Raw genomic sequence first — 57,111 nt, forward strand, 5'->3', positions numbered from 1 at the left:
GCCTGCGGAGGGCATTCGCGATGTCTAGAACCTTGATCGCGCTGATGCTGGCGCTGTGTTCGCTGGGCGCTGGGGCGGATGAGGCCGAAAATACACCGGACAACCCCAAGCCGCTGGCCGGAGACTTGAGCCTGCCCCTGCCATGCGGTGGCGAAATGGTGTTCCGCTACGTGTATGTGCTGGCCCAGGGCGCGCTGGACGATCGCGAGATCAGCCTGGGCTACCCGTTCAGCGAGGGGGAGCCGGGTTACCAGCAGTCGTTCATGTCCGGCTACCGGCGAGATTACATTAGCGGGCCATTCGCCCTGGGCGACCTGCCAGCCGGTTGGCGCAAGGCCGTTACCCCGCTGTTGCCCAAGCCTGAAGCGGGCTCGCCGCTCAAGCCAATGATGTATTTCATGGGCAAATACGAGGTCACCCGCCGCCAGTACCAGCAGGTGATGGCCCAGGCTCAAGCGCTGGCCAATGGCGGTGAGCCGCCGGCGTGCGAAGCCGAGGAGGGCATGGCTGCGCGCCTGCCGGAGGTGAACCTCTCGCACTTCGACGCCGAGCGCTTCGCCGCGGTCTACAGTGCCTGGCTCAACCGCTACCACAAGGACCTGCTGCCGGTCAGCGGCCGTGACGGCAAGAGCGACGACGGCGGCCTGGGCTTTGTGCGGTTGCCCACGGAGGTGGAGTGGGAATACGCCGCCCGGGGCGGCCAGGCGGTCAGCCGGCAGGACCTGGAAGCGCGGCTGTTCCCTCGGCGCCAGCCGGGCAGCGACCAGGATGGGCCGCTGGCCGACTACGCGGTGTTCAACCAGGTAGCCGGCGGCACTGGGCAAGGTGCGCGGTTGCTACCGGTGGGCACCAAGCTGCCCAACCCGCTGGGGCTGTTCGATGTGATCGGCAATGCCGCCGAGATGGTTCAGGAGCCCTTCCAGCTGGTGCGCGCCGGGCGCCGCCAGGGTGCCTACGGCGGCTTTGTGGTCAAGGGCGGCAACTACCTGGAAGGCGAGCTCACGCTGTTCACCGGCATGCGCCGGGAGTACCCGCTGTTCGGCGCCGATGGTAGCGAGCAGAAGAACGAAACCACTGGCTTTCGTGTAGCCATTGGCGCGCTCTCGGCGCCGCGTTCTCGTTACAAGGAGCTGTTCGACCAGTGGAAGAAGGACGGCCGCCTGGCCAACCTCACCGATGCCATCGACAACACCCAAGACCCAACCCAGCGCCTGGACGGCATCATCGCCGCCGCCAGCGCCGACCCCAAGCTGCAGGCCGAGTTGGGCCAGGTGAACGAGGAGCTCAAGCGCAACGTGGCGCTGATCGCACAGCAGCGTGAAGAGGCCGCCGGCAACCTGATCCAGTCGGCTGCGCTGGTGGCCGAAACCATCAATAACTACAACATCCGCCTGACCAACCTGGCTCAGGGGCGCGACAAGGCCAAGGCCGCAGGCAACCAGGCCGCGGCCCAGGTGTTCGATGCGGCCATCGGCAATGGCCGCAACGCCCTGGATGGCGCCGTGGCGATCTACATCGACAACCTCGCCAGCGGCGCCCGCTACACCGATGCGGTGATCCAGGCACAGTTCCAGCGCGTCAGGCAGGAGCTCGAACGCAAGCCGGTGCTGGGCGACAGCCTGGTCGCTCGCGCGACGCTATTCGTTCGCCATGTCGGCGAATACCGCAAGAACCAGCGGGCCGATGCGCCTGCGATCCTCAAGCAGCTGCTTGCCACAAGCGGCCGCCCTACCAGTCACTCCACCGAAGGAAACCCATGACCATGCAATCGAAGGTATCCCTGACCGCTTTCTCGACCCGCCGTTACGCCTATGCATGCCTGGGCGCCGCGTTTGGCCTGGCCTTGGGCGGCTGCGCGGGCACCCCTAGCTCAAACGTTGCGCAGGCCACCCAGGTGGAGTACTACCCCACCTGCTACCAGCCTGTGCAGCAGCTGCGTGACAGCGACTCGGCCATGACCAAGTCGGTGGCCACCGGTGCCGTGATCGGCGGCCTGCTGGGTGCTGCCACGGGTGCCCTGGCTACCGATAACAAGGACAAGCGCGGCCGCAACGCCGCCCTGGGTGCCGCCGGCGGCGCACTGGCCGGGGGTGCAGTGGGCTATTACACCCAGAAGCAACAGCAGATCACCGATGACAAACAGCGCATCGGCTCCTACGCCAGCGACATCGACGCCAGCCGCCAGCAGATCGACCGCAGCGTCGCCTACGCCCAGGCTTCGCAGAACTGCTACAAGACCGAGTTCGCCAATCTGCTGCAAATGCGCAAGGCCAAGACCGTCAGCGATGACGAAGGCCGCAAGCGCCTGGCCGAGATCGTCTCGGGCCTGAAGGAGTCCAACGCGCTGATCGCCCAGGTCGATGGCCGCACCAGCGAAGACCTGGACTCCTACACCCAGGCGTACGAAAAAGACCTGCAACAAGTCGGCGTGCAGCGCCAGGACGTGGTTGCCGCCGCCGCCCCGGCGCCGGTGCCCACCACCAGCAAGAAGAAAACCACTGCGGTGAAGAAGCCTGCCGCCAACGTGCCGGGTGAAGCCGTGACCACCGAGACCAGCCTGCAAAAAGCCAACGCCAGCCGTGCCCAGAGCAAGCAGGTGGCCGCCGCTGGCAAGGCGCAGCTTGACGTCGTTTGCAGCAGCCCAGACCTGGGTGACTGGGCGCCTTCGAGCTGCAAGGCCTGAACCCGCGGGGGCCTGGCGCCGCCGGGCCCCGGCAGGTAAGTGTTCCCTTCTGTCGTTCTGCCGTCGCGCAGAGCGCCCTGCCTGGCGCGTTGGCCTCTTTCAGGTCACGGGCCGGGCAGCCCCAACCGCGTTGCGCGGTGTTCAGTTGCCGTGGTCGTGGGCCGGGGCGTCTTGAAGTACCTGCACCTGGACCGTGATGTCGCCTGCGTGCTTGAAGTGCAGCGTGAGAGGGAAGTGGCTACCAGGCTGCAGCTCGGTGCCCGGCGTGATGCTCATCAACATCGCGTGATAACCCATGGGCTGGAACACCAGGCTGCCGGCGGCGGGTACCACGGCGCTTGCGATGGCCTGCATCTTCATCATGCCGTCGGCGCCGCTGCTCTGGTGCATGCCGGCCTCGCCGGCGACAGGCGAGGCTACGCCTGTCAGCACGTCATCCTCGGTGCCATCATTGTGCACAGTGAAGTAAGCAGCGATTGCCGGTGAACCCGGCGGCAGTGCCTGCGACCAAGGCTCGCTCACGGTGATCGCGGCCAGTGCCTGGCCGGTGAGCCACAACAGTGGAATGAAAGCCAACCTTGGCACGCTGAGCATCATGGCGAACTCTGAGGGAAAGGTGCCCGCCATTTAGCCAGAAGCCCTTGCCCAAGTAAAAAGCCCTTTCGGGCGGTATCAAGCGAGGGCCGCCGCCAGCGCCTGGACGCTTGTGAATTCCCGATCGGCAAGGGGCAAAGGCGGGCGCCGCAACACCAGCACTGCAATGCCACGCTCGCGTGCGACCTGCAGCTTCGGCTCGGTGGCGCCGCTGCCGCTGTTCTTGCTGATCAGCACGTCGGTATTGCAACGCTCGAACAGGGCGCGCTCATCGGCCAGGGTGAATGGCCCGCGTGCGCCGATCACCTCACAACGTGCATTGCCCGGCACGGCTTCAAGGGCGCGCAAAGTCCAGAACTGGTGAGGCGGGATCTGATCGAGGTGCTGCAAGGGTTCACGGCCCAGGGTGAACAGCGGCCGCTCGAACGGTTGCAGGGCCAGGGTGAGCTCACCCCAGCCGGCCACCTCGCGCCAGTCGTCCCCCGGCTGCGCTACCCAGCCCGGCCGGCGCAAGGCCCAGCAAGGGATGCCGCTGGCCCGGGCGGCGTTCACGGCGTTGGCGCTGATGCGTGCCGCGTAGGGGTGGGTGGCGTCCACCAGCAGGCTGATCCCCTCGGCGTGGATGAACGCGGCAAGGCCCTCGGCGCCGCCGTAGCCGCCTACGCGCACCGGGCACGGCAGGCCCTGTGGCACCCGGCCGACACCGGCCAGGCTGTAGAGGTCGCGCGCGCCTAACCCGCGTGCCAAGGCCAGGCCCTCGGTGGTGCCGCCCAACAGCAGGATGCGCCTCATGCCCATCCCCCGGCGTGGCCGACGATGCCGCCCTGGCGGTCGATGGCGAACACTTCGACTGCCACCTGCGCGGGCACCACGCTGCGGGCGAAAGCCAGCGCGTGGTTGCAGACCGCATCGCCCAGCGCGACCCCCTCGGCGTGAGCCAGCGCCAAGGCCTGCTGGCTGGTATTGGCCTGGGTGATGGCGGTTTGCAGCGTGCTGCTTGCGCCGCACTCGGCGGCCCAGCCCGCCAGTTGCGGCAGGTCGATGCTGGAGTGCCGGCTGTGCAGGTCCATGTGGCCGGCGGCCAGCTTGCTGACCTTGCCGAAACCGCCGCACAGGCTCAGGCGCGCCACCGGGACCTTGCGCACATGCTTGAGCACGGCGCCAACGAAGTCACCCATTTCGATCAGAGCGATATCAGGCAGCGAGTAGAGGCGGCGCATGGTGTCTTCGCTGGCATTGCCGGTGCAGGCGGCGATATGGCTGTAGCCGTTGGTATGGGCCACGTCGATGCCCTGGTGAATCGAGGCGATGTAGGCGGCGCAGGAGAACGGCCGCACGATGCCGCTGGTGCCGAGGATCGACAGGCCGCCAATGATCCCCAAACGAGGGTTCATGGTCTTGAGCGCGAGGGCCTCGCCGCCGTGTACGCCCACGGTAACCTCGAAGCCGCCTGTGTAGTGCTGTGAATCGGCCAGCGCCCCCAGGTGCTCGATGATCATGCGCCGCGGCACCGGATTGATCGCAGGCTCGCCCACCCCCAGCACCAGGCCCGGGCGGGTCACGGTGCCTACGCCGGGGCCTGCATGAAAACGCACCCCCGGCTCTGTGCTCAGGCGCACCTGGCTGTGCACCAGCGCGCCGTGGGTCACGTCGGGGTCGTCACCGCCGTCCTTGAGGGTGCCGGCCTCGGCAAAACCTTGGGCCAGGCGGCAGAACTCCAGGCGCATCTGCACGGTTTTGCCTTTGGGCAGGGTGATCCAGGCCGCGTCACCGCAGGGCACCCCCAGCAGCAGGCGGGCGGCGGCCAGGCTGGTGACCGTGGCGCAGCTGCCGGTGGTCAGCCCGGTGCGCAACGGGGCCGGCTGTTCGGAAGTTTCTTCACGCATCGAGAGGTTTGGCCAGGTCGAGCAGGGTGATCGGCAGGGCTTGGCGCCAAGTGTCGAAACTGCCCAGCGGCTGTGCCTGGGCCACCTGCAGGCGGGTCAGCTCGCCGCCATGGCGCTCACGCCACTGCATCAGCGCCAGCTCGCTCTGCAAGGTGACGGCGTTGGCCACCAGCCGGCCGCCAGGCTTGAGCGAAGCCCAGCAGGTTTCGAGCAGGCCGGGCGCAGTCACGCCGCCGCCGATGAAAACCGCATCGGGCGCTTCCAGCCCGGCAAGGGCTTGCGGCGCGCAGCCCTCGACCAGGCGCAGGCCCGGCACGCCCAAGGCATCGCGGTTATGTTCGATGTGGCGCTGCCGGCCGCTGTCGGCTTCGATGGCGATGGCCCGGCAGGCGGGGTGGCTGCGCATCCATTCGATGCCGATCGAACCGCAGCCGGCACCGACATCCCAGAGCAGCTCGCCCGGCATCGGCGCCAGGTGCGCGAGGGTGACGGCGCGCACGTCGCGCTTGGTGAGCTGGCCGTCGTGGCGGAAAACGTCATCCGGCAAACCGGGGCCCCGGGCGCGGCGGGCTGCGCCAGGTTCGGCGCGGCAGTCCAGGGCGATCAGGTTGAGTGCAGCACTGGGTTGCTGCGGCCAATCGCGGGCCAAACCGTGGGCGTGCTGCTCCAGAGGGCCGCCGAGGTGTTCGAACACATGCATCAGGCTCGGCCCGTAACCTTGCTCGGCCAGCAGGCGAGCGACCTGCACAGGGCTGTGGGCATCGCGGCTGAGCACCAGCAGGCGCTGGCCGCTGGCAAGCCAGGGCAGCAGCGAGGGCAGTGGCTGGGTCACCAGCGATACCAGCGTGGTGTCGGCCAGCGGCCAGCCCAGGCGGGCCGCGGCGAGCGAACAGGAGGAGGGTGCCGGGTGGATGCACAGTTGATCAGGGGGCAGCTGGCGGCTGAGGCTGGCCCCCACGCCGTGGAACATCGGATCGCCACTGGCCAGCACACATACCGGCTCGCCGCTGAGGGCCAGCAACGGCTGCAAGCTGAACGGGCTGGGCCAAGCGATGAGCTGCGCGCCGATGCAGCGTGGCAGCAACGCCAATTGCCGCGGACTGCCGAACACTTTGCTGGCTGCCAGCAGGGCGCGCCGCGGCTGCTTGCCCAGGCCGCTGTAGCCGTCTTCACCGATGCCGATCACCGTCAGCCATGCCGACATGAAACTTCCTCATGTAATGCCCGCCCGGCAGGCAGGATTTTCATGCCGCCGGGCAAAGCAGGCATAATATCGCGCCTTCAGCCTTTTAACGATTCATGGACCCCTTCTTGAACGAACCGGTGCCCCCTCGCAGCGTTCGCCCCTCGGCTTGCCCGGGGTTGCGCCGCATCGTATCGGCCCGGGATGGCGGCATCTGCCGGGTCAAGTTGCCAGGCGGCGTGTTGAGCCTTGACCAGGCCCGTGCCGTGGCCGGTGCAGCCGAGCGTTACGGCAATGGCGTGATCGAGGCGACCAACCGCTGCAACCTGCAATTGCGCGGCATCGTCGACGAGGCAGTGGCCGATGCGTTGCTGGCGGCCGGGCTGGGCAGCCCGGAGCCGGGCGCTGACGACGTCCGCAACCTGATGCTCAGCCCCTTGGCCGGCCTTGCGCCAACTCAGTTGGCCGATACGCGGCCGCTGGCGGCGCAATGGCTGAGCTGGCTGGAATCCACCCCGCGGCTGCACGCTTTGTCGCCCAAGTTCGCCACGCAGTTCGACGGTGGTGAGCCCTTGGTGCAGTGCGAGCATGCCCATGATCTCTGGCTATCAGCCCTTGTGCTTGAGGGTGAGCCGCATTGGGGGCTGGGCCTTGCCAGCAGCCTGGCGCAAGGGCGGATGCACCTGGCGGTACCCCTGGCAGACGGTTTCAGGCTGGCGAGTGCGGTAGTAGAGCGCTTCCTCGCCCTGGCCTCATCACAACAGGCGCGCATGCGTGAGGTGCTTGCCGACATCGGGCTGGAGGCATTCCTGCAGGGCTTGCCCGGGCGGCGCATCGATCTGCCCGGGCGCACCGAGGGCGTTGGCGACCTGGGTGCGCACGCGCTGGCCACACCCGGCCAACAGGCGTTGGGGGCACGTTTCGAGCTTGGCCGGCTGACCGCTCCCCAACTGCGTGCCGTCGCGATGCTCGCCGAAGGCGCCGGGAGTTCGACGCTGCACCTTACCCCTTGGCAAGGTGTGCTGATTCCGGCGGTGGCAGCCCAGGTGCTGCCGGCGCTGCGGGCAGGCCTGCAGGTGCTGGGGCTGATCACCGAGCCGCACGCGCCGCTGGCGCAGATGCAGGCCTGCACCGGCTCGCCGGGCTGTGCCAAGGCCCTGGCCGATACCAAGGCCGACGCCCGCCACCTGGCCAACCTGCTGGAGGCGCCGCAGGCCGTGCACCTGACGGGCTGCCCCCGCTCCTGCGCTTCGGCGCAGGCAGCGCCAGCCACACTGCTGGCGGTCGCCCCTGGCCGCTACGACCTATTTCTGCGCGACGGCCGCGAGCCTGGCTTCGGCCGCTTGCGCGCCCGCGAACTGACCCTGCAAGCGGCAGCTGCCTTGTTGAACGGCCTGCCACGGAGCGAGACCCGATGATCGACTACATCCGCGATGGCCAGGAAATCTATCGCAATTCCTTTGCCATCATCCGCCGCGAGGCAGACCTTGCCGGTATTCCGGCCGACCTTGAAAAACTCGCGGTGCGGGTGATCCATGCCTGCGGGATGGTCGATGTGGTCCAGGACCTGGCTTTTTCCGAAGGCGCCGGCACTGCGGGGCGCCAAGCGCTGCTGCGCGGCGCGCCGATCCTGTGTGATGCGCACATGGTCGCCGAAGGCGTCACCCGCGCTCGCCTGCCGGCGAACAACCCGGTGATCTGCACCCTGAAGGACGAACGCGTGCCGAGCATGGCCAAGCACGCGGGCAATACCCGCTCGGCAGTAGCCCTGGAGCTGTGGCGCCCCCATCTTGAAGGCGCCGTGGTGGTGATCGGCAATGCCCCTACGGCGTTGTTCTATCTGCTCGAGATGATCGACGCCGGTGCACCGAAGCCCGCGTTGATCCTGGGTTTCCCAGTGGGGTTCGTCGGTGCTGCCGAGTCCAAGGCAATGTTGGCGGCCGACAGCCGTGGCGTGCCTTTCGTCGTGGTGAACGGCCGCCGTGGCGGTAGCGCCATGGCAGCGGCTGCGGTGAACGCCCTGGCTACGGAGGTGGAGTGATGGAAGCGCGCGGGCGGCTGTTCGGCCTGGGCGTGGGCCCGGGCGACCCTGAGCTGATCACCGTCAAAGCCTTGCGCCTATTGCGCGAGGCTGCCGTGGTGGCCTATTTCGTGGCCAAGGGCAAGAAGGGTAACGCTTTCGGCATCATCGAAGCGCACTTGCAGCCGCAGCAGACCCTACTGCCATTGGTGTACCCAGTGACCACCGAAGCGCTGCCGGCGCCGTTGTCCTACGAGCAGGTGATCAGCGACTTCTACGACCAAGCGGCGCTTGAGGTGGCTGCGCATCTGGACGCCGGCCGCGACGTGGCGGTGATCTGCGAGGGTGATCCGTTCTTCTACGGCTCCTACATGTACCTGCACGATCGCCTCGCCCAAGGCCACCCCACCGAAGTGGTGCCGGGTGTGTGCTCCATGCTCGGCGGGGCCTCGGTGCTCGGAGCGCCGTTGGTCTATCGCAACCAGTCGCTGTCGGTGCTCTCCGGCGTGCTGCCCCATGAAGACCTCAAGCAACGGCTGGCGCAGGCGGACGCTGCGGTGGTCATGAAGCTGGGGCGCAACTTTCCCAAGGTGCATGCGGTATTGCGCGAGCTGGGCCTGGACGACCGCGCGCTGTACGTGGAACGCGCGACCATGGCTAACCAGAAGATCGTGCCGCTGGCCGAGGTCGACCCAGCCTCGTCGCCTTATTTTTCTCTGATCGTGGTCCCTGGCCAGCGGTGGCAGGGATGAACCCGGCGATCGTTCTGCTGGGGCAGGGCGGCATGCCGACCGCCCGTCAGCTCAAGGAGCTTTATCCACAGGCTTGCATCTGGGGGCAGGCGGCGCGGGTGCAAGGTGCAGATCGCACCTATGAGCACTTCGGCGACACCCTGCGTGCCCTGTACCGGGCCGATACACCGATCATCGCGCTGTGCGCGGCGGGTATCGTCATCCGCACCCTGGCGCCCGAGCTGGCTGCGAAAGTGGCCGAGCCCGCCGTGCTGGCGGTCGCTGAAGACGGCAGCGCAGTGGTGCCGCTGCTGGGTGGCCTGGCCGGGGCCAACCGCCTGGCCCGGGAGATCGGTGTATGCCTGGCTGTGGCCCCGGCGATCACCACCAGCGGAGAGCTGCGCTTCGGCCAGTGCCTGCTCGACCCACCGGCCGGTTACGTATTGGCCGATATCGAACAGGGCAAACGTTTCGTCAGTGATCTGCTGGCAGGCGAGGCGGTGCGGGTCGAAGGCCAGGCGCCTTGGCTCGCGCAAACGCCACTGGCCCTGGCAGAGGATGCGCCGCGGGTGATCCATATAACCCCTGCCGTGCGCCCGGCGGCCCGTGACGAATTGCTGATCCACCCGCGCAGCGTGGTCGCCGTGGTGCGCCAGGCCGATGCGGGCCTTGCCGAGCACATTGCCAACCAGCTCGCCGGGCAGGGCCTGGCGGTCGCCTCGCTTGCTGGCCTGCTCGCGCCGTTCGACACCATGGGTAGCGTGCAGCTGCACGCCGCCGCCCAAGCCCTGGGGGTGCCGGTGCGCTTCAGCGACCTGCCGGTATCCGCTGCTGCCGTTGAGCTGCAGGTGCATGACCGGCCGGTGGCCGTGGACACGCTCGGCCAACGCCGCGGCCGGCTCGCCGTGATCGGCCTGGGCCCCGGCGACCGTGCACTGATGGCTCCGGCCGTCAGTGCCGAGCTCGCCCGAGCCCATGATGTGCTGGGTTACGAAACCTATGTGCGCATGGCTGGCCCGTTCCGTGAGGACCAGGTCCTGCATTGCACTGACAACCGTGAAGAGCTCCAGCGCGCCCGGCATGCTTTCGAATTGGCCGCTCAGGGGCGTGACGTGGTGGTGGTGTCCTCTGGCGACCCGGGGGTGTTTGCCATGGCCAGTGCGGTACTCGAAGCGCTCGACGGCGCGGCCGACCCGGCCTGGCACCGCGTCGACCTGCAAGTGTTGCCCGGGATATCTGCATCACTGGCCACCGCCGCATGGGCAGGTGCCCCGCTGGGTCATGACTTCTGCCTGATATCGCTCTCGGACAACCTCAAGCCTTGGGAGGTGATCGAGCAGCGCCTGCACCTGGCAGGGCAAGCGGACATGGCAATGGCGTTCTATAACCCGATTTCCCGGGCCCGCCCCTGGCAATTGGGGCGGGCGCTGGACATCCTGCGGCAGCACCGGGCACCGGATACGCCCGTGGTGCTGGGGCGTGACGTTGCCCGGCCGGGGCAGCGCCTGCGCGTCGTCACCTTGGGCGAGCTGCTGCCGGAGATGGTCGACATGCGCACCATGGTGATCGTCGGCAGTTCCACCACCCGCCTGATCGAACGCCCCGGCCAGGCCCCCTGGGTGTACACCCCACGGTGGTACCCTGCGGCGCCGCAGCGCTGAGGAAGGTCTTCACTCGTCATTACCTTGCCCGAAGCTTCTAGAGTGGCCGCGCCCTGATCAGGGCGCCCATTTCTACAGCAAAGGATCAAAGGACATGACCAAACTCGCCAATGCCGCTGTTCTGGATGACGCTATCGTCGCGTTCGGTGCGGGCCTCACGGCCGAAGAAGTCAGTGCAGCTCGCAACCTCTACCGCACGGCCACTCTGGTGGCCAATGCCAAGTTCGACAAGGATACCGACCCCAAAGGTTGGTACAAGCAATTCAATACTGTGATGGTTGACCTGGGCTGGGTCGCGCAGCACTACCAGTTCGACAGCAACCGCCACAGTGCCAAAGGCTTGACCGTCGACAACGTGATCGACGAGCTGCTCGGCGTTGCACTCAATGGGATCAAGGCCCAAGTGGCTGCGCCGGCCGTGCTACTGGACATCGCCAGTGCTGCCCTGGAAAACCTGCCGGCAGACGCTGAGGCTTATGCGGTGTTCAACGCCAACAGCAAGACCTCCGCAGGCGGTCGGGTGTCGGTTGCAAGCTTCGCCAAGCTCGATGACCACACCTTGTATCTGGTCATGGGGGTCATGGACGTGCGCAATGATTCGGCGCCCAAGGAAGTGCTGATCCTGAACTGGGACTCCACCAGCGGCGAAACCTATGAAGGCGCCATTGCCCTGAATATCGGCCTGGGCGAGCTGATGGAAGGTGCGGACGATATCCGTGCCCGCCTGGACGGTGTCAAGGCCACCAAGCGCAACGCCTATCTGGACTTCATCGGCTGATGCCGGCTTGGGCTCTGGCAACGGAGCCCTTGTGGCAAGGAGGCATCATGAGCAATGCAACAATAGGCGTGGTGGGGTCGGGCTTGGTGAGCTTCGGCCCAGAAATCGACCGGGCTCAGCGGGAGGCGGTGACCTATGCGCTGCGGTTCGCCCACCGTGCCGCGACCGATCTCTATAACGAGAGCGGCGGGCAATGGTACGACTATTACCGGCGCCAACTGCGGTTTCTAGGCTGGGATGCGCAGCCTGCAGACCATGCCTGGAATCCCGATCGCAGTCGCGTGGCGGTCATCGACCGTGCCGTCGAGATGATTGCAGCGCAAGACAAACACTTCGCTGGGCTAGCACGCCGCGCTACCGAAGCGCTGAAGATCACCCCTGCAGCGGGAGCGATGCTGCAGAAGCAGGCGCGGGCTCACAAGCATGGGATGTTTCAGCTATTACCCTGTACGAAGCGCAAGGCGCCTTCGGGCGTTTCCCAGGTCGAGTTGCTGGTTTACCACGAAGAAATGGACCTGGCCGCCAGCGCCGGGCTGTTCAGCAGCACCTACCCACCGCTACTGACCGACGTTCAGATCCATGTAGTACGTTTCGATGTTCGTAGTTTCGAAGCTACGCACCTGCCCAAGATACGCGAGCGTTTCAGGAAGATTCAGGGCGACTACCTTTCGCTGCTGGAAGCCTGATCCTCTTTGGCCAAGCGCCCGCTTTCAGAGAGGCGGGCATCACGCTGCTGTACCCAGTGTTCGACCAGGTCACGCAATTGCGACAGCTCTACGGGTTTTGCCATGTGGCCGTCCATGCCCGCCTGGCGGGCACGCTCTTTGTGCTCGCTGAGGATGTGAGCGGTCAGGGCCACGATAGGCGTGCGAGGCCGCTGGTTGCTCAGCTCCCACGCCCGCAATTGCTGGGTGGCGCTGAAGCCGTCGAGAATCGGCATTTCACAGTCCATCAGTACCAGGTCGTAGCGTTGGGCCTTCATGGCCCTGAGTGCCTGCTCGCCATTGCTGGCGGTGTCGGGCTGCAAATTGAGCTTGCCCAACATGCCACGGATAACCTTGGTGGAAATGGAGTTGTCTTCGGCGACCAGGATACGGAAATCGCCCGGCAAGCCTGCCTCGGCCGCAGCGGCAGTGGCCGACAGCTCCGGGCCAAGCACAGCGTTTTTGCTGCGTTGGGCCAGCTCGTCTGCCAGCGTGGTCTTGAGCGTATAGCCGGCAACGGGCTTTGCCAGGATGCGTTTGACCCCGGCATTGCGCGCATTGATCTTGCTTGGCGCATTGCTGATGCCGGTGAGCATGATCACCAGAATGTCGTGGTTCAGGCTTGGGTCTTCCTTGATGCGAGCGCCCAGCTGCATACCGGTCATGCCGGGCATGTTCTGGTCCAGCAGCACCACGTCGAAATAGTCGCGTAGATGCGCCTTGGTGCGCAGCAACGCCAACGCCTCCTTGCCCGAGGAGGCAGCGCTCACGCTCATGCCCCATGCGCTGCATTGCTGCACCAGCACCTTGCGGCAGGTGTCGTTGTCGTCCACCACCAATACTCGGGCATCCTTCAGCGGGCTGTCCAGGTCAGGAATGCCATGCTCGATGCGCAGCGGGTCCAGGGGCAAGGTGAGCCAGAAGGTGCAGCCATCATGTGCTCCCCCCTTGATGCCGAATTCCCCGTGCATCAGCGTTACCAATTGCCTGGCGATCAGCAGGCCAAGGTGCTGGGCGCTGGGCTTGTCGGTGGCCAGCAGGTCCTGGCTGCGAAGCTCGGTGTGCAACAGTGTTTCTCGCTCGGCATCGCTCATGGCGCAGCCGCTGTCCTGAACCGCGATGCGCAGGCGAGGCGGGCCGCTGCGTTGGTCCATGGCCACGGCCAGCAGCACTTCACCCTTGTCGGTGCGGCGCAGGGCGTTGTCGAGCATCGCCAGCAAGGCCTGGCGCAAGCGTGTGGGGTCGCCACTGATTACCCTCGGGACCAGTGGCTGGGTGAAGCTGATCAGCTCCACCTCCTGTTGCTCGGCTTTGCCACGGAAGATGTTCAGGCAATCTTCGATCAGTGCGTTGAGGTCGAACTGCACATCGTCGAGCTCGATCTGGCCGGATTCGATACGGGAGATATCGAGGATCTCGTTAATCAGCGTCAGCAGTTCATTGCCAGCACTGTGGATGGTCTGCACGTAGTCGCGCTGCTTGACCGACAACGGCGTGCCCAGCAGCAGTTCGGTCATGCCCAGCACCCCGTTCATCGGGGTGCGGATCTCATGGCTGAGCCGCGAGAGGAACTCGGTTTTGGCGTTGTGCTCGGCGTCGCTTGCCGCCAGTGCACGGCCGGCCCTGTAGCGCTCGTCGCTGATGCGTCGCAGGCGGATGGTCAGCGCAAGGTTCAGCCAGAACCCGCCGACCACCGTGCTACCGAGCAGGCCGAAGATCAGCCATTGCGCGGGGGTACGGGTCAACAGCAGCAGCGCGGGTATCACGACCAGAAAAGTGCCGCACACCACCCCCATGCCGATGGCGAAGAACCGAGCGGGGTAGTAACTGCGCTGCAGGTGCCACAGGCTGGTAGCAAGCATGCTGAGGCAGGTCATCGCCACCAGTGTGTAGGTGACAAGGTTAAGCGGCAGATCGCGGACGAACAGCAATAGCACACTACTCAGGCCGATCAGCAACACCATGCCCAACAACAGGCGCGTGGCCTTCGGCTCGCGACGGATGCTGAAGAACCTCAACGTGAACAGCAGGGCGCAGATGCTCGCTGCGAGCATGCACAGGTAGGCCGCCTGCGTGCGCGCCAGGCTCCAGGGGCCGGAGGGCAGCCCCATGTTGACCAGAATCATGGCGCTGGTCAGCACCAGGGCTTGGGTGGCGGCCAGCCAGAGGCTGCTGGTGGATCGGCTGTAGGTATAGCGGCTGATGTTGTGGACGATCAGCATGAACATCGCGCCCATCAACAACCCGAACAACAGCGACTCGCGCTGGTTGGCGGCCGCATCGATGGCGTTCTCCAGCGACAGGGTTGGGCGAATCTGGTGCTCGGACTTCAGGCGAAGATAGACATCGAGAGTGTCGGGTTTGAGGGGCAGCGGCAGGAGCAGATCGCCACTGTGGGTGGGCGGTTGATCCTGTGCCGCCTCGTAGCCGATGCGCTGATGCAGTAGCGGGGTCTCGCCGTCGAGTACGTAGAGGTCCAGCCGTGCGAGGTCGGGAGCGAACAGGCGTAACAACGCCTCATGCTGCTTCGGTGGCAGCCGGTAGTGAAGCCACAGCGCGCCTTGCGGCGGTGCAGCGTTGAGCATGCGCAGGTCGACAGGTGCGAATTGGTTCTGATAGCGCTCGGAGCGGACGTCGGCGAGCTGCAGGGTGGAATCATCGTCGAGCAATACCGACCAGCCGGTAGCAGGCTCGGCTTGCGAGGGCAGCGGCAGCCCGGCCAGCATTAGCAGGCTAAAGCACAGCAGCAGCGCGGTCCTGAGCCGATGCACGAAGGTGAAGTCCTTGTCGTTAGAGCCTGGCTGCCATGGGCAGCGGTCTGGGATCTGTGCCGTGAGTATAACGGGGTGCGTTCAGGCTCGCGCCTGACCGGGCGGAAAACAAGGGTTTCCCGCCCGGTGGCGGCTTATTTACTGCCTTGTTCGCGAGCGATGGCGCGGTAGCCGATGTCCTTGCGATAGAACGCACCGTTCCAGTTCACGCGTGCCGCCAGCGCGTAGGCTTGCTGCTGAGCCTGCACAACGGTGTCGCCCAGCGCAGTGGCGCACAACACGCGGCCGCCGGCAGTGACCACCTGGTTGCCCTTGAGGCTGGTGCCGGCATGGAACACCTTGCCCGGCAGTGCTGCAGCGTCTTGCAGGCCACCGATGGCATCGCCCTTGGCGTAGTCGCCAGGGTAGCCGCCTGCAGCCATCACTACGCCAAGGCTTGGGCGGGGGTCCCACTGGGCTTCGATCTTGTTCAGCGCCTTGGCAAGCGCCGCCTCTACCAGCAGCACCAGGCTCGACTGCAGGCGCAGCATGATGGGCTGGGTTTCCGGGTCGCCGAAGCGGCAGTTGAATTCGATGACTTTCGGGTTGCCAGCAGCGTCGATCATCAGGCCGGCATAGAGAAAGCCGGTGTAGACGTTGCCTTCGGCAGCCATGCCACGCACCGTCGGCATGATCACCTGCTCCATGGCCTTCTGGTGCACGGCATCGGTAACCACAGGCGCAGGGGAATAGGCGCCCATACCCCCTGTGTTGGGGCCGGTGTCGGCATCGCCGACGCGCTTGTGGTCTTGGCTGGTGGCCATGGGCAGCACGTTCTCACCGTCGACCATGACGATGAACGAGGCCTCCTCGCCGTCGAGGAACTCCTCGATCACCACACGCGAACCGGCCTCTCCGAAAGCGTTGCCCGCGAGCATGTCGCGCACGGCGGCTTCGGCTTCCTCAAGGGTCATCGCCACGATCACGCCTTTACCGGCGGCCAGGCCGTCGGCCTTGATCACTATGGGCGCGCCTTTTTCGCGCAGGTAGGCCAGCGCCGGCTCGATCTCGGTGAAGTTCTGGTACTCAGCGGTGGGGATGTCGTGGCGGGCCAGGAAATCCTTGGTGAAGGCCTTGGAGCCTTCGAGCTGGGCGGCACCGGCGGTGGGGCCGAAGCATTCCAGGCCGCGCGCGCGGAACAGGTCGACGATACCGGCGACCAGTGGCGCTTCGGGGCCGACGATGGTCAGCTGCACATTGGCAGCGGCGAACTCGGCCAGTTGCTCCAGCGCCAGCACGTCGATGGCGACGTTTTCGCACTTGGCTTCGGTGGCGGTGCCGGCATTGCCCGGTGCTACGTATACTTTGGCCACGCGTGGGTCTTGCGCGACTTTCCAGGCCAGGGCGTGCTCGCGGCCACCACTACCAATGATCAGGACGTTCAATTCGGTCTCCTTCGGAGAAGTTGCAAGCGTTGAGCGCCCAGCCACGCGCGGTCAGCGGTGGCTGGGGCGGCGGCTGGAAATTAGTGGCGGAAGTGGCGCATACCGGTGAAGACCATGGCGATGCCGGCTTCGTCGGCGGCGGCGATCACTTCGGCGTCGCGCATCGAGCCGCCGGGCTGGATCACAGCACGGATGCCGGCCTTGGCAGCGTTGTCGATGCCGTCGCGGAAGGGGAAGAACGCATCCGATGCCATGACTGCACCTTCGACCTTCAGGCCGGCATGCTCAGCCTTGATGGCAGCGATGCGGGCAGAGTTGACGCGGCTCATCTGGCCCGCGCCCACACCGATGGTCTGGCGGCCCTTTGCGTAAACGATGGCGTTGGATTTGACGAATTTGGCGACCTTCCAGGCGAAGATCAGGTCGTGCACTTCCTGCTCGGTGGGGGCCCGCTGGGTGACCACCTTGAGGTCGTCGGCACCGATCATGCCGATGTCGCGGCTCTGTACCAGCAGGCCGCCGTTAACGCGTTTGTAGTCCCATGCCGGGGCGCGGGTAGCGTCCCACTGGCCGCAAGCCAGCAGGCGCACGTTGGCCTTGGCCGCCACGATGGCGCGGGCTTCGTCGCTCACGCTCGGGGCGATGATGACTTCGACGAACTGGCGCTCGACGATCGCTTTCGCGGTGGCCGCGTCCAACTCACGGTTGAAGGCGATGATGCCGCCAAAGGCTGATTCGCTGTCGGTGGCGTAGGCCAGCTCGTAGGCCTGGCGAATGCCGCCTTCGGCATCGGGGCTGACCGCCACGCCGCAGGGGTTGGCGTGCTTGACGATGACGCAGGCCGGCTTGGTAAAACTCTTGACGCACTCCAGCGCGGCGTCGGTGTCGGCCACGTTGTTGTACGAGAGCTCCTTGCCTTGCAACTGCACGGCGGTAGCGATGCCGGCTTCGGCAGGCTTGGCCTCGACGTAGAACGCCGCGCTTTGATGCGGGTTCTCGCCGTAGCGCATTTCCTGCGCCTTGATGAACTGGCTGTTGAAGGTGCGCGGGAACTCGCCGCGGCCTTCGGTGCTGAGCGTGGCGGCCTGCTGGTCGATGCCACCAAAATAATTGGCGATCATGCCGTCGTAGGCGGCCGTGTGCTCGAATGCCTTGAGCATGAGGTCGAAACGCTGGGCGTAGGTCAGGCCGCCGGCTTTCAGGCCCTCGACGACACTGGCGTAATCGCTGGCATTGACGACGATGGCGACGTCCTTGTGGTTCTTGGCAGCCGAACGGACCATGGTCGGCCCGCCGATGTCGATGTTCTCGATGGCGGTGGGCAGGTCGCAGCCTGGCTTGGCGACGGTGGCTTCGAAGGGGTAGAGGTTGACCGCGACCAGGTCGATCGGGCGGATGCCGTGCTCACCCATGATGGCGTCGTCGGTGCCGCGGCGGCCAAGGATGCCACCGTGGATTTTCGGGTGCAGGGTCTTGACCCGGCCGTCCATCATCTCGGGAAAACCGGTGTAGTCGGCCACTTCCACAGCAGCGATGCCGTTGTCGCGCAGCAGCTTGAAGGTACCGCCGGTGGACAGGATCTCGACGCCGAGGGCTTCGAGTTCACGGGCGAACTCGAGGATGCCGGTTTTGTCGGAAACGCTGATCAGCGCGCGGCGAACGGGCAGGCGGGTGGTCTGGTCGGTCATTTCAGGTTCCATTCAGAGCGTTGGCAAAAAAGGCGAGCAGCCTGTCGGCCGTCGCCTTTTCGGAATCTTGCGGGTTTCAGAGCAGGTCGTACTGCTTGAGCTTCTTGCGCAGGGTGCCGCGGTTGAGCCCGAGCATCTCGCTGGCCTTGGTCTGGTTGCCCTTCACGTAATGCATCACCGATTCGAGCAGGGGGGCCTCGACCTCGGAGAGCACCAGGTTGTAAACGTCCGTGACCGTCGCCCCTTCAAGGTGCGCGAAGTAGTTGTGCAGCGCCTTCTCGACGCTTCCGCGCAGGGTCTGCCCTTCTTCACTGGGTGTGATCAGGTGCTGTTTGAGGTTGACGTTGTCGCTCACGGGCGTTGTTCCACTCACTAATGTCTCTGTCATCATCGTCATGCGGCCACCCCCTTTGCGTCCTCTGTGGCGAGGCTCTTGTAGTGCTCGCGGATGAATTCGCGAACCTTGGCGCATTGCGCGTGCTTATCGTCCAGCTGATTGAAAAGGGCGCGAAATTCCCGTGCGCCCGGCAAGGTTGCCAGGTACCAGCCCACATGTTTACGGGCAATGCGCACGCCCATTACATCGCCATAGAAGGCATGCAGCGCGGCCAGGTGCTCCAGCAGAATCTGTTCTACTTCTTCCAGCCCCGGCGCGGGCAATGTTTCACCCGTGCGCAGGTAATGCTCGATTTCCCGAAAGATCCACGGCCGCCCTTGGGCAGCCCGGCCGATCAGCAAACCGTCGGCACCGGTGGCATCAAGCACATACCGGGCCTTTTGTGGCGAGGTGATGTCGCCGTTGGCGAAGACCGGAACGGCCACCGCTTGCTTGATGGCAGCGATGGTGTCGTACTCGGCTTCGCCGGTGTACAGGTCAGCGCGGGTGCGGCCGTGAACGGCCAACGCGCTGATGCCGGACTGTTCGGCGATGCGCGCGATGGCTACGCCATTGCGGTTGTCGCGGTCCCAGCCGGTGCGAAACTTGAGTGTTACCGGTACATCCACGGCGCCGACCACGGCCTGGAGAATCTCCGCCACCAGCGCTTCGTCGCGCAGCAGGGCAGAGCCCGCCGCCTTGTTGCATACCTTCTTCGCCGGGCAGCCCATGTTGATGTCGATGATCTGTGCGCCCGCCTCGACATTGGCTTTGGCGGCGGCTGCCATCATCGCCGCATCACCACCGGCGATCTGCACCGAGCGCGGCTCGGGATCACCTTGATGAATACGGCGCAACCGGGATTTGCGGCTGTCCCACAGCGACAGATCGGCCGAGACCATCTCCGATACCACCAACCCCGCACCTAGCCGCCGGCAAAGCTGGCGAAAGGGCTGGTCGGTGACCCCTGCCATGGGGGCAAGGACCAGGCCGTTGCTGATTGTGTAGGGGCCGATGCGTACCGCCGACATGCTGATTACCCGTGGTAAGGCCGGATTCGTACGAAGCCATGAGTTCGAAAAAGGGAGGGCATGATACCCGCTCTCGATGACCGGATAAAGATTGATCTGGATAAAATCTGAACAACTTTTTGCCGGTGGCTGATCGCTACGAGCTGGCGAGTCACTCCGGAGATCGGAACGCCAGGCTGTAGTTCACGGCTTTTGGGCCCGGATCGAGAATGTCCAAGGCGATATGTATCGGTGTCTGCGGTGGCATGTCAGCCTGGCCGGCCAGATCACCGGCCAGGTACTCGGCGGGCTTGAAGCGCCGGCTCGCGATGGATTGGCCATTGAGATCGGCAAAACGCAGCTCCAGCAGCGGGAACGGCTGGGAGAAGGGCGCGCGGTTGTAGATGATCGCGTCCACCACCAGAGCACCTGCGAAGTCCGGGTGGCTGCGCACCACCAAGTTGCTGCTCTTGATCTGGCTGACGTCCACGCGGGAGGGCAGGGTGCAGCCAACGACCTGGCAGAAGCCCTGTACCCAGGGGCGGTACTGGTCCTGCCGGGCCACTTCGTCGAAGTGGTAGAACAGATACTGGGCCACCAGCCCGACAGCGGCCAGCAGCGAAAGCAGGCTCCAACCCAGCCGCTTGCCCCAGGATGAGCGGCTGCGTTGCCATTGAAGTTGCAGAGGATCGTCTTGCAGGTCGAGCAGGTGATCATTGCGCAGCCCCGGCTCGGTGCGGGCGGGCCTGCCCGGTGCCGAGGCAGGCTCGTGGTCGTCATCCAGGCCATGGGCATTGCCCAGGCGTGGGTCTTGCGCGACTTCGCTGGCAGGCAGCTCAGGCTCCAGCGCTGCTTCCGGCTCGGCGCTCAGGTGGAGGTCGTCGAGCGGGCCGGCTGCCAATGAAGGCTCCTGCCGCTCCGGGTCGAGCTCCGGAGGCATCATCGCCTCGTCCGCTTCGTCGTCATGGTGGCGGCCGAAGGGCTCCTCGGGCCACGGCTCTTCACCGGCCTCGCGGCTGGCACTCAGGCCTGGGGCGATGGCCGGCCGCGAGGCGGGGCTGCGCCGCTCCAGCTGGGCCAGTTCGCTGTCGAGGTCGAGTTGGTCGAGGTGGGCTGCCTGCCACTCAAGTTGGTTCAGCGGTTGCGCGTGCGATGCTGGCCGCGGTTGAGCGGCAGGTGCAGGGGCGTGCCCGGCGTGCATGGACGAAGGCTCCGGCAGCGGGCTTGCCGCAGCCGCGGCCGCAGGTGGCTGCGCCTGCGCGCTCTGCTCCAGCAACTGCCGCGCGGCATTGAACACCTGCTTGCATGCGCCGCAGCGCACCGCACCGCGCGCCGCGCCCAGCTGGTTGTAGCTGACGCGAAAGCGGGTTTGGCAATGCGGGCACTGGGTGACGAAACTGTCGGTCATGCGGGCGTCCGGGTCGGGCAAGCGGGCATTCTAGGTTTTATTGGCGGCGCCGGCCACTGATGCGTACCCAGCCATCGCGCTCGGCGATTGGGTCGAGCTCGAACGCCTCGGCATAGGCGTCTGCCACTTCCTGGCCTTGCTCGGCAAGGATGCCAGACAGCGCCAGCAGCCCGCCGGGGCGCACGAGGGTCTGCAATTGCGGCGCCAGTGAAACCAAGGGGCCGGCAAGGATATTGGCCACCAGCACATCCGCCTGCATGGGCGGCAGGTGCTCAGGCAGGTACACCGGGAACCGTTCGGCGGCGATGCCGTTGCGCCCTGCGTTGTCGCGCGAGGCTTCCAACGCCTGCACGTCGATGTCGGTACCCACCGCCTCGCGTGCACCCAGTAGCAGGGCAGCGATACCCAGGATCCCCGAGCCACAGCCGAAGTCCAGCACCTGGCAACCTTCCAGCGCCTGGCCGTCCAGCCACTCCAGGCACAAAGCGGTGGTGGGGTGTGTGCCGGTGCCGAACGCCAGGCCCGGGTCTAGCAGCAGGTTCACCGCCTCAGGCTCCGGCGCCGCATGCCAGCTCGGTACGATCCACAGGCGCCGGCCAAAACGCATGGGCTGGAAGTTGTCCATCCAGCTGCGCTCCCAGTCCTGGTCTTCGATCACCTCGGCCTGGTGCTCGGGCAGGGGCTCGCCGGTCAGCAGCTTCAGATGAGCGAACACTGCCTCGGCCTGGGTATCGGCTTCGAACAGCGCCAGCAGGTGAGTGTGCTTCCACAGCGGTGTGGTGTTGAGCTCGGGCTCGAAGATCGGCTGGTCTTCGGCGTCCATGAAGGTGACCGACACCGCGCCGATCTCCAGCAGGGCGTCTTCGTAGGTTTCAGCGTGTTCCGGGCCGATGGCCAGGCGAACTTGCAGCCAGGGCATGGCGGCTACCTCGGGATAGGGCAAAGGACGGGAGTTTACACCAAGCGCCTGGCGGCAAGGGGTACCTGTGAGTACAGGCAAGCGAAGCCCGGCAGCACGAGTGCGGTAGCCCTGCAACGCGCCGGCGCGATGCGGCTGCCTATCGTGACCAGCTCTTCACCCCAGGAGTTGACCATGAACCTATCCACACTATCTAACCCAAGCCTTGCTCAGTCCCTTGGAGCAATAGCCCACTGGGCACGACCGTACGCTGACCTTCGCCAACACTGGCTGAGCTTCGAGGATTATTGCCTGGCGGTGGTTGGCCAGCACTTCTTCACGGGCACAAATGCTTTTGAACCAGAGCACCTGCTGCGCGCTCAGGCGCTCGCCGCCCAGGTAATGGCACTGCACCTGGGAGGGGGTGATGCGCCGGCCGCCGCCGGGCCAAGCGACCCTTGGGCGGGGCTTGAGACCGACGCGATCGCTGCGTTTTTCGAGTCGCTGGAGCCGCAGTTGCTGGCGCGTTATCTGGAGGCCGCTCGCCAGGTGATTGATGACAGCCTGCCAGACGACGCGGAGCTCAGCACCCTGCGCGAGCGGGTGCAAGCGCAGGCCCAGCGCTGGCAGCAGGAGATGCTTGACCTGGGCCCAGCCAGCAGCCTGGAGCAACTGCGCCAGAGGTGCGCCAAGATCGACCAGAGGCTGCTCGCTGCGCTGGCCCCGGAGCAATTGGCCGGCGAGGCTGAGCGCGAACCGCTGATGGTGGCCCTGGATAACGCCGTGCCGGGATGGCTGAAAACGCTTTCGGCCGTGCAGCAACAGGCGCTCCAGCAGGCGCGCGAGGCGTTGCTGGCCGCTGAGCGCCGATTGCAGGCCGGCCTGGAGCACTGCGCGTCACTGGAAGGCTACGCGCGCCATTGGGGGCAAACGCAACTTCGCGAGCGCCAAGGGGTATGGCTGGGCACCGACCATCTGATGGTGCTGACCCGTTACGACGACGGCACGCTTGCGGGCGAGATCCGGGAGACGCTGACCAGCCTGCTGGCGCGCTGCCCTATCGCCCCGAGTGAGCACTGTAAACGGGTGCTATTGCCCAACCCCTGGTTGCCCGAGATCACCCTTGAGGTGTCCTCCTTGCTGGCAGGCTTCGATCCAAGAGAGGGATTCGCCCGGTCACTGGCGGCTCGTATGGCCGATGCGTCGTTGCTCGAAGACCTGCAGCGCGTTTCTGCCGCCAGGGCAGGGTTGTCCGCATTACTGGCGATGCACCAGGGGCACTTGTCCGAGCCTGTGTACAGCCGGGTCCAGCGCTTGATGGCAGGTGCTGGCCTGGCGGGTGAGCGAGTGGCCACGCTCAAGGTGGAAACAGGCGGCGCGCTGGCCGACCTCATGGTGTTCTACCGTCCAGGCTCTGAGGACGCATTGCCTCTGGCGCTCTACGCACCGGGGAATCCCAAGGGGCAGGAGTGGGTGGAGCTCAACAGCGAAAGGGCTGTGGCGGCCGAGCTCGGTGGTTGGCTGGAGACGGGCCGAGGCAGGCTGTTCATGCTCTCCAAGCTGTTGCCACAGGTCCGTGCGCGAGCCAGCGAATTGCTCAGCGAAGTGGCGCAATTGCCGCACCTCTGGTCGCTGTCGCAACGAGTGCTGCACGATGCCGACGACTTCGCCGCCGGCTTGCGGCGCCTGGCCGAGCACCAGTTGCAACTGAACCTGCAGATGCTGCAAATCAGCCAATTGCCGAGCTGGTACCTGCAGATGCCGGCTCAGGTACGTGCCGAGGTCGGGCAGTTGGCAGAGCTGCTCGCGCTGCCGGGCGCCAATCCCGATCTGCTGGTGCAGGGTATCGAGCCCTTCGACGATTTCGCCAAGCGCACCGTCAGCGAGGCGATTGCGCCGTACCTGGCCAGCCATGGCATCACCTACCCAGTCGACCCCGAGACGATCGAGTTTCGCTTCGAGTCCGGCAACGCCTTCGACCATCGAATGCGCAGTGAAAGCCTGATGACGCTGGCGATCATGGGCCTGGACGACAACGCGGGCCTGGAGCGCCCGCAGGTGCCGGTGTTCTCCACAGTGGGTGATGACCTGAGCGCACTCAGGGCCGCTGACCTGATCCGCTACGTGCGCAGCAGCTACCTGGCTGAGCCGTATGAGGCTCAGATTCGGCGCGCCTGGCTGGACAGCCGCAGCGACCTGTACCTCAGGCGCCGCCGCCTGTTCACGGCGCAGGCATCGATGGCGCTGCAGTTGCAGGCGCGGATACTGTTTGGCCAAGGTGTGCTGCAAGCCCATGAGGAGGCAGATCTGCTGAGGTTGGCGCAGCGCCTGCGGTCGCCGAGGTTGGCCGGCGTAGCGCGTTTGCGTGTCGGGCCTGTGGTGTTTCAGGGCGTGTGGGTGCTGCGTATCAGCGGGCGCAACTGGGTGTACGCGCCGGGCAGCCCGGATGGCCTCGACCTGAGGCGCTTCGAAGCGTTGCCAGGGGCATTGCATGCCGAAGTGCTGGCGTTTTTCACCGCTTTTGCACCGATTGGCCAGGCTGAAGACGCCCGGCGAATGCTAGCCAATATCGCCAAGGGGGAACGTGAGTTGGACGAACCCTCTGACTGGCTGGACGATTTCGCCGACGAATTCGACGCTTATATCGAAGCGCACCTGGCCAACGTGACCCAGGCCAACCGCAGCGCCCACAAGGTCCGTAAAGCTATGGTCGGCCGTATGTTCACGTACTGCGCAATTGCTGGCGCCGTAGCACTGCCGGCGCTGGCACCGGTGGTCGGCGGCTGGTATGCCCAGCGGGCCTTGAGCAGCGCCTATGATGCCTGGCAGGTCGATGACGACCTGACCGCCGGCGTACAGCTGGCATTGGGGCTCTCGGGCGTCTTCAGCATAGGGTTCGGCCTTGCCTTGCATGCATCGCCCGCGCTCAATGCATTGATGCCCAAGCTTGTGCAGGTGGGCCATACGCCCCCGGTGTTCATGCCTACGTTCACCGCCGGCTCGCGCAGTGCCATGGAGGCTGCAAGCGGGCTTCCGGGTAAGGTCGCGGCGAGATTCGTCTGCAGCAGGTTTGCCAGTTGAACGCACCGGGCTGCCCGAGCCTCGGGCAGCCCTTTTTATCGTCAGGCCGCAGGCGAAACAATAATCTTCACATTCTGCTCCTTGTTGTTCACCAATTCCTCAAACCCCTTGCCGACAATCTCCTCCAGGCCAATCCTCCCTGTCACCAGCGCACTTACATCGATTCGCCCCTCTGCGATCCCGGCGATTACATCGGCGAACTCGCCGTTGTAGGCCAACGACCCGATCACCTGCTTCTCGGTGGCCACCACCTCGAAGAAATTGAATTCACTGGCTTCCTCGAAAATCCCCACCAGCACACAGGTGCCAGCTTTGCGCACGGCGTCGATGGCCAGTTTTGCGGTGCGCTTGTTGCCGATGCATTCGAAGCTGACATCGGCGCCAAGACCTGCGCTCAGGCGTTTGATTTCCTCCAGCACATCGCATTCATTTGGGTCGAGGACGTGATCGGCCTGCACCTGCCGCGCCTTGGCCTTGCGCTGCGAGGACATCTCCAGCGCGATGACCTGTTTCGCCCCGGCGGCCTTGGCGCAGAGGATGGTGCACAGGCCGATGGTGCCGGCGCCGACCACCACCACATTGCGGCCAGTCAGGTCGCCGGCCTTCTTGACCGCGTGCATGCCCACCGCCAACGGCTCGATCAACGCGCCGGCCTCTGCGGGAAAGCCCGGCGGCAGGGCATAGAGCAGGTTGGCCGGCACGTTTACCCATTCGGCAAAAGCGCCATTGTTCATCAGGCCGGTGAAAGCCAGGTTTTCGCAGAGGTTGTACTGCCCACTCTTGCAGAAGAAACACTGGCCGCAGTGCTGGCAGGCGTCGGCGGCAACCACGTCGCCGACGGCATAGCCCTGGACACCTTCCCCGAGCTTGTGAATCTCGCCGCAGAACTCGTGGCCCAGAATGCATTGGCCCTGGATGCCGGTCAGCGGGTGAGGTTTGTCGACGGGTATGAATACGGGGCCTGCGACGTATTCGTGTAAATCCGAGCCGCAGATGCCACACCAGTGCACACGGATCTGCACCCAGCCCGGCGGCGGGTCACCGGGCACCGGCACGTCTTCGACGCGAATATCCTGGCGGCCGTGCCAGACGGCTGCGCGCATGTGGGTGGGGGTGATGGCTGTTGTCATTGTCTTGCCCCTCGTGTGGTTGTCAGGCGTTGTCGATGAACCGCTGGATCAGGCCGTTGACCTGTTCGGCAGCTTCCATCTGCACCATGTGGCCCTGGCCGGCGAGCACCTCGACCTGGGCACCAGGCAACTGCGCATGGCTGGCCGGGATGATCTGGTCGCCGCTGCCCCAGATCACCAGCGTGGGGATACCCTCGGCGGCCTGGCGCAGGTCGTGGCGTTGCTGGCTGCCATCGGCCAGCGCCTGGCGCAGGCTAGCCAAGGCTTGGCCGACGCCCTCCAGGCGCTTGTACTTGAGCATGTCTTCGAGCATTTGCCGGGTTACCAGGCTCGGGTCGGAGAACAGCTGCGTGAGTTGAGGCTTGAGGCCGTTGCGGTTGCTGGCCTCGGTAAAACCTTGCAGGTAGTCGCCGTTGATTTCCCGGCCCAGCCCGGCGCTGGCGACCAGGCTGAGCGAGGCCACCTTCTGTGGTGCCATCCTTGCCAGGTTCAGGCTCACCGCGCCGCCCATGGAATGGCCGACCAGGTGCGCTTTGTCGATGCCAAGGTGATCGAGCAAAGCGAGCACCGCCTGGCTGAGCTCGTCGAGCGTACCGGCCTGCAGCGCCTTGCCCGATTCGCCGTGGCCCGGCAGGTCGAGTGCGATCACCCGGCGGTTCTCTGAAAGCGGCGGGTGATTGAAGAGCCAGTTGTTCAGGTCGCCACCGAACCCGTGGATCAGTACCAACGGCGTGCCGCCTTCGCCCAGCTCCAGATAACGCACTACCTGCCCGTTCAACTCGACCTTCTGTGGTACTGGCCCGCTGTCGGCTTCGCTGGCATCGGCTGGTTTGAAATCGGCCAGAAACTGCGAAATCAGCGCGTCCACCTCCGCGTCGCTGGCGTCTCCCTCGGCCACTACGCCCAGCAGTGCGCCGACCGGCAAGGTTTCGTCCGGCTGCGCCACGCGCCGGCGTAGTACGCCGGCGAACGGAGCCTCGACACTGCTGGAGATCTTGTCGGTTTCAACGTCCAGCACTTCATCGCCCTTGGCGATAGCGTCGCCTTCCTCCTTGAGCCAGGCGTCCACCCGGCCTTCGGTCATCGACAGGCCCCACTTTGGCATGGTCAGCGTATGCAGTTGGCTCATGCGGCTTTCCTCTTCTCGGCGATTTTCCTGACCGCGGCTTCGATCTTCGCAGCATCGGGGATGTACAGGTCTTCCAGGGCGTCAGAGAAGGGCACTGGTGTATGCGGCGCGGTGACCATTTCGATGGGCGCTTTGAGGAAGTCGAATGCCTTTTGCGCCGCCAGCGCGCTGATGTCGGTCGCGATCGAGCAACGTGGGTTGGCTTCGTCGATCACCACCAGCCGGCCGGTTTTCTCGACGCTCTCAAGGATGCTGTCTTCGTCCAGCGGGCTGGTGGTGCGCAGGTCCAGCACTTCGCAGCTGATGCCCTGCCTGGCGAGGTTCGCGGCCGCGTCCATGGCCAAATGCACCATGCGCCCGTAGGTCACCAGGGTTACATCGTCGCCATCACGCAGGAAGTTGGCCTCGCCGAACGGGATGGTGTAGCTCTCTTCGGGCACCTCGCCCTGCAGGCTGTAGAGCAGTTTGTGTTCGCAGAAAATCACCGGGTCGTCGTCGCGAATCGCCTGGATCAGCAGGCCTTTGGCTTCATAGGGCGAGGACGGGCACACCACCTTCAGGCCGGGAATGTGGGTCCAGAGCGAAGTCAGCATCTGCGAGTGCTGGGCCGCGGCGCGCAGGCCGGCACCGACCATGGTGCGCATCACGAAGGGCGTGCGCGCCTTGCCGCCGAACATGTAGCGAAATTTGGCGGCCTGGTTGAGGATCTGGTCCAGGCAGCAGCCGGCGAAGTCGACGAACATCAGCTCGCAGACCGGGCGCATGCCTTGGGTAGCGGCACCCACCGCTGCGCCGACATAGCCGATCTCTGAAAGCGGCGCATCGAGTACGCGGTCAGGAAACTGCGGGTACAGGCCCTTGGTCACGCCCAGCACGCCGCCCCAGGCATCTTGCTCGCCCGGTGCACCGGCCCCGCCAGCGACGTCTTCGCCGATGATGAACACACTTTCGTCACGGCGCATTTCCTGCGCCAGGGCTTCGTTGATCGCTTGTTGATAGCTGATTTTGCGAGCCATGAGGGTTCTCCTTATTCTGGGCAGTCAGGCGTAGGCGACGTAGACGTCGGTGAGCAGGTCGGCGGCGGTGGGCTTGGGGTCGGCCTTGGCGCGGCGTACCGCGTCCTCGATCAGTTGCTCGACTTCCTGATCGATCTGGTCCAGCTGTGAGGCCTCAAGCTGGCCGGCGCGGGTGGTTCGCTCGCGGAACTGCATCAGGCAGTCGCGGGTGTCGCGAATGTTCTTCACTTCGTCCGGCGCTCGGTAGGTTTGCGCGTCGCCTTCGAAGTGGCCGTAGTAACGGCTGAGCTTGACCTCGATGAGGCTGGGGCCCTCGCCGGCCCGAGCACGGCTGATGGCCTCGCTGGCGGCTTGCTCGACGGCGAAGAAATCGAACCCGTCGACCGTGACCCCAGGCATGCCGAAGCCTATGGCGCGGTCGGCGATGTGATCGCAGGCCACCGACCACTTCGATGCCGTGGCTTCGGCATAGCCGTTGTTCTCGGCAATGAACAGGCAGGGCAGGTTCATGACCGAGGCCAGGTTCATGGCCTCGAACACGGCACCTTCGTTGGAGCCGCCGTCGCCGAAAAACACCACGGCCACGCGCCCGTTCTTCTTCAGCTTGGCCGCCAGCGCCGCACCCGCAGCCAGCGGGGCACCAGCGCCGACGATGCCATTGGCACCGAGCATGCCCTTGTCGAGGTCGGCGATGTGCATCGAACCGCCCTTGCCACCGCATACGCCAGTCTTCTTGCCGTAGATCTCGGCCATCATCCCGTACACGTCCACGCCTTTGGCGATGCAGTGCCCATGGCCGCGGTGATTGGAAGCGATGCAGTCTTCATCGTCCAAGTGGGCCATTACGCCGGCAGCGGACGCTTCTTCGCCGGCGTACAGGTGTACGAAACCCGGGATCTCGCCCGTGGCGAACTCGGTATGCAGGCGTTCTTCGAAGGTGCGGATGGTGCGCATCACCTTGTAGGCGTGCAGCAGTTGTTCTCGGTTCAGTGGGTTGGCCATCTTGTTGTTCTCCTGGTAGGGCTTGGTGCTGCCGGGTACAGGAGCAATAGCGGTGCCAATCTTCTGTGTGGGCCGTTGCAGAGCGGTTCCCTGCGCCAGGCCCATGCTTCGGTGAGACGCAGCGTGCCGCAAGAGGAGCCGCAGGCCAGAGACGCTGAGACAACCCGTCTCAACCTGGCCGGCTGGCGGCAAGCGGTTGTCGAAACCTCGCGGCAGCGCTATAGAGAGGGCACAACAATAAATAGCCAGAGACGGAGGGCCTGATGCTTGCCGCACACTCCAGGGCTCATGTAGACGCGGTCAGCCGCGTGCTGCGCAATGCCGGCCGCCAAAGCGCGCTGCCGGTGCCCCACCTGATCGTCGACTCCTGGCGGCGGTCGATGGAGCAACATCATCTGGACCCAGCCTCGCTTCAGGGGCCGCGTATCCTTTCGCAAAGAATGCTCGACGAATGCCGAGAGCGCTCGGAGCTGTTTCTGCGCATCGCACGCGAAGAAGTGGCTCACCTGCACGCTCAGGTGCGTGGTGCGGACTACTGCGTGATGCTCACTGACGCGCAGGGCAATACCATCGATTACCAGGTGGAGTCGGCCATCAGAGGTGACTGCCGCCGTGCCGGCCTCTACCTGGGCACCTGTTGGGACGAAGGCGAGGAGGGAACCTGTGGCGTGGCGGCGGTGCTGACCAACCGGGTTGCCGCCACGGTACACAAGCGCGATCACTTTCGCGCGGCGTTCATTGGCCTGACGTGCTCGGCCGCGCCTGTGTTCGACCCCCAGGGCGAGCTGCTCGGCGTGCTGGATGCCTCCGCCCTGCAAGCCCCAGACGACCGCCGCAGCCAGGTGTTGATTGCGCAGATGGTCGCCCAAAGCGCCCGGCGTATCGAAAACGCCTTTTTCATGCACAGTGCCCAAGGCCAATGGATGCTGCGGGCTCACAGCGCGCCGGGGTATGTCGACAGCCAGCCTGACGTTTTGATGGCCTGGGACACTGACGGCCACCTCACCGCCCTCAACAGCGGCGCCCGGGAGGTGTTGGCCAGGCGGTTGGGGCAAGTGCCTGCGCACGTGGGGGCTCTGTTCGACATGGAGCAGCTCAGTGCCCTGGCGGACGAGTCTGCCCAGCCACTGGCCTGGGCTGGCGGGCAGCCGCTGCATGTGCGGGTGAGCTCGCCACGCCGGCGCCCTTTGGCGAAAGCTGCCGGGCAGCCCCGGGCGGATGTGCGCATCACCGACCAATTGCGCCTGGCCGTGAGGGTCAAGGACTGCAACTTGCCCGTGTTGGTGCAAGGCGAGACCGGCGCCGGCAAGGAAGTGTTCGCTCGCCAGGTGCATGAGCTCAGCGCTCGCCGCGCAGGGCCTTTCGTGGCCCTCAATTGCGCTGCGATCCCCGAAACCCTGATCGAAAGCGAGCTGTTCGGCTATACCGCGGGCGCCTTTACCGGTGCCGCGGCCAAAGGCATGCGCGGGCTCTTGCAGCAGGCCGACGGAGGCACGCTGTTTCTCGATGAGATCGGCGACATGCCGCTGGGCCTGCAGACGCGGCTGTTGCGGGTGCTGGCCGAAGGCGAAATCGCGCCGCTGGGTGCGGCGCAGCGCTTGCAGGTGGACCTGCAAGTGATGTGCGCCACGCACAGAGACCTGGCCAGCCTTGTGGCAGAAGGAAGTTTTCGCGAAGACCTGTACTTTCGCCTGGGCAACGCGCGTTTCGAACTCCCACCGTTGCGTGAGCGCAGCGACCGCCTCGCGCTGATCAACCAAATGTTGGCTGAAGAGGCCAAGGCCTGTGGGGTGATCACTCAGCTCAGCACCGCAGCCCTTGAGTGCCTGTTGGGCTATCGCTGGCCGGGTAATCTTCGCCAGCTGCGGCAGGTGCTGCGCTACGCCTGCGCGGTGTGCGGCGGCTCGACCATACAGTTGGCGGACCTGCCAACCGAGGTGCGAGGGTGCTCGCGGCCGCAGGCTCAGAGCCCGGTGGCCGACCCGCAGCGGCAACGGCTGCTCGATGCCTTGGTGCAGCACCGTTGGAAGCCGGCAGAGGCTGCGCATGCCCTGGGGATTTCACGGGCGACCTTGTATCGGCGGGTGAACGAGCATGGGATCGATATGCCGGGCAAACGGCGACTGTAGGCAAGCCGGGCCGCCGGCCTGAAAACAACAAACCCCGGCTGCTCGCGCTGACCGGGGTTTGCTTTCACTCAACTACCGCCTTACTTGGCTGCTTTCATTTCTTCCAGCAGGTGCTCGAGGTAGTGAATGTTCACGCCGCCCTTGCAGAAGCCAGGGTCGCGAGTGAGGTCGCGGTGCAGCGGGATGTTGGTCTTGATCCCGTCTACCACGATCTCATCCAGCGCATTGCGCATGCGCGCCATGGCTTCGTCACGGCTGTTGCCCCAGACGATCAGCTTGCCGATCAGCGAGTCGTAGTTCGGCGGAACTGCATAGCCGCTGTACAGGTGCGAATCTACCCGCACTCCATTGCCGCCAGGCGCGTGAAAGTGCTTCACGGTGCCCGGGCTGGGGATGAAGGTACGTGGGTCTTCGGCGTTGATCCGGCATTCCAGGGCGTGGCCACGGAAGGTGACCTGCTCTTGGGTGAACGAGAGCTTGTTGCCGGCGGCGATGCTGAGCATCTCCTTGACGATGTCGATGCCGGTGATTTCTTCGGACACCGGATGCTCCACCTGCACGCGGGTGTTCATCTCGATGAAGTAGAAACTGCCGTTCTCGTACAGGAACTCGAAGGTGCCCGCGCCGCGGTAGCCGATTTCGATGCAAGCCTGCACGCAACGCGCGAAGACTTCCTGGCGAGCCTTCTCGTCGATGCCCGGGGCTGGCGCTTCTTCCAGCACCTTCTGGTGGCGGCGCTGCAACGAACAGTCGCGGTCGCCCAGGTGCACGGCATTGCCCTGGCCATCGGAGAGCACCTGCACTTCCACGTGACGTGGGTTGGTCAGGAATTTCTCCAGGTACACCATCGGGTTGCCGAACGCCGCACCGGCTTCGTTGCGGGTCAGCTTGGCCGAAGAGATGAGGTCTTCTTCCTTGTGAACCACGCGCATCCCGCGACCACCACCGCCGCCAGCGGCCTTGATGATGACCGGGTAACCCACTTCACGGGCGATGCGCAGTGCTTCGGCTTCGTCTTCGGGCAGCGGGCCGTCGGACCCCGGCACGGTAGGCACGCCCGCGGCTTTCATGGCGTCCTTGGCCGATACCTTGTCGCCCATCAGGCGAATGGTGTCGGCTTTCGGGCCAATGAAGGCGAAACCGGACTTCTCTACTTGCTCGGCGAAGTCGGCGTTTTCGGCCAGGAAACCGTAACCGGGGTGGATGGCTGTGGCGCCAGTCACTTCGGCTGCGGCGATGATGGCCGGGATGTGCAGGTAGGAACGTGGCGAGGGCGCCGGGCCGATGCAGACCGACTCGTCGGCCAGGCCCAGGTGCATCAGCTCGCGGTCAGCCGTGGAATACACGGCCACGGTCTTGATGCCCAGCTCTTTGCAGGCACGCAGGATCCGCAGGGCGATCTCACCGCGGTTGGCGATAAGTACTTTTTCCAACATCGCAGGCTCTCCCTTCGTCAAACGATGGTGAACAGCGGCTGATCGAACTCGACCGGCTGGCCGTCTTCCACCAGGATCGACTCGATGGTGCCGCTGGTTTCAGCTTCGATGTGGTTCATCATCTTCATGGCTTCGACGATGCACAGAGTGTCGCCTTTCTTAACGACCTGGCCGACTTCCGCGAAGTTTGGCGAGGTGGGCGAAGGCTTGCGATAGAAGGTACCGACCATCGGCGAGCGGGCAACGGTGCCGTTGAGCTTGGGTGCGGCCGGGGCTGCATCGGCAACGGGGGCAGCGGCAACCGGTGCGGCTACAGGCGCGGGAGCCGGAGCCGGTGCGTAGAACTGCTGTGCAGGGGCCTTGCTGTGGCGGCTGATCCGTACGGACTCTTCGCCTTCCTTGATTTCCAGTTCGTCGATGCCGGACTCTTCCAGCAGCTCGATCAGTTTCTTGACTTTACGAATATCCATTAATCATCAACTCCCAAGGATGTTCAGGGGTTTCAAGGCAGACTATGCAAGCCATTGCGTTCGGCCCAGGGTGTGGGCCGATGGCCGCCGCTCGGCCTGGTGGGGCTCATTGGCAGCGGCCAGAGTGTCTGTGAATGCTCAAGGTGAAAAACGCGCATCGAACAGTGGGATGCTCAACGGCGCAGGCACGTCACGTTTGTGAACGGATCACGGTGTGAAAACCGGCGCGAGGTCGTGGGCATGGCGTTCCCTGGGTTCTGATTATTGTTCGACGGCGGCGACTATGCCGGAAAGCCGGGCCTTTTGTCCAGTTAGCCGCAGTACCCGGCAAGTTGGGCGAAAATAGATGACTAATCGTCGGCGCATGGTCACGAAGTGGCGAAATGCTGCTGTAGAGGGATATAGCGGCTATTGCACAGCGCCATCGGGAATCTTCCCTGCAAGATCGGCGGCGTTGATTTCGCCTACCACCCGGGCGGCCCGCAGTTCGTCGCCGGAAGCGGCAAAGAACTGGATCGCGGGTGGCCCGAACAGCCCGTAGCGATCCATCACTGCCCGCTGCTCGGCGTTGCTTTCGGTCACATCGAAGCGCAGGCGTTCAAAGCCTGTGAGCTTTGCCTGCACCTGCGCGTCAGGCAGCACCTGATGCTCGATCACCTTGCAGCTGATGCACCAGTCGGCGTACCAGTCGAGCACCACGGGCTTGCCAGCGCTGCGGGCTTCGGCCAGGGCGTCGTCCAGCGCTCGTGCGGTGGTGAGAGTGCGCCAGGCACCGGCCTGCGGACCGGCTACCGCTGGGCTGCCCACCGGGGGCAGCGGTTGCAGTGGATTACCTTCGCCCCGCAATGCACCGAACCAGCAAACCAGCCCATAGCACAGCAAAAACAGCCCCAGCAGTTGTGCCAGCCGCTGCCGAGGCGCCTTGGGCACGAACTCGAGCGCGCCCAGGAACAGCCCGCAGCCGGCCGCCAGCGCGCCGGCCAGCAGCAGGGTCACCTGGCCAGGCAGCACCCGCTCCAGCAGTGAGATCGCCACACCCAGAAGCAGCACGCCCACCGCTGCCTTCACGGTGTTCATCCAAGCGCCGCTGCGCGGTAGCAGGGCTGCGCCGCCGGTGCCTACTACCAGCAGCGGCAAACCCATTCCCAAGCCCAGGGCGAACAGTTTCAAGCCCCCGCCCAACGCGTCACCACTGGCGCTGATGTAAAGCAAGGCCCCCGCCAATGGCGCGGAAACACAAGGGGAGACCAGCAGGCTGGACAGCACGCCCAACGTGGCCGCGCCCAGTATCGACCCGCCCTGCGTACGGTTGGCCACCGCATCGAGGCGGTTGCTGAGGAATCTCGGCAGGCGAAGCTCGAATAGCCCGAACATCGCCAGGGCGAAGACCACGAAGAACAGCGCGAAGGGCACCAGCACCCAAGGCGATTGCAGGCGCGCCTGCAGATTCAGGCTGGCGCCGAACACCCCGATGAGCGCACCCAGCACCGCGAAGCACGCCGCCATTGGCAGCACGTAGGCCAGTGACAAGGTGAACCCGCGCACGCCGCCTGCCTGGCCACGCAGCACCACCCCCGAAAGGATCGGCAGCATTGGCAGCACGCAGGGGGTGAAGGTCAGGCCAAGGCCGGCCAGGAAATACAGGGCAATCTGCGCCCAGCTCAAGGTAGAGGAGGGCGCAGGTGCCACCGAACTGGCGCTGCTGGGCGGCGCGGCCCCGGGCACAGCGGCAATGGCCAGGCGCTGGGTTTCCGGTGGGTAGCACAGGCCTTTGTCGGCACAGCCCTGGTAGGTCACCAACAAGTTGAAAGCACCGTTGGCTGCTGCCGGCCGGGGCAGGGTGACATCGACGATGTTGTGGTACACCTCGACCTCGCCGAAATACTCGTCGTGTTTTTTCTCGCCTTCCGGAAACTGTGGCTGCCCGAGAACCACGGCGGCAGGTTCGGCCTTGAACGCGAACTTCTGGCGATAGAGGTAGTAGCCCTCGGCGGCCACAAAGCGCAGGGTGATCTGCTCGGGAGGGCTGTCGGCCTGGCTCAGCTGGAACGCCTCGCGCACCGGCAGAAAGTCGCTGCTGTTGTCGAGCGGAGCGCCGAGCCCCGCGTTCGGGCGGCTGCCGAATACGTCGGCAGCGACGGGCAGGGCAAGGCAGAGCAGAATAAACAAGATAAAACGACGCATGGCACTCTCACGGCAAATCACTGCGGCCGATCATACCTGCTGTATCTATAACTGCCGATTAAGGCGCTCGGTTCAGCCTGCTGCGACCACGCAATTGCGCCCGGCCGCCTTGGCTCGGTACAACGCTTCATCGGCCAGCGACGCCATGGTCAGGCTATCGACCCCCTCGCTCAACTGAACTATGCCTGCGCTGAAGGTGCAGTGCAGCTCGTCGGGCATGCCAGGGTAGAGAATTTCGGCGAATCGCTCGCGGATGTCGTTGAGCGCGGCGCAGGCCGAGGGCAGGTCGGTATCGGCCATCACGATGGCGAACTCCTCGCCCCCATAGCGGCCGATCAAGTCGGTCTTGCGCAGGCGCTGGCGCAGGAACAAGGCCAGGCTTTTGATCACACGGTCGCCCATGGGGTGGCCATAGGTGTCATTGACCCTCTTGAAATGGTCCAGGTCGAGCATGGCAAAGCAAAGCGGGGTGGTGCTGCGGCGTGCGGTGAAGCAGGCGTCCTCCAGCTCACGCAGGATGTGGGTGTGGTTGTACAGGCCCGTGAGCCCGTCGCGCACCATCCGCGCCCGTAGCTCGCGGGCACGCTCGGCGCGTGTGCGCACCGCGCTGATCAATTGGCGTGAACGCACAGGTTTGACCAGGAAGTCATCCGCGCCTTCGCTGAGTGCGTCGAGCTGTTTGTCCAGGTCGTTTTCGGTCGAGAGGTAAATGATGGGTAGGCCCAGGTAACGCTCGTTCTGGCGGATTACCCGGGCCAGCTCCGGGCCCGAGCAGACGGGCATGTAAAGGTCCAACAGCACCAGGTCTGGCTGGAAATCCGCAAGCTCGGCCATCGTGCGCATCGGGTCGCTTAGGCTGCGCGTGAGAATGCCGGCGTTGTTGAGCATGCGCTCGCTATTCATGGCCTGGGCGCGCGAGTCGTCGATCACCAGCACGCGATAAGGTTCGAAACGCACCACTCGAGTCAGCCGCTGAAGGCGCTCGAGCAGTGCCCAGGCTTCGAGATTGCCCGTGAAGAAATCAAGGCCGCCGCTACGTACCGCAGCCAGCCGGGTGGGCGTATCGGCCGGTTGCTGGCTGAAGAACAGCAAGGGCACCGGTGAGGCCAGGCTGTCCTGAATTTCAGCGGCAAGCCCCAGGCCGCCGCCGATACCGTGAAAGTCCACGTCCACCACCATCGCTGAGGGTTGCGCATGGGCCAGCGCCTGCCTGGCAGCCAAGGGGCTGGCCAGGGCGATGGCGTCCAGCCCAAAGGACCCCAGCTGGCGCGCCAGGCGCTCGGCCGCGTCCTGGCTGGACAGCATCAGGTAGACCGGGCCGGGCCGGTGGGGTAAAGGCGGGCATTCGAGGGTGTCGCCATGGCGCAGGCTGCTTCGGGCGAGCTTGTTCATCAGGCGATCGAGGTCTTCCAGGGTCTCCTGGCTCAACCGCCCTGAATTGCCAAGCAGCCGCGCCAGGCAATCACTCAGCGACATCGACAGCAGCAACTGTTCGACCTGTTGCAAGCGCTCGGCACTGCGCCCCAGGCGCTCATTGGCGTCGCGCAGCTGTGCCAGGTCAACAGGGCTCCAGCCGCGTTCGCCCAGGCGTTGCCAGATCGCCAGAATCTCCCTCGCCTGGTTGGCCAGCCGTTGCGCAAGATGCCGGTGCAGGCGATCGCGCGTGGTGTCTTCGAGCAAATGCATAGGCCAGCGACCGTGCCGAGGCGACGTGAAAGTGATGGCTCCATGCTATCACTCATTTCCATTACATTTGCGCCCGTGCGTCATGTTCTTCTGCTGTGAGCCCAGCGCTGCGACGGACGGAACCGGGGCAATGAGTGTCGCTCAAGGTCAGGCTCAGGCCGCCGCCGATGCTTTATCATGTGACTTGCTCGGCCGGCTGCACCTTGAGCGGGCAGCGCGGTCGAAGTTTGTTGAATTCGCACAGCACAAGGACCACGCCATGCTGGACTGGAAAAAGCGCACGGGCAAAGCGGATGCCCCCACTGATACCGCCGCAGGCGCTTCGGCGAACACCTCGGGCGACGCATCGGCCAAGGCATCTGCAAACAGCCGCCGCGCCAACAGGGCGGGGCAGCCACAAGGCCGCCACTGGAAAGCCCTGTTGCTGAGCCGCGCGGTGCTGGGCGTGGTGGGCCTGTACCTGTTGGCCGCCATTGGGCTGGGCATCTATTGGAGCCGGGAGCCTGCACTGTTTCAAGTTCAGCAGAACGCTCAGGCCCACGCCCAGCGCGATGGCCGGCAAATGGTGGTGGGTTACACCACGGTCGAAACCCTCAAGACCATCAGCCAGACGCTGCTCGACAAGCCAGGTGGCTACCTTTCCAACGACCGCTTCCCGCCAGGGCTATGGCTCGACAACATGCCTAGCTGGGAATATGGCGTCCTGGTGCAGGTGCGCGATATGAGCCGGGCGCTGCGCAAGGATTTCTCGCGCTCGCAGTCGCAGTCCACCGAAGACGGTGACCTTGCCCAGGCCGAGCCGCGCTTTAATTTCGACAACCGCAGCTGGATGTTCCCCTCCAGTGAGTCGGAGTTCCAGCGCGGTATCGACCTGCTCGACAATTACGAGAAGCGGCTGAGCTCGCCCGAGCAGAAGAGCGCCTTCTTCTATACCCGCGCCGACAACCTTAATAACTGGTTGGGCGATGTATCCACACGCCTGGGCTCGATGTCGCAGCGGCTTTCGGCAAGCGTCGGCCGTGTAAAGCTGAACGCCGCTTCCAAGACCGACACCGTGGTGGCCGGCCAGGCGGCACCTGTGGAAGAAGAATATGAAGAAACCCCATGGCTGAAGATCGACAATGTGTTCTACGAGTCGCGCGGCCAGGCCTGGGCGTTGTCGCTGCTGTTGCGTGCCGTTGAAGTGGATTTCGCCGACGTGCTGGCCAAGAAGAACGCCACCGTCAGCGTACGCCAGATCATTCGCGAGCTGGAGGCTGCTCAGGAGCCACTGTGGAGCCCGATGGTGCTCAACGGCAGTGGCTATGGCATTTTCGCCAACCATTCGCTGGTGATGGCCAACTACTTGTCGCGGGCCAACGCGGCAGTGCTGGACCTGCGCCAACTGTTGTCGCAAGGCTGACCGATGCCGCTGAGCGAACGGGAAGCGGCCCACCGGGCTGCTTCCGACGCCGAACGTATCGCCTGGGTCGATGAGCATGACCGCCTGCTGGGTGCGCTGCCCCGAGCGGAACTGCGCGACCGCGGGCTGATCGGCCGCGGCACGTTCATCTTGTTGTTCAACGGGGCTGGCGAGCTGTGTGTGCAGCAGCGCACGTTGAGCAAGGCGGTATACCCCGGTTACTGGGACGTTGCAGCCGGCGGGATGGTGCAGGCCGATGAGAGTTACGCGTTGTCGGCGGCCCGTGAGCTGGAGGAGGAGCTCGGCGTGTCAGGCGTGGTGCTCAATGAGCACGGCCGCTTTCTGTTCAGCGGGCCGGGTAATCGGCTCTGGTGCGCAGTTTTTTCCGCCTGCTGGGACGGGCCGCTGCGGTTGCAGCCCGAAGAGATCAGCCAAGCGCGTTTCATGACCCTGCGCCAGATCGAACAACGCGCCCCTAACGAGCCCTGGTGCCCCGATTCGCTGCTGGCGCTGGAGCGCTATCTCGCCTCCAAGGTCGCATAAAGCCGGCAAAATGCCGCGATTGTGTACTTAGCAGTGGCCGGCTTTGCCGTTAAACTGCGCGGCCTTACACCTGTCAACGCGCAAGGGGCGCCGATGGCCAACAAAGCCTCATCCTTCGCGGCCCTGGGCGGCCTCGTCTACTCCACCGACAGCGGCCGGCATTGCCCCGATTGCGGCAAGCCGGTGGCCGAGTGCATCTGTGGCCAACCGCAGGTGCCCGACGGCGACGGTATCTGCCGCGTACGCCGTGAAACCAAAGGCCGTGGGGGCAAAACCGTCACCACGGTCAGTGGCGCGCCTTTGGCCGGAGAGGCCCTCAAGGCGCTCGCCACGTCTCTGAAGAAGCGTTGCGGCACCGGCGGTGCCCTCAAGGATGGGGTGATCGAGATTCAGGGCGATCATGTTGACGTGCTATTGGCCGAGCTGGCCAAGCAGGGGCTCAAGGCCAAGAAGGCCGGCGGCTGAAGCAACCTTGGGGCAGCGCCTGGGGTCTACCCAATGGCCTGCCCGACATGCACAGGGTAATTCTGTTATTCCCCGCGCGGCGCGTGCCGCAGCGGGGCCTTGGACCTGATACAGGGGGCTTCGATGTCCGTACGACGCACACGCAAAGACGATGGCAGCCAGTGGACCGTGGCCGACAGCCGTGGGGTCTATGGCATTCGGCACTGGGGTGCCGGCTATTTCGCGATCAACGAGGCCGGGCGCGTGGAAGTGCGCCCCAATGGGCCGGATAGCCAACCGATCGACCTTTACGACCAGGTCAACGAACTGTGCAAAAGCGGCCTGTCGCTGCCACTGCTGGTGCGGTTCCCCGATATTCTCCAGCACCGGGTGCGAGCGCTCACGGGGGCCTTCGACGACAACATCGCGCGGTTGGGCTATCAGAGCGCCTACACCGCGCTGTACCCGATCAAGGTCAACCAGCAGGAAGCGGTGGTGGAGAACATCATCGCTACGCAGAACGTTTCCATTGGCCTAGAGGCCGGCTCCAAGCCCGAGCTGCTCGCCGTGCTGGCGCTGGCGCCCAAGGGTGGCACCATCGTCTGCAACGGCTACAAGGACCGCGAGTTCATCCGCCTGGCCCTGATCGGTCAGAAGCTCGGCCACAGCGTGTTCATCGTGATCGAGAAGGAGTCCGAGGTCGGGCTGGTGATCGAGGAGGCCACTGAGCTTAAAGTGCAGCCGCAGATCGGCCTGCGCGTGCGGTTGTCGTCGCTTTCATCGAGCAAGTGGGCCGATACCGGTGGTGAGAAGTCCAAGTTCGGCCTGTCGGCGGCCCAGTTGATCTCCGTGGTCGATCGGTTTCGCGCCGCTGGGCTGGAGCAGGGCATTCGCCTGCTGCACTTTCACATGGGGTCGCAGATCGCCAACCTGGCCGACTACCAGCAGGGTTTCAAAGAGGCGATTCGCTATTACGGCGAGCTGCGCGCCCTCGGCCTGCCCATGGACCACATCGACGTGGGCGGCGGCCTGGGTGTGGATTACGACGGCACCCACTCGCGCAATGCCAGTTCCATCAACTACGACATCGACGATTACGCCGGTGTGGTGGTGGGCATGCTCAAGGAATTCTGCGATGCGCAGGGCATCCCGCACCCGCACATCTTCTCCGAAAGTGGCCGGGCGCTGACCGCGCACCATGCCATGTTGGTGATGCAGGTGACCGATGTGGAGCGCCACAACGACGCCCCGCCGGAACTGCCCAGCCGCGACGAGCTACCGCCGACGCTGCAATGGCTGGCCGACCTGCTGGGGCCGGTCGATCCGGAAATGGTCACCGAAATCTACTGGCGTGCCACCCATTACCTGGGCGACATCGCGGCTCAGTACGCCGATGGCAAGGTCACGCTGGCGCAGAAGGCCCTGGCCGAGCAGTGCTACTTTGCCGTGTGCCGCAAGCTGCACAACATGCTCAAGGCGCGGCAACGTTCGCACCGAGTGATCCTGGACGAGCTCAACGACAAACTGGCCGACAAGTACATCTGCAACTTCTCGGTGTTCCAGAGCCTGCCCGACACGTGGGCGATCGACCAAGTGCTGCCGATTTTGCCGCTGCACCGGCTCGATGAAGAGCCGGTGCGCCGCGCGGTGCTGCAAGACCTGACCTGCGACTCGGACGGCAAGATCAAGCAGTACGTTGACGAGCAAAGCATCGAGACCAGCTTGCCGGTGCACCCGGTGAACCCGGGCGAGGACTACCTGCTGGGCGTGTTCCTGGTGGGCGCTTACCAAGAGATTCTCGGGGACATGCACAACCTGTTCGGTGACACCGACTCGGTGAACATCTACCAGACCCCGAGCGGCAGCGTGTACCACGCCGGCATCGAGACCCACGACACCATCGAGGACATGCTGCGCTACGTGCACCTTTCGCCTGAAGAGCTGATGACGCATTACCGCGACAAGGTCGCCAGTGCGCAGATCAGCGCGCGCGAGCGCACGCAGTATCTGGATGCACTTCGATTGGGGCTGACGCGGTCGTCTTATCTGTCGCCTTGAGGGGGGGCAGGGCGTCGCCGGGTAGATTGCACGTCGCCCGGCAAGCCGGCCTCCCACTGGAGTTCAGCCTGTGGTAGGGCAGCACGTCGCCCGGCGAGCCAGCCTCCCACTGAAGTTCAGCCCGTGGGAGGGCGGCTTGCCGCGCGATGCTTGCTCAAGCGCCAAGTCAAACCCAGCGCTTGTGCACATCCAGCCGCCACGCCACCCATCCCAGGGTGATGCCTCGCAGGGCCATGAACCACAGAAAACTGATCCACAACCCATGGTTGCCCAGGCCCATCGTTGCCAGCGCAACGGGCGCCGCCAGCGCCACGCTCGCCAGCATGGTGTTGCGCATTTCCCGCGCCCGGGTGGCGCCGATGAACAGCCCGTCCAGCAGGTAACTCCATACTGCTACCAGAGGCAGCAGCGCCAGGTATGGCAGGTACGCACCCGCCGCTTCGCGCACGCTGGGGATGTCTGTCTGCAAGGTAATGAACGGGCCGCCAGCAACCAGGAAGAACAGCGCAAAGGCGATACTTGCCAGCAACGACCAGCCAGCACTGACCACCAGCGCTCGACGCAAGCCGGTGCGGTCGCGCGCGCCGATGGCATGGCCGCACAGGGCTTCTACCGCATGGGCCAAGCCGTCCAGCGCCTGCGCGGTCAGCACCAGGCCATTGAGCAACAGGGCATTGGCCGCCACCGTCGCGTCGCCAAGGCGCGCGCCCTGCACCGTGATCAGAAAGAAAACCCCTTGTAGCGCCAGGCTACGCAGGAAGATATCCCGATTCACTGCCAGCAGCGGCCTCCAGCTCGCCCAGCGCCTGAGCGGCGCCCAGGCCAATTGCCCGGGCCAGGCGCGCAGGGCCGGCCGCGCCAGGGCCAGGCCCAGCACGAGGGCGGCCCACTCGGCCACCACCGACGCCCAGGCAGACCCCTGAACCCCCCAGCCCAGCCCGAGCACCAGGTAGAGGTTGAGCACGATGTTCAAGCCATTGGTACTGAGCATGATCCACAGCGGCGCGCGGGCGTTGCCGGTGCCCAGGAACCAGCCCGTCAGCGCATAGCCGCCCAGTGTGGCCGGGAGCGCCATCAAACGGATGTACAGGAATGCCAGGGCGCTTTGCTCGAGCGCCGCGCTGGGGTTCATCCACAGCAGCGCCCAGCTGGCCAGTGGCACCGCCAGCGCCCCCAGTAACAGCGAGAACGCCAACGCCAGCGCCAGGCCCTGCGCCAGGATCTGCCGCAATGCCGTGCCGTCTCCACGGCCGGCGGCCTGGGCAGTGAAACCGGTGGCGCCCATCCGTAGAAAGCCGAACGCCCAGGCCAGCAGGTTGAACAGGCTCGCGCCCACCGCCACGGCGCCCAGCTGGTGGGCGTGAGGCAGATGGCCGATCACCGCGCTGTCTACCAGGGCGACCAGGGGCACCGAGATGTTGGAAAGAATCATGGGCGCCGCAAGGGCCCAGACTCGGCGGTGCGTAGGGCGGTGCTGCCAGTCCTGGTACATGAAATTCATCGGTTTATTCAGGTTGATTGATTTTACGCGGCCGCCAGTAAAAAGATCTTCCCATGAGATATAGTTGCCGCCGTTTTGGTACCAGCCTGAAGAGGGATTCATGTTCAACAAGGGATTGTTGCTGGTGTGCGCACTGGCGCTGCTCAGTGCTTGCGATTCGTCCAGCTCCGGCAAGCCGCCTGCAAAGGCCCAGACCCCGGTCGCCGCTCAGGCCCAGGTGCCCGAAGGCAAGCCGGCTGCGGCGCCAGCCGATACTGCCGCGCTGGCCAAGCGATATGCCAACCGTGACCTGGCGGTTTCCGACGTTTCGGAAGTGCAGCTCGATGGCGCAAGCGCCCTTTCGGTCACCTTCAGCGTGCCGCTCGATCCCAAGGCCGATTACGCCAGCCACCTGCACCTGGTCGATACCGTCAGCGGCAAGGTCGATGGTGCGTGGGAGCTCTCCGACAATCTCATGGAGGCGCACCTGCGCCACCTGGAGCCCAAGCGCAAGCTGGTGCTGACCGTCGACGCCGGCTTGCGCGCGGTCAATGGCAAGGCACTGCCCAGTGAATACTCCGCGCGCCTGGAAACCCGCGACCTGCAAGCCACCGTAGGCTTCGCCAGCCGTGGCTCGCTGCTGCCCACCCGGCTCGCCGAGGGCCTGCCGGTGATCGCGCTCAACGTCGACCGTGTAGACGTAGACTTCTTCCGCATCAAGCCCGAGCAGGTGCCGGCCTTTCTCGCCCGCTGGGGGCGTGGCAGCGCACTGGAGTACTACGAATCCAAGGACCTGCTGGGCATGGCCGAGCTGGTCTATACCGGCCGTTTCGACCTCAACCCTGCACGCAACACCCGTGAGAACCTCATGCTGCCGCTCTCGGGCGTCAAGCCTCTGCAGGAAACCGGCCTGTACCTGGCGGTGATGCATGCCGCCGGCACCTACAACTACTCGCAGCCTGCGACTTTGTTCAGCCTGAGCGACATCGGCCTCTCGGCTCACCGCTACCAGAAACGCCTGGACGTGTTCACCCAGGCCCTGGAAGGCGGCAAGGCCCTGGGCGGGGTGGAGGTGGAACTGCTCGACGCCGAAGGCCATTCCCTGGCCCTGGGCAAGACCGACAGCGACGGCCACGCGCAGCTGCCCTTGGGGCCCAAGGCCGATGTGCTGCTGGCGCGCCAGGACGGCCAGACCAGCCTGTTGCGCTTGAACAGCGCTGCGCTCGACCTTGCCGAATTCGACATCGCCGGCCCTGCCGCACACCCGCTTCAGTTCTTCGTGTTCGGCCCGCGCGACCTCTACCGCCCTGGCGAAACCGTGCTGATCAATGGCCTGCTGCGCGACAGCGACGGCAAGCCGACCAAAGCGCAACCGATCACCGTGGAAGTGCGCAAGCCCGACGACCAGGTCAGCCGCAAGTTCGTCTGGGAGGCAGGCGACAACGGCCTGTTCCAGTACGCGCTACCCCTGGCGGGGGAAGCCCCGACCGGGCGCTGGCAGTTGCTGTTCGACCTGGGCGACGGCCGCCCGCAGGTGTATGAATTCCAGGTCGAAGACTTCCTCCCCGAGCGCATGGCGCTCGAACTCAAGGGCAGCGACACCCCCATCGCGCCGGCCGACACCGCGCAGATCATGGTCGAAGGCCGCTACCTGTACGGAGCACCCGCCTCGGGCAACCGCCTGAGCGGGCAGATCTACGTGCGCCCTCTGCGCGAGGCAGTGCCCGCGTTGCCGGGCTATGAGTTCGGTTCGATCACCGAAGAGCAGCTCAAGCAGGACCTGGAGCTGGAAGAAAGCGCGCTGGGCGATGACGGCACCGCCCAGATCGATATCGAAAGCCAGTGGGCCGAGGCGCAGTCGCCGCTGCAGATCATCGTCCAGGCCAGTTTGCAGGAGGCCGGAGGCCGCCCGATCACTCGCACCTTCAAGCAACCGGTATGGCCGGCTGAGCGCCTGCCGGGCATCCGCCCGCTGTTCAGTGCAAGTGGCAGTGATGAATACAGCGAAGAAGACGACACCGACGCCATGCCGCACATCGATGGCGATGGCCCCGCCGAATTCGAGATCCTGGTCGCCGACCCCGAAGGCCACAAGCTTGCAGCCAAGGGGGTGAAGGTCCGGCTGATCCGCGAGCGTCGCGATTACTACTGGAACTACTCCGACAGCGACGGCTGGAGCTACAACTACAACGCCAAGTACCTGAACCTGAGCGAAGACCGCTACGACATCGCCAAGGACGGTACCGTGAAGGTCAACTTCCCGGTGGAGTGGGGCCCGTACCGGGTTGAAGTCGAAGACCCGGAAACCGGGATGGTCAGCAGCCTGCGCTTCTGGGCCGGCTATGCCTGGCAGGACAACACCGACGGCGGAGCGGTACGCCCCGATCAGGTCAAGCTCGCCCTCGACAAACCCGCCTATGCCGATGGCGAGACGGCCACCGTGACCGTCACTCCACCGGCGGCCGGCAAAGGCTATCTGATGGTCGAATCCGCCGAAGGCCCGTTGTGGTGGCAAGAGATCGACGTACCCGCCGAGGGCAAGGCGTATTCGGTGAAAATTGACCCGAAATGGCAGCGCCATGACCTCTACCTGAGCGCCCTGGTGGTCCGCCCTGGCGAGCGCAAGGCCAATGTCACGCCCAAACGTGCCGTGGGCTTGCTGCACCTGCCGCTGGACCGCAACGCACGCAAGCTGGCGGTGAACCTCGACGCACCTTCGACCATGCGGCCCAAGCAGCCGCTGAAGGTGAAAGTGGCTGTTAAAAATGCTGATGGCAGCCCGGCCAAGCAAGCTTACGTACTGGTGTCGGCGGTGGATGTGGGCATTCTCAACATCACCAATTTCGCCACCCCCGATCCGTTCACCGGCATGTATGGCCGCAAAGCCTACGGGGCCGACCAGTTGGATGTGTATGGCCAGTTGATCGAGGGCGGTGGCCGCGTGGCAAGCCTGGCCTTCGGCGGCGACGCCGGCATGGCCAAGGGCGGCAAGCGCCCGGATACCAGCGTAACCATCGTCGCCCAGCAGGCCGTGCCGGTGCAGCTCGATGCCAATGGCCAAGGCGAGGTGAGTGTCGACATCCCCGACTTCAACGGCGAACTGCGGCTGATGGCCCAGGCCTGGAGTGGCGATCACTTCGGTGTCGCCCAGGCCAAGACGGTGGTGGCAGCGCCCTTGGTGACCGAGCTCTCGGCACCGCGCTTTCTTGCAGGCGGCGACCGTGCACAGGTGGCGTTGGACCTGACCAACCTCTCCGGCAGAGCGCAAACCCTCACCCTCAACCTGACGGCCAGCGGCTTGCTGTCGCTGCCTGACGCAGCGCCGCGCAGCATCAAACTGGCCCAGGGCCAGCGCACTACGCTGCGATTCCCGGTGCTGGCGGCTGGCGGTTTTGGCGAAGGCCAGCTGCAGGTGGCGGTGAACGGCCTCGACCTGCCAGGTGAGCCGGCCCAGGTGTTCAGCCGCGAATGGAAGATTGGCGTACGCCCAGCTTACCCTGCCGTGCAACGCCACTACCGCGCGGTGCTCAAGGACGGCGAATGGCGCCTGCCCGAGGGCGAGCTCGAGGCCTTCGAGCCGGCCGGCCGCCAGGCCTTGCTGAGCCTCTCCAGCCGACCGCCGCTGAACCTCGGTGAACAGATCAGCGAGCTCAAGGCCTACCCCTATGGCTGCCTTGAGCAAACCACCAGTGGCCTGTACCCCTCGCTGTACGCCGATGCCGCAACCCTCAAACGGCTAGGCCTGAAAGGCGACTCGCAGGCCGACCGTGAACGCAAGGTGGAGCTGGGCATCGAGCGCCTGCTTGGCATGCAGCGTTACAACGGCAGCTTTGGCCTGTGGACCTCCGACAGCCCCGAGGAGTATTGGCTGACGGCGTACGTCACTGACTTTCTGCTGCGCGCCCGCGACCAGGGCTTTGCGGTACCGGCCGATGCGCTGAAGAAAGCCAGCGAGCGGCTGCTGCGCTACGTGCAGGAGCCGAACCTGATCGAGATCGACTACAGCGACGACACCGAGGCCACTCGCTTTGCCGTGCAGGCCTACGCCGGGCTGGTGCTTGCGCGCAGCCAACAGGCGCCGCTCGGGGCGCTGCGGGCGGTGTTCGAGCGCCGTGACCAGGCCCGCTCGGGCCTGCCGCTGGTGCAACTGGCCATCGCGCTCCAGAAGATGGGCGACCAGCCGCGTTCGCAACAGGCGTTGCAGGCAGGCCTGGCGGTATCGCGCAAACCCAACGCATGGCTGCACGACTACGGCTCGCCGTTGCGCGACCAGGCCTTGATCCTTTCGCTGCTTCAGGAAAACAACCTTGCAAATGGCCAGGTCGACGAGCGCCTGTTCGCACTGGCGGACCAGGTGGCGGCCAATCGCTGGCTGTCGACTCAGGAGCGCAACTCGCTGTTCCTGGCCGGGCGCGAGTTGCTGAACAAGGACGAAAAACCGTGGAAGGGTGAGCTGGACGTGGCTGGGCAGGTTCAAGCTGTTTCCAACAGCCAGCCCGGCATCCGCTTGGAAGGCACAGGGCTCGCATCACCATTGGCACTGCGCAACACCGGCAGCGAAACCCTCTACCAGCAACTCACGATCTCCGGCTACCCCGTGCAGGCGCCGACGCCAGTGTCGAACAACCTGTCGATCAGCCGTGATTACCTGAGCCTCAATGGCCGGCCGCTGAACCTGGCGCAGGTCAAGAGCGGCGACCTGGTGCTGGTGCATCTGGCAGTGAAAGCCACCCAACGTGTGCCGGACGCACTGGTGGTCGACCTGCTGCCGGCGGGCCTTGAAATCGAGAACCAGAACCTGGCCCAGAGTGCCGCCAGCCTCGACAACGCCAGCAGCAACGTGAAGGAATGGCGCGATGCGATGCAGAATGCCGACATTCGCCACCAGGAGGCCCGCGATGATCGCTTCATCGCAGCGCTGAACCTGGACGGCTATGGCACGACCCATCTGCTGTACCTGGCCCGGGCCGTCACGCCTGGCACCTACCGCGTGCCGCCGCCGCAAGTGGAGTCGATGTACCGGCCCAATCTGCAGGGCACCGGTGCGGTGCCGGGCGACCTGACCGTGCGCGGCAACTGAGGGGGCGTTCCCGCCGCAGGCCAGGCTTGCGGCGGGGCGCCTAGTGAATGATCCAGCTCAGCAACCAAAGCCCCAGCAAGGCCCAGATGATGCCCAGCACGATGGAGGCGCGCATGAACGCGCGGACCGCCGCGTACAGCATGCACAGGCCCACTATCAGTGCCAGGATGCTGATGAGCGAGGTGTCCATGCCCAAGGTACGGGCCAGACCTTCGACAAAGTTGCCGCCGGCGTTGGCCAGGCCGCTGAACACCCAGCTCAGGGCGTCGACGATCCCGCGGATGATCGCGCCCAGGGCCTGGCCAAGCCATTCGAAAAAGCCTTCTACATGCATGTTGTCATCCTGATCGAACCTCCGGCACCTGCGCCGGAGTTGCTCCTTTGGCCGCAGCGGCCATGGGCGAGTTCCCCAGTGGCGGTGGCGCCATGAAATGGCTGCGCCGGTTCGCCGTTGGCGCGGCGGCGTTGCTTGCGGCGTTATGGCTGGCTGATCGGATCTGGCCGCTGCCTTTGCCGGGCGATGACATGGCGCGCGTGGTGCTGGCCGAGGACGGCACGCCTTTGTGGCGTTTCGCTGACAGCGAAGGGGTATGGCGCTACCCGGTGACGGTTGAACAGGTGTCGCCGCTTTACCTGGATGCGCTGCTCACCTACGAGGACCGCTGGTTCTACGAGCACCCCGGGGTCAACCCGCTGGCGTTGGGCCGAGCGCTCTGGCAGAACCTTACCGGCGGGCACATCGTCTCCGGCGGCAGCACCTTGTCGATGCAGGTAGCGCGCCTGCTCGACCCTCACTCTCGTACCTTTGCCGGCAAGCTGCGACAGCTGTGGCGCACTGCACAACTGGAGTGGCACCTGTCCAAGCGCGAGATCCTCGCCCTGTATCTGAACCGCGCACCGTTTGGTGGCACGCTGCAAGGCGTGGCCGCCGCCAGCTGGGCGTACCTGGGCAAGCCGCCGAGCCAGCTGACCCCGGCCGAGGCGGCCATGCTTGCGGTGTTGCCTCAAGCGCCCAGCCGGTTGCGCCCCGACCGGCACCCCGAGCGCGCACAACAGGCGCGTGACAAGGTATTGCTGCGGCTGCAGGCTTTTGGCGTATGGTCGCCCAAGGTGGTCGCCGATACCTTGCAGGAGCCTGTTTGGTTGGCACCGCGCCAGGAACCGGCGCTGGCGCCCTTGCTCGCCAGGCGGCTGAACGTACCGGGCAGCCCGGAGCTGATCCGCACCACCCTCGATGCACCGCTGCAGCGCCGCCTGGAAGACCTGCTGCTGGGCTGGCGAGCGCGCCTCCCCTCACGCACCTCGGCCGCCGTGCTGGTGGTGGAAGCGCAGACCATGGCCGTGCGAGCCTACGTAGGCTCGGTAGACCTCAAAGACGCCAAGCGTTTTGGCCATGTCGACATGGTGCAAGCCACCCGTTCCCCAGGCTCGACGCTCAAACCCTTTCTCTACGGCATGGCCATCGATGCTGGGCTGATTCACTCTGAATCCTTGCTCCAGGACGTGCCGCGCCGCTACGGCGACTACCGCCCCGGCAACTTCGATTCAGGTTTCAGCGGCCCGGTGGCGGCCAGCTCCGCACTTTCGCTGTCACTGAACTTGCCCGCTGTGCAACTGCTGGAGGCGTTGGGGCCCAAGCGCTTCGACGGCCAACTGCGCAATGGCGGCCTGCAGTTGAGCCTACCCCAGGGCGCCCAGCCAAACCTGGCGTTGATTCTCGGTGGGGCCGGCACCCACCTCGACGATCTGGTAGGCGCCTACAGCGCGTTCGCCCGGGGCGGGCGCGCGGCGAACCTGCGTTTCCAGCCCCAGGACCTGCTGCGCGAGCGGCCCATGATGTCGCCCGGCGCGGCGTGGATCGTGCGGCGTATTCTCAGCGGCCACGCCCGGCCCGACCTGGACCCCACCGCCGCCCTGGCGCAACGCCAGACGCTGGCTTGGAAAACCGGGACCAGCTACGGTTTTCGGGATGCGTGGGCCATTGGGGTAGGGCCGCGCTTTCTGGTCGGGGTGTGGATAGGCCGGCCGGATGGTACGCCAGTGCCGGGCCAGTTCGGTTTGGCCTCGGCGGCGCCGTTGCTGCTGCAAGTGCATGACCTGCTCAGCAACCGCGATGCCCAGCGCGGCATCAACCCGCCTGCCGACCCTATCCCTCCCGGCGTTGGAGTGGCGGCGATCTGCTGGCCGTTGGGCCAGCCTCTGCCCCGGCAAGACCCTAACTGCCGGCGGCAGCGCTTCGCCTGGACCCTGGAGGGCACCACCCCACCCACGTTGCTTGCGGCAGACCAGCCCGCCGGCACCGGCCTTATGGAAAAGGTGTTCGTCAATGCCCAGGGGCTGCGCGTGGCCGCCAGTTGCCCGGGCGCGCAGCCGCGAGACATCGCCCTGTGGCCGGCGCCCCTGGAGCCCTGGCTACCCACCGCCGAGCGCCGCGCCGCGCGTATGCCAGCCGCCTCGGCCGACTGCCCACCCAGAAACCCTGGGCCATTGCCAGGGCTGTCGATCGTCGGCGTGCGCAACGGTGACTACCTGCGCCGCCCGGCCAGCAGCGCTGGGCCACTGCGCCTGGCGTTATCGGTGATCGGGGGGGCGGGGCACCGCTGGTGGTTCGTCGATGGAGCGCCTTGGGTGGACGGCGACAGCGACCGGCCGGTGACCCTGAGCCTTGAAAAAACCGGCCGCGTCGAAGTCAGCGTGCTGGACGAAGCAGGCCAAACCGCCCGTGTAGCGTTTGAAGTGCTCTAGACCCAGATCAAGGCCCCGACGAAACCCGCGAGCATGAAGGGGCTGAGCGGTGGGGCATCGCCAGGGTTAGGTGCCAGCGCAGCCAGGCGTTGTTTGACCTTGCGGCTCAGTGGCTTCCACAGCCGCTCCCCGAGCATCAGCCACGCAAGCACCAGCAGGAGGGCCCCGCAGACGGTGGCCAGCAGGTGCATGCGGTCGGTGGCCAGGGCCAGCGTGCCCAGCAATTTCACGTCAGCGCCGGCCAGCCGACCTGCGTGATACAGCGGCAGGGTCAGCAGCATGCTCAAGGCCAAGGCCCAGGCGCCTTCGGCGGCAGGGGCGCCAAGCCAGGTATGGCCGGTGCAGAACAGGTAAAGCAATGCACAGACCCCGCCCCCCAGCGTGAGGTTGTCGGCGACGCGCCGCAAGCGGACATCCTGCTCGGCACACAGGGCAAACCAGATCAGCAATACGAGGCTTTGCATGGCGCGCGCTATCCCTTACAAACCGTTACTACGCCCGCAGCAGGCGCCGCGGGCATCCTTGGCAGAGGCTCTTACCCCAAGCTCAGTACCGAATTGCATGGCCGTCAAGGGCGATGGTTTGCTTCTGGCGCGCCATCGCCCGGGCTTCAACGTCAGCGAGGCGGGTAATTGGCCAGGATGCGGTCAATGCCCCGACGAATGGTTTCGTTGCGTTGCGCCGGCGTGGCATTGGGGTTGAGCATTTGCTCGGTGCTGCCGCGCCACACCAGCTTGCCGTCCCGGCCATCGAGCAGGTCGACCTGCAGGGTGGTGACCTGGTAATCCAGGGTTCGAGTTTCCGCCCAGCCCGGTGCGCCCCACGGCCCACCCCAGTAGCCCCAGGGCCCGACAGGCTGGGTGGTGATCTGCTGCTGGCGATTGTCCACGATCAGGTAGGCCTGCACTTTCAGATCGCCCACGGCATTGGCGGCAGCGGGGCGCAGGCCACGTTGGTCGAGGCCGCTAGCCACGGCGTCGCGCACACGTTGCTCGGTCAGGTCGCTGCGCAAGCGAGGGTCGTCGGGGCGGTATTGCAGCGCTGGGGTTTGCCAGCTCCAGCTGCGATAAGCGGCAAAGTCACGGCTGGGGTCGTAATCCTTGGTGGCCATCGGTGCCTGGCATCCAGCCAGCACCGTGGTGAAGAACAGGGCAGTCAACAAACGGCGCATGATGGGTTCTCCGAAAGGCTCAACGCGGTGGATAGGCGCTCAGGGCTTTTCCTACGGCTGCGCGCAGAGCATCGGCGCGCTGGGATTGGCTGCCTTGGTTGGCAGTCTCGGCTTGGGTGTTCCAGACCTCTTGCAGGCTGCTGCCATCGAACAGGCGCAGACGAACCACCATTACCTGGTATTCGTAGGTGCGCACCACCGGTGGCGCATAATAGCCGCCCCCGTAGGGGCCGCCGTAATAAGGCCCACCGCCGTAGTAGCTGTCTTGCACCTGCCGCAGGCGGCGTTCGGTGACCACCTCGGCACTGACCCGCAGGCCCGGCATCGTTCCGATGCGAGCCGGGCGCAGGCCGCGCTGGTCGAGACCTTCGCTTACCGCTTCGGCGATTTCTTCAGGCGAGGCCAGGGCATTGCCGGCGGGCAGGTGGTCGTTGAGCCAGGCCCAGCTCTGGTAGCGGGAGTAGTCGCGGGGCGTGGCCGGGTAGGCGCTGGCGTCGAAGGTGCTGGCGGCCTGAGGCGGTGCTGGCGGCAGCGGCAATGAGCTGGCCACGTAGGGGTTTGGGCTCGAGCAGGCGGCGAGTGCCAGGCAGGCAAAAGCGAGCGGAAGGCGGTGCATGGGTTACTCCAGGCCGGCACTGCGCGGCCGGCAGATCCAGTGCAGATAGCGCCCAAGGCCTGCGAAGGCCGGGTGACGGCGGTGGGCCAACTCCATTTCCACCAGTTCGCCCAGCGGCGCCCTGGTTTGAAATTCATTGGGCATGTAGTCGTGGAACACCCTTACACCGCTACGGTGTTCGACCTGCCAGGCCTGCGCGAGTTGCGCTTCGAGCGCCCGTGGATCGACTGGCATCTGAGGGGTAAGGCTCTGCTTTTCCCCCGCCATGTTGTCGCTGCGCAACTTGCGAAAGTGCCCCTTGAGCAGGTTGCGGTACACCAGTGCGTCACGGTTGTAGAACGCCAGCGACAGCCACCCTTGCGGGTCGGTGAGCCGGTGCAGTGCAGGCAGGATTGCGAACGGGTCGCCCAACCATTCCAGCACGGCGTGGCACAGCACCAGGTCGAATGCCGGCAGCTCGGCCTCGGCCAGGCCTTGCCAGGGGGTGTGGATGAATTGCGCCTGGGCGCCGGCTTCGGCAAAGCGCTCGCGTGCGCCGTCGAGCATCGGCAGGGCCGGCTCGGCGAGGGTGACCTCATGCCCTTGTTGCGCCAGCCACAGGCTCATGTGGCCCAGCCCCGCGCCGATGTCGAGCACACGCAGCGGCCGCGATGGCAGCGCCTCGGCGAGGTCTGCCTGCAACACCGCTAGGCGGATCGCGCCCTTGGCACCGCCGTAGATCTTTTCGGCGAAGCGGGTGGCCAGTGCGTCGAAATGGCGGTCGCTCATCGGGCAAAGCGCCGTTCGCTGTCGGCCAGCTTGGCGCTGACCACTGTGTTCATGTCCAGCCCCAGTTCACTGCACAGCAGCAGCAGGTACAGCACCACGTCGCCGATCTCCTGGCCGGCATGGGCCAGTTGCTCAGGGGGGAGGCTGCGTGACTCGCTTTCGCTGAGCCACTGGAAGATTTCCACCAGCTCGGCCATCTCCACGCTGGCCGCCATGGCCAGGTTCTTGGGGCTGTGAAAGCGTTTCCAGTCGTTGGTATCGCGGATGCGGTGCAGGCGTTCGGTCAGGGCTTGAAGGTTCATCACATAGTCAATGGCAGGTGCGCCGCCGGCCGCGGCGCGATGGCCATAGCTTCCTCTGCCCAGGTGCCCGAATCAAGCGCGCAGCAACGCGCCCCAGGATGAAAGAAACAGCATGATCGCCAGGCTCCGATACATCCAGCGCAGGGCGCGCTCCGAGCGCAGCCAGCGCGCTGAGCCTGCGCCGAGCAGTGCCCAGCAGGCCATGCACGGCAGTGCGATCAGGAAGAACAGCAGCGAGAGGTGCAATACCTTGTGCGTGGGGTCGCTGCTGCCGGCCGTGAACACCCCGACGGTCGCCACGGCCATTACCCAGGTTTTGGGGTTGACCCACTGCAACGCGGCAGCGCCCCATAGCCCCAGGCGGCGCACACCGGTGCCGGTGTCGATCACGCCAGGCGCGTTGAACAGGCCCCAGGCCAGCCAGGTGAGCCAGGCCAAGCCCAGTACGGTCATCCCCAGTTGCACCCCGGGCAGGCGCAGCAGCGTCTGGCCCAGGCTGGTCCCCACCAGGCACACGACCAACGCCGCCCCGGCACAGGCGCCGAACACTGGCGCGACACTGGCGCGCAGGCCGAAGCGTGCACTGGTGCTGAGCACCAGCAAGTTGGTCGGGCCGGGGGTGATGGACGACACAAAGGCGAACAGCATGAAAGCGAGCATCGGCAGGCTCCGGTAAGGGCAGAGTGCTCAGGCTAAAGGCGGCGATGGCGTGGCGTCTGGAAGGTTTGGGCAGTCAGTTGTGGGCGTTGCGGTATTGGCCAGGGGTCAGGCCGTAGGCGCGCACGAACCAGCGGCCCAGGTGGCTCTGATCGGCGAACCCCAATTGCGCGGCCAGTTCGGCAGGCTCTGCCCCGGCGGCCAGGCGCTGGCGTGCAAGCGCCAGCCGCAACTGCACCAGGTAAGCATGGGGTGCAAGGCCGAAGGCCGCCTTGAAGGCACGGGTGAGGCGGTAGCGATCGACCCCGCAGGCCTGGGCCAGTGCTTCGAGGCTGAGGTCGGTGAAGGCATGGGCATGGATCACATCACGTGCACGCAGGGCCACTGCCGGCAGGCGCGGGTCGCGTTCATTGCGCTGGCGCCATTGCAGGTGCCGGGTGAGGCGTTCGAGCAGGCCGTCGACCGCCATTTGCCGGACGATGCGCAGTTCATTCTGGTGCAGAGCGTTGAAGGCGAAGATGGTCGCGCGGGCCAGCGCCGGGTCGTGCTGGAGGGTGTCGCCGAAACCGGGCAGGGCGCCGGGCGGTGCATGTTCGAACTGGCCAGCCAGATGCTGCTGCAGCCATGCAGGCTCCAGGTAGAGCATGCGGTAAGTAAAACCTTCGGCATCGGGTGCATCGCCGTCGTGGATTTCGCCCGGCTCGACGATGAAAGTCTTGCCTGGGGTGCTGTCATGGAGAATGTGCCTGCAGTTGAAGCGCTGGATGCCCTGCTCGGTGACCCCGACGAGGTAGCTGTCGTGCCAGTGTGGGTCGTAGGCCCGGCCTTCCCCGAAATGCGCGCGCAGCGTCTCGATGCCGGTGTCGGCGTCGCGGGCCAGGTCGATCCAGTGTTTGCTGTGCATGATCGGCAGTTAGCCAGCCACCCAGGGCGGCGTCTAGAAGATTTGTGCAGGCTCGCCCAAGGGCTGCCAGTATCCGGCCAGGTGCAGCGAGCCATCGCGGCCGGTCAGTGAGAACTGCCCTTGGTCGCCCTCGCCCCGGGCCTTGAGCACCACTTCGCTGGGCAATGCGATGGGCTTGAGAAACTGCCCATGAATCTCGCAAGCGGCCGTAGGCACCCTTGGGCCAAGTGCCGCCAGCGTGCGTGCCAGGGCCCACATGCCAGGGGCTATCGCCTGTTTGAAGCCGAACAGCCGCGCACCGGCCTGCCCGAGGTGGATCGGGTTGAAGTCGCCGGCCACCCTGGCATATTGGCGGCCGATGTGTTGATCGGCCAGCCAGCGGGCCACCTCATCCCCGACGAAGTCGGTCGGTAGCGGCTCTGCCAGGCTCTGCCCCTCTACCTGTGCCTGGCGGCAAAGCAAATCCGCTTCGGCTTCCCAGAGCAGGCCAAGGGCGTCGTCTATACGGGTGACCAGCGTGAAGACTGCGCCGTGTTCGTGTGGGCGCAAGCGTTGCAGGCTGACACTGGCGAGCACGCGGCTGACGCCCCCCAAAGGGCGGTGCAGGCGCAGCCGCTCGGCCAATTGCACCAAGCCGGTTAATGGGTAGGGGAAGCCCAGGCCGGTAAGCAACGCCAATTGCAGGTTGAACGCCAGCACCTGCGGGTAGGTTGCCGGCAGAATGCCGTCGTTATCGTAGCCGCATAGCTGGCGATAGGCGCCCAGCCTAATCGGGTCGGGCGCCAGCACGCAGCGCAGGCCGGTATCGGGCAGGGTGTTACCCGTCACGCGCTGGCGCAGCGCGGCCTTGGCATAGAGGCCGGCCAGGGCCGGCGGCGTCGAGAGGGTTTGCCATTGGGTCATGTTCAGGCCCCCAGGTAGCTGTGCCCGCACACCCGCAGCACCTGGCCACTGAGTGCACCACCTACCGGTTGTGCCAGCCAGGCCACCGCTTCAGCCACGTCCTGGGGTTGGCCGCCCTGGCCGAGCACATTCATGCGCCGGCCAGCCTCGCGCAGGGCGAAGGGCATTTGGTCGGTCATCTGGGTTTCGATGAAGCCCGGGGCGACCACCGAGATGCCAATGCCGCGCTCGCCAAGCCGGGGCGCCAGAGCATGAGCCAGCGCCACCAGCCCCGCCTTGCTGGCGGCGTAGTTGGCCTGCCCGCGATTGCCGCCAATGGCGCTAACAGAACCGAGCAGTACCACCCGGGCGTCATTGCGCAGGGTGCCGGCGGCGAACAATGCCTCAGTGATCAGGCGTGGAGCCTCCAGGTTGATAGCGATAACCGGTGCCCAGAGGTCTGGCGAGAGGTTGGCGACCGTTTTGTCGCGGGTGATGCCGGCATTGTGCACGAGGATGTCCAAGCCCTCGCCGAGGGCACTCACCAGCGTGGCTGGGGCGTCATCACTGGCGATGTCGAGCGCCAGGCTTTGGCCTCCCAGCCGCTGGGCCAGAGCATCGAGGTCGGCCTTGGCGCCGGGCAGGTCCACCAGCAAAAGCTTTGCCCCGTCGCGGGCGAGGGTTTCTGCGATGGCGGCACCGATACCACGAGCAGCCCCGGTCACCAGGGCCCGGCGGCCGGCCAGCGGCCGTACCCAGTCATCCGGGGCATGGGTGGTTGGCCGCAGGTGCAGCACCTGGCCGCTGATGTAGGCGCTTTTTGCCGACAGGAAGAACCGCAGGGCGCCTTCGAGTTGCGGCTCCGCCCCCTCGTCGATGTACAAGAGTTGGGCGGTGCCGCCGTCACGCAACTCTTTGGCCAGCGAACGGCTGAACCCCTCCAGCGCACGCTGGCTGATGTAGCCCTCGCTATCGCTAGCG

At 65.4% G+C, this 57,111-nt stretch carries 47 protein-coding genes (2 of these 47 only partly in view); 17 read left to right on the forward strand and 30 right to left on the reverse strand.

Translation table 11 applies throughout. From position 1 onward, the window contains the following. The 3 genes in view from F474_RS21500 to tagQ are tightly spaced (at most 16 nt apart) and all read left to right on the forward strand, a layout consistent with a single transcriptional unit that may run on beyond the window. A protein-coding gene (locus tag F474_RS21500; RefSeq protein WP_097089267.1) for an ABC transporter permease crosses the window boundary here: on the forward strand, positions 1–28 show its final stretch. It extends 1,178 nt beyond the left edge of the window; only the last 28 of its 1,206 coding nucleotides appear in the window; its start codon lies off the left edge, out of view; the stop codon is at positions 26–28. Between the two features lie 16 nt (positions 29–44). Next, entirely contained in the window at positions 45–1,760 is a 1,716-nt protein-coding gene (locus F474_RS21505) for an SUMF1/EgtB/PvdO family nonheme iron enzyme (protein WP_256577849.1), read from the forward strand. A 2-nt stretch (positions 1,761–1,762) separates the two neighbouring features. After that, positions 1,763–2,683 (forward strand): type VI secretion system-associated lipoprotein TagQ, encoded by a 921-nt coding sequence (tagQ, locus tag F474_RS21510; RefSeq protein WP_097089143.1) that lies wholly within the window; start codon positions 1,763–1,765, stop codon positions 2,681–2,683. A gap of 141 nt (positions 2,684–2,824) precedes the next feature. On the opposite strand, the gene F474_RS21515 is transcribed toward tagQ, so the two are convergent. From F474_RS21515 to cbiE, 4 genes are all read right to left on the reverse strand, one after another. Further along, a complete protein-coding gene (locus tag F474_RS21515) occupies positions 2,825–3,280 on the reverse strand; it encodes a copper chaperone PCu(A)C (protein WP_165830356.1) in 456 nt (151 codons plus the stop codon). 75 nt (positions 3,281–3,355) lie between these two features. Further along, positions 3,356–4,069: a cobalt-precorrin-6A reductase gene (locus F474_RS21520; RefSeq protein WP_097089147.1), complete on the reverse strand. Its 714-nt coding sequence runs from the start codon at positions 4,067–4,069 to the stop codon at positions 3,356–3,358. Beyond that, the gene (locus tag F474_RS21525; protein ID WP_097089149.1) at positions 4,066–5,163 is read right to left on the reverse strand and encodes a cobalt-precorrin-5B (C(1))-methyltransferase; all 1,098 of its coding nucleotides are present in this window, start codon (positions 5,161–5,163) and stop codon (positions 4,066–4,068) included. Before F474_RS21525 ends, F474_RS21520 begins: the two co-directional genes overlap by 4 nt. Continuing rightward, positions 5,156–6,367 (reverse strand): precorrin-6y C5,15-methyltransferase (decarboxylating) subunit CbiE, encoded by a 1,212-nt coding sequence (gene cbiE / locus F474_RS21530; protein ID WP_097089152.1) that lies wholly within the window; start codon positions 6,365–6,367, stop codon positions 5,156–5,158. The genes F474_RS21525 and cbiE overlap by 8 nt, the downstream gene beginning before the upstream one ends. Before the next feature lie 95 nt (positions 6,368–6,462). Here cbiE and cobG point away from each other — a divergent pair, with 95 nt between their 5' ends. The 6 genes from cobG to F474_RS21560 all read left to right on the forward strand — a co-directional run bounded on the left by cobG (position 6,463) and on the right by F474_RS21560 (position 12,222). After that, positions 6,463–7,764, forward strand: a complete 1,302-nt coding sequence (gene cobG / locus F474_RS21535; protein ID WP_097089154.1) for a precorrin-3B synthase — start codon at positions 6,463–6,465, stop codon at positions 7,762–7,764. After that, a complete protein-coding gene (locus tag F474_RS21540; protein ID WP_097089156.1) occupies positions 7,761–8,387 on the forward strand; it encodes a precorrin-8X methylmutase in 627 nt (208 codons plus the stop codon). The genes cobG and F474_RS21540 overlap by 4 nt, the downstream gene beginning before the upstream one ends. Next, entirely contained in the window at positions 8,387–9,118 is a 732-nt protein-coding gene (locus F474_RS21545; protein ID WP_097089158.1) for a precorrin-2 C(20)-methyltransferase, read from the forward strand. The genes F474_RS21540 and F474_RS21545 overlap by 1 nt, the downstream gene beginning before the upstream one ends. Then, positions 9,115–10,758, forward strand: a complete 1,644-nt coding sequence (cobJ, locus tag F474_RS21550; protein WP_097089160.1) for a precorrin-3B C(17)-methyltransferase — start codon at positions 9,115–9,117, stop codon at positions 10,756–10,758. The genes F474_RS21545 and cobJ overlap by 4 nt, the downstream gene beginning before the upstream one ends. 94 nt (positions 10,759–10,852) lie before the next feature. Further along, positions 10,853–11,536, forward strand: coding sequence for a hypothetical protein (locus tag F474_RS21555; protein WP_097089162.1), 684 nt, complete (start codon positions 10,853–10,855; stop codon positions 11,534–11,536). 47 nt (positions 11,537–11,583) lie between these two features. Then, on the forward strand, positions 11,584–12,222 hold the full coding sequence (locus F474_RS21560) for a hypothetical protein (protein WP_097089164.1): 639 nt from the start codon (positions 11,584–11,586) through the stop codon (positions 12,220–12,222). Here the strand turns inward: F474_RS21560 and F474_RS21565 are convergent. From F474_RS21565 to prmA, 7 genes are all read right to left on the reverse strand, one after another. Continuing rightward, positions 12,198–15,011: a hybrid sensor histidine kinase/response regulator gene (locus F474_RS21565; RefSeq protein ID WP_305881886.1), complete on the reverse strand. Its 2,814-nt coding sequence runs from the start codon at positions 15,009–15,011 to the stop codon at positions 12,198–12,200. The two genes, F474_RS21560 and F474_RS21565, sit on opposite strands and share 25 nt — an antisense overlap. Before the next feature lie 134 nt (positions 15,012–15,145). Further along, positions 15,146–16,435, reverse strand: a complete 1,290-nt coding sequence (gene purD, locus F474_RS21570; RefSeq protein ID WP_097089168.1) for a phosphoribosylamine--glycine ligase — start codon at positions 16,433–16,435, stop codon at positions 15,146–15,148. 80 nt (positions 16,436–16,515) lie between these two features. Next, positions 16,516–18,123, reverse strand: a complete 1,608-nt coding sequence (purH, locus tag F474_RS21575) for a bifunctional phosphoribosylaminoimidazolecarboxamide formyltransferase/IMP cyclohydrolase (protein ID WP_097089170.1) — start codon at positions 18,121–18,123, stop codon at positions 16,516–16,518. 76 nt (positions 18,124–18,199) lie between these two features. Continuing rightward, positions 18,200–18,520: a DNA-binding transcriptional regulator Fis gene (fis, locus tag F474_RS21580; RefSeq protein WP_097089172.1), complete on the reverse strand. Its 321-nt coding sequence runs from the start codon at positions 18,518–18,520 to the stop codon at positions 18,200–18,202. Further along, positions 18,517–19,530 (reverse strand): tRNA dihydrouridine synthase DusB, encoded by a 1,014-nt coding sequence (gene dusB / locus F474_RS21585; RefSeq protein ID WP_097089174.1) that lies wholly within the window; start codon positions 19,528–19,530, stop codon positions 18,517–18,519. The genes fis and dusB overlap by 4 nt, the downstream gene beginning before the upstream one ends. Before the next feature lie 151 nt (positions 19,531–19,681). Continuing rightward, positions 19,682–20,917 (reverse strand): DUF3426 domain-containing protein, encoded by a 1,236-nt coding sequence (locus F474_RS21590; RefSeq protein WP_097089175.1) that lies wholly within the window; start codon positions 20,915–20,917, stop codon positions 19,682–19,684. Between the two features lie 37 nt (positions 20,918–20,954). Then, positions 20,955–21,836 (reverse strand): 50S ribosomal protein L11 methyltransferase, encoded by an 882-nt coding sequence (prmA, locus tag F474_RS21595; RefSeq protein WP_097089176.1) that lies wholly within the window; start codon positions 21,834–21,836, stop codon positions 20,955–20,957. Between the two features lie 174 nt (positions 21,837–22,010). On the opposite strand from prmA, the gene F474_RS21600 reads away from it, so the two are divergent. Then, the gene (locus F474_RS21600; RefSeq protein ID WP_125483395.1) at positions 22,011–24,896 is read left to right on the forward strand and encodes a hypothetical protein; all 2,886 of its coding nucleotides are present in this window, start codon (positions 22,011–22,013) and stop codon (positions 24,894–24,896) included. Between the two features lie 41 nt (positions 24,897–24,937). Here F474_RS21600 and F474_RS21605 read toward each other — a convergent pair whose 3' ends face one another. From F474_RS21605 to F474_RS21620, 4 genes are read right to left on the reverse strand one after another with little or no spacing between them, the layout of a single operon-like run. Beyond that, a complete protein-coding gene (locus tag F474_RS21605) occupies positions 24,938–25,999 on the reverse strand; it encodes a 2,3-butanediol dehydrogenase (RefSeq protein WP_256577850.1) in 1,062 nt (353 codons plus the stop codon). 49 nt (positions 26,000–26,048) lie between these two features. Then, on the reverse strand, positions 26,049–27,155 hold the full coding sequence (locus F474_RS21610) for an acetoin dehydrogenase dihydrolipoyllysine-residue acetyltransferase subunit (RefSeq protein WP_097089182.1): 1,107 nt from the start codon (positions 27,153–27,155) through the stop codon (positions 26,049–26,051). After that, the gene (locus F474_RS21615; protein ID WP_097089184.1) at positions 27,152–28,171 is read right to left on the reverse strand and encodes an alpha-ketoacid dehydrogenase subunit beta; all 1,020 of its coding nucleotides are present in this window, start codon (positions 28,169–28,171) and stop codon (positions 27,152–27,154) included. The genes F474_RS21610 and F474_RS21615 overlap by 4 nt, the downstream gene beginning before the upstream one ends. Before the next feature lie 24 nt (positions 28,172–28,195). Next, on the reverse strand, positions 28,196–29,173 hold the full coding sequence (locus tag F474_RS21620) for a thiamine pyrophosphate-dependent dehydrogenase E1 component subunit alpha (protein ID WP_097089269.1): 978 nt from the start codon (positions 29,171–29,173) through the stop codon (positions 28,196–28,198). Positions 29,174–29,436: 263 nt separating this feature from the next. On the opposite strand from F474_RS21620, the gene F474_RS21625 reads away from it, so the two are divergent. Then, complete coding sequence (locus F474_RS21625) at positions 29,437–31,302, forward strand: sigma-54-dependent Fis family transcriptional regulator (protein ID WP_097089186.1); 1,866 nt, start codon at positions 29,437–29,439, stop codon at positions 31,300–31,302. Positions 31,303–31,382: 80 nt separating this feature from the next. On the opposite strand, the gene accC is transcribed toward F474_RS21625, so the two are convergent. From accC to F474_RS21645, 4 genes are all read right to left on the reverse strand, one after another. Next, positions 31,383–32,738 (reverse strand): acetyl-CoA carboxylase biotin carboxylase subunit, encoded by a 1,356-nt coding sequence (accC, locus tag F474_RS21630; protein WP_097089188.1) that lies wholly within the window; start codon positions 32,736–32,738, stop codon positions 31,383–31,385. A 17-nt stretch (positions 32,739–32,755) separates the two neighbouring features. Next, positions 32,756–33,208 carry an acetyl-CoA carboxylase biotin carboxyl carrier protein gene (gene accB, locus F474_RS21635; RefSeq protein ID WP_097089190.1) on the reverse strand — a complete coding sequence of 151 codons (453 nt, stop codon included), beginning with the start codon at positions 33,206–33,208 and terminating at the stop codon, positions 32,756–32,758. Between the two features lie 408 nt (positions 33,209–33,616). Next, a complete protein-coding gene (locus F474_RS21640) occupies positions 33,617–35,392 on the reverse strand; it encodes a protein-disulfide reductase DsbD (RefSeq protein WP_097089193.1) in 1,776 nt (591 codons plus the stop codon). 72 nt (positions 35,393–35,464) lie between these two features. After that, positions 35,465–37,078, reverse strand: coding sequence for a diguanylate cyclase (locus F474_RS21645; protein ID WP_097089195.1), 1,614 nt, complete (start codon positions 37,076–37,078; stop codon positions 35,465–35,467). 259 nt (positions 37,079–37,337) lie between these two features. Between F474_RS21645 and F474_RS21650 the strand changes: the two genes are divergently transcribed. The 4 genes from F474_RS21650 to speA all read left to right on the forward strand — a co-directional run bounded on the left by F474_RS21650 (position 37,338) and on the right by speA (position 41,525). Further along, positions 37,338–38,480, forward strand: coding sequence for a DUF2333 family protein (locus tag F474_RS21650; protein WP_097089271.1), 1,143 nt, complete (start codon positions 37,338–37,340; stop codon positions 38,478–38,480). A 3-nt stretch (positions 38,481–38,483) separates the two neighbouring features. After that, complete coding sequence (locus F474_RS21655) at positions 38,484–39,023, forward strand: NUDIX hydrolase (protein ID WP_097089197.1); 540 nt, start codon at positions 38,484–38,486, stop codon at positions 39,021–39,023. A 93-nt stretch (positions 39,024–39,116) separates the two neighbouring features. Next, positions 39,117–39,488 (forward strand): translation initiation factor Sui1, encoded by a 372-nt coding sequence (locus F474_RS21660; protein ID WP_097089199.1) that lies wholly within the window; start codon positions 39,117–39,119, stop codon positions 39,486–39,488. 123 nt (positions 39,489–39,611) lie between these two features. Beyond that, a complete protein-coding gene (gene speA, locus F474_RS21665; protein ID WP_097089201.1) occupies positions 39,612–41,525 on the forward strand; it encodes an arginine decarboxylase in 1,914 nt (637 codons plus the stop codon). Positions 41,526–41,691: 166 nt separating this feature from the next. Here the strand turns inward: speA and F474_RS21670 are convergent, their stop codons facing one another. Continuing rightward, positions 41,692–43,026 (reverse strand): MATE family efflux transporter, encoded by a 1,335-nt coding sequence (locus F474_RS21670; RefSeq protein WP_097089203.1) that lies wholly within the window; start codon positions 43,024–43,026, stop codon positions 41,692–41,694. Between the two features lie 100 nt (positions 43,027–43,126). Here F474_RS21670 and F474_RS21675 point away from each other — a divergent pair, with 100 nt between their 5' ends. Next, on the forward strand, positions 43,127–48,085 hold the full coding sequence (locus F474_RS21675; RefSeq protein ID WP_097089205.1) for an alpha-2-macroglobulin: 4,959 nt from the start codon (positions 43,127–43,129) through the stop codon (positions 48,083–48,085). Positions 48,086–48,125: 40 nt separating this feature from the next. Here F474_RS21675 and F474_RS21680 read toward each other — a convergent pair whose 3' ends face one another. Then, positions 48,126–48,419, reverse strand: coding sequence for a hypothetical protein (locus tag F474_RS21680; RefSeq protein ID WP_097089207.1), 294 nt, complete (start codon positions 48,417–48,419; stop codon positions 48,126–48,128). A 92-nt stretch (positions 48,420–48,511) separates the two neighbouring features. Here F474_RS21680 and pbpC point away from each other — a divergent pair, with 92 nt between their 5' ends. Further along, the gene (gene pbpC / locus F474_RS21685) at positions 48,512–50,830 is read left to right on the forward strand and encodes a peptidoglycan glycosyltransferase PbpC (protein WP_097089274.1); all 2,319 of its coding nucleotides are present in this window, start codon (positions 48,512–48,514) and stop codon (positions 50,828–50,830) included. Here pbpC and F474_RS21690 read toward each other — a convergent pair. The 9 genes from F474_RS21690 to F474_RS21730 form a co-directional block, all read right to left on the reverse strand. Further along, complete coding sequence (locus F474_RS21690) at positions 50,827–51,294, reverse strand: A24 family peptidase (protein WP_097089209.1); 468 nt, start codon at positions 51,292–51,294, stop codon at positions 50,827–50,829. The two genes, pbpC and F474_RS21690, sit on opposite strands and share 4 nt — an antisense overlap. Before the next feature lie 152 nt (positions 51,295–51,446). Next, on the reverse strand, positions 51,447–52,001 hold the full coding sequence (locus tag F474_RS21695) for a DUF4136 domain-containing protein (protein WP_097089211.1): 555 nt from the start codon (positions 51,999–52,001) through the stop codon (positions 51,447–51,449). A 19-nt stretch (positions 52,002–52,020) separates the two neighbouring features. Beyond that, a complete protein-coding gene (locus F474_RS21700) occupies positions 52,021–52,617 on the reverse strand; it encodes a DUF4136 domain-containing protein (protein WP_097089214.1) in 597 nt (198 codons plus the stop codon). 3 nt (positions 52,618–52,620) lie between these two features. Then, positions 52,621–53,385, reverse strand: coding sequence for a methyltransferase domain-containing protein (locus tag F474_RS21705; protein ID WP_097089215.1), 765 nt, complete (start codon positions 53,383–53,385; stop codon positions 52,621–52,623). Continuing rightward, positions 53,382–53,687 carry a MazG-like family protein gene (locus F474_RS21710; protein WP_097089217.1) on the reverse strand — a complete coding sequence of 102 codons (306 nt, stop codon included), beginning with the start codon at positions 53,685–53,687 and terminating at the stop codon, positions 53,382–53,384. Before F474_RS21710 ends, F474_RS21705 begins: the two co-directional genes overlap by 4 nt. Positions 53,688–53,759: 72 nt before the next feature. Next, positions 53,760–54,347: a LysE family translocator gene (locus F474_RS21715; RefSeq protein ID WP_097089219.1), complete on the reverse strand. Its 588-nt coding sequence runs from the start codon at positions 54,345–54,347 to the stop codon at positions 53,760–53,762. A gap of 73 nt (positions 54,348–54,420) precedes the next feature. Beyond that, positions 54,421–55,248: an AraC family transcriptional regulator gene (locus F474_RS21720; RefSeq protein WP_097089221.1), complete on the reverse strand. Its 828-nt coding sequence runs from the start codon at positions 55,246–55,248 to the stop codon at positions 54,421–54,423. Positions 55,249–55,281: 33 nt separating this feature from the next. Continuing rightward, complete coding sequence (locus tag F474_RS21725) at positions 55,282–56,151, reverse strand: MaoC/PaaZ C-terminal domain-containing protein (RefSeq protein ID WP_097089223.1); 870 nt, start codon at positions 56,149–56,151, stop codon at positions 55,282–55,284. Between the two features lie 2 nt (positions 56,152–56,153). Further along, on the reverse strand, positions 56,154–57,111 hold the 3' portion of the coding sequence (locus F474_RS21730; RefSeq protein ID WP_097089225.1) for a 3-oxoacyl-ACP reductase. Its footprint extends 395 nt past the window's final position; only the last 958 of its 1,353 coding nucleotides appear in the window; its start codon lies off the right edge, out of view — the gene reads right to left on this strand; the stop codon is at positions 56,154–56,156.

This window comes from Pseudomonas sp. URIL14HWK12:I12 (genome assembly GCF_003097135.1).
In the GTDB taxonomy this organism is placed as follows: domain Bacteria; phylum Pseudomonadota; class Gammaproteobacteria; order Pseudomonadales; family Pseudomonadaceae; genus Aquipseudomonas.

What these genes read in the sequence shown, in the direction of transcription:
- F474_RS21710 (WP_097089217.1), bottom strand. Translation starts at nt 53,687, where the DNA reads ATGAACCTTCAAGCCCTGACCGAACGCCTGCACCGCATCCGCGATACC.
- F474_RS21505 (WP_256577849.1), top strand. Translation starts at nt 45, where the DNA reads ATGCTGGCGCTGTGTTCGCTGGGCGCTGGGGCGGATGAGGCCGAAAAT.
- purH (WP_097089170.1), bottom strand. Translation starts at nt 18,123, where the DNA reads ATGACCGACCAGACCACCCGCCTGCCCGTTCGCCGCGCGCTGATCAGC.
- F474_RS21600 (WP_125483395.1), top strand. Translation starts at nt 22,011, where the DNA reads ATGAACCTATCCACACTATCTAACCCAAGCCTTGCTCAGTCCCTTGGA.
- F474_RS21605 (WP_256577850.1), bottom strand. Translation starts at nt 25,999, where the DNA reads ATGCGCGCAGCCGTCTGGCACGGCCGCCAGGATATTCGCGTCGAAGAC.
- F474_RS21590 (WP_097089175.1), bottom strand. Translation starts at nt 20,917, where the DNA reads ATGACCGACAGTTTCGTCACCCAGTGCCCGCATTGCCAAACCCGCTTT.
- F474_RS21675 (WP_097089205.1), top strand. Translation starts at nt 43,127, where the DNA reads ATGTTCAACAAGGGATTGTTGCTGGTGTGCGCACTGGCGCTGCTCAGT.
- F474_RS21555 (WP_097089162.1), top strand. Translation starts at nt 10,853, where the DNA reads ATGACCAAACTCGCCAATGCCGCTGTTCTGGATGACGCTATCGTCGCG.
- cbiE (WP_097089152.1), bottom strand. Translation starts at nt 6,367, where the DNA reads ATGTCGGCATGGCTGACGGTGATCGGCATCGGTGAAGACGGCTACAGC.
- tagQ (WP_097089143.1), top strand. Translation starts at nt 1,763, where the DNA reads ATGCAATCGAAGGTATCCCTGACCGCTTTCTCGACCCGCCGTTACGCC.
- F474_RS21625 (WP_097089186.1), top strand. Translation starts at nt 29,437, where the DNA reads ATGCTTGCCGCACACTCCAGGGCTCATGTAGACGCGGTCAGCCGCGTG.
- F474_RS21615 (WP_097089184.1), bottom strand. Translation starts at nt 28,171, where the DNA reads ATGGCTCGCAAAATCAGCTATCAACAAGCGATCAACGAAGCCCTGGCG.
- F474_RS21700 (WP_097089214.1), bottom strand. Translation starts at nt 52,617, where the DNA reads ATGCACCGCCTTCCGCTCGCTTTTGCCTGCCTGGCACTCGCCGCCTGC.
- prmA (WP_097089176.1), bottom strand. Translation starts at nt 21,836, where the DNA reads ATGCCCTGGCTGCAAGTTCGCCTGGCCATCGGCCCGGAACACGCTGAA.
- cobG (WP_097089154.1), top strand. Translation starts at nt 6,463, where the DNA reads ATGGACCCCTTCTTGAACGAACCGGTGCCCCCTCGCAGCGTTCGCCCC.
- F474_RS21725 (WP_097089223.1), bottom strand. Translation starts at nt 56,151, where the DNA reads ATGACCCAATGGCAAACCCTCTCGACGCCGCCGGCCCTGGCCGGCCTC.
- F474_RS21655 (WP_097089197.1), top strand. Translation starts at nt 38,484, where the DNA reads ATGCCGCTGAGCGAACGGGAAGCGGCCCACCGGGCTGCTTCCGACGCC.
- F474_RS21720 (WP_097089221.1), bottom strand. Translation starts at nt 55,248, where the DNA reads ATGCACAGCAAACACTGGATCGACCTGGCCCGCGACGCCGACACCGGC.
- accB (WP_097089190.1), bottom strand. Translation starts at nt 33,208, where the DNA reads ATGGATATTCGTAAAGTCAAGAAACTGATCGAGCTGCTGGAAGAGTCC.
- F474_RS21645 (WP_097089195.1), bottom strand. Translation starts at nt 37,078, where the DNA reads ATGCATTTGCTCGAAGACACCACGCGCGATCGCCTGCACCGGCATCTT.
- F474_RS21520 (WP_097089147.1), bottom strand. Translation starts at nt 4,069, where the DNA reads ATGAGGCGCATCCTGCTGTTGGGCGGCACCACCGAGGGCCTGGCCTTG.
- F474_RS21540 (WP_097089156.1), top strand. Translation starts at nt 7,761, where the DNA reads ATGATCGACTACATCCGCGATGGCCAGGAAATCTATCGCAATTCCTTT.
- F474_RS21650 (WP_097089271.1), top strand. Translation starts at nt 37,338, where the DNA reads ATGCTGGACTGGAAAAAGCGCACGGGCAAAGCGGATGCCCCCACTGAT.
- F474_RS21705 (WP_097089215.1), bottom strand. Translation starts at nt 53,385, where the DNA reads ATGAGCGACCGCCATTTCGACGCACTGGCCACCCGCTTCGCCGAAAAG.
- F474_RS21715 (WP_097089219.1), bottom strand. Translation starts at nt 54,347, where the DNA reads ATGCTCGCTTTCATGCTGTTCGCCTTTGTGTCGTCCATCACCCCCGGC.
- F474_RS21680 (WP_097089207.1), bottom strand. Translation starts at nt 48,419, where the DNA reads ATGCATGTAGAAGGCTTTTTCGAATGGCTTGGCCAGGCCCTGGGCGCG.
- F474_RS21690 (WP_097089209.1), bottom strand. Translation starts at nt 51,294, where the DNA reads ATGCAAAGCCTCGTATTGCTGATCTGGTTTGCCCTGTGTGCCGAGCAG.
- accC (WP_097089188.1), bottom strand. Translation starts at nt 32,738, where the DNA reads ATGTTGGAAAAAGTACTTATCGCCAACCGCGGTGAGATCGCCCTGCGG.
- F474_RS21560 (WP_097089164.1), top strand. Translation starts at nt 11,584, where the DNA reads ATGAGCAATGCAACAATAGGCGTGGTGGGGTCGGGCTTGGTGAGCTTC.
- F474_RS21640 (WP_097089193.1), bottom strand. Translation starts at nt 35,392, where the DNA reads ATGCGTCGTTTTATCTTGTTTATTCTGCTCTGCCTTGCCCTGCCCGTC.
- F474_RS21515 (WP_165830356.1), bottom strand. Translation starts at nt 3,280, where the DNA reads ATGATGCTCAGCGTGCCAAGGTTGGCTTTCATTCCACTGTTGTGGCTC.
- F474_RS21695 (WP_097089211.1), bottom strand. Translation starts at nt 52,001, where the DNA reads ATGCGCCGTTTGTTGACTGCCCTGTTCTTCACCACGGTGCTGGCTGGA.
- pbpC (WP_097089274.1), top strand. Translation starts at nt 48,512, where the DNA reads ATGAAATGGCTGCGCCGGTTCGCCGTTGGCGCGGCGGCGTTGCTTGCG.
- F474_RS21545 (WP_097089158.1), top strand. Translation starts at nt 8,387, where the DNA reads ATGGAAGCGCGCGGGCGGCTGTTCGGCCTGGGCGTGGGCCCGGGCGAC.
- F474_RS21620 (WP_097089269.1), bottom strand. Translation starts at nt 29,173, where the DNA reads ATGGCCAACCCACTGAACCGAGAACAACTGCTGCACGCCTACAAGGTG.
- fis (WP_097089172.1), bottom strand. Translation starts at nt 18,520, where the DNA reads ATGACGATGATGACAGAGACATTAGTGAGTGGAACAACGCCCGTGAGC.
- cobJ (WP_097089160.1), top strand. Translation starts at nt 9,115, where the DNA reads ATGAACCCGGCGATCGTTCTGCTGGGGCAGGGCGGCATGCCGACCGCC.
- dusB (WP_097089174.1), bottom strand. Translation starts at nt 19,530, where the DNA reads ATGTCGGCGGTACGCATCGGCCCCTACACAATCAGCAACGGCCTGGTC.
- F474_RS21660 (WP_097089199.1), top strand. Translation starts at nt 39,117, where the DNA reads ATGGCCAACAAAGCCTCATCCTTCGCGGCCCTGGGCGGCCTCGTCTAC.
- speA (WP_097089201.1), top strand. Translation starts at nt 39,612, where the DNA reads ATGTCCGTACGACGCACACGCAAAGACGATGGCAGCCAGTGGACCGTG.
- F474_RS21610 (WP_097089182.1), bottom strand. Translation starts at nt 27,155, where the DNA reads ATGAGCCAACTGCATACGCTGACCATGCCAAAGTGGGGCCTGTCGATG.
- F474_RS21525 (WP_097089149.1), bottom strand. Translation starts at nt 5,163, where the DNA reads ATGCGTGAAGAAACTTCCGAACAGCCGGCCCCGTTGCGCACCGGGCTG.
- F474_RS21670 (WP_097089203.1), bottom strand. Translation starts at nt 43,026, where the DNA reads ATGAATTTCATGTACCAGGACTGGCAGCACCGCCCTACGCACCGCCGA.